Origin of the sequence: Rhizobium oryzicola (assembly GCF_030504645.1) — a bacterium.
In the GTDB taxonomy this organism is placed as follows: domain Bacteria; phylum Pseudomonadota; class Alphaproteobacteria; order Rhizobiales; family Rhizobiaceae; genus Neorhizobium; species Neorhizobium oryzicola.
Genome location: NZ_JAUKWQ010000002.1, coordinates 395584 through 451096 on the forward strand (window position 1 = coordinate 395584; position 55513 = coordinate 451096).

Sequence of the window (55513 nt, forward strand, 5' to 3'; positions counted from 1 at the left end):
CTCCGCAAGAACGGTAATGCGAGGGTGGGCGAGGGGATCGCCCTTGCCGACATTCCCCGCCAACACGGAGCATCGCGGATCATGCTGCAGCGATTGCGTATGGGACGCGAGGGATGAAATCAGGATGATGGGCGTTCCATCCAGATCCGTTCCCAGCAGACAGCGGCTAGCGGAAGGATAGCCCGTCGCCGCGTCAATGACAGCCAAGGACGCGGCGCGCGATTCGCGAATGAGCTTGTGCGCCAGTTGACGCGCGCTCTCATCAACATCCCGAAATGCCGGGGACTTTTCGTTCATGCCTGTCCTTCGCGCCTGCGGTGTCTCGTCAGACCGGAGATCACTTCGGTCGCACCGATTGTACCGATCACGGAGCCATTGTCGACAATGCCGATGAGGCCCGGCTGGCGCGCGAGAGTGTCCATGATGTCGATCAGAGGGGTTTCCGCCCGCGCGGTTGCGACGATCGGCTGTCCCTGCAGATCCGCCGGACCGTTGGCCATGACGTCCTCTGCCTTCAGCATGGCGATCGGATTCATGTTCTGCACGAAGTCCGCCACATACTGGTCTGCGGGTTCCTTCACGATGTCATGTGGCGTGCCGCACTGGATGATGCGTCCGCCTTCCATGATGGCGATGCGATTGCCGATACGAAATGCTTCGTCGAGATCGTGGCTCACGAAAAGGATGGTCTTCTTCAGCCGGGACTGGAACTCGAGCAATTCGTCCTGCAGGCGGGTACGGATTAGGGGATCGAGAGCGGAGAATGGCTCGTCCATCAGGAGGATGGGCGCACCCGTCGCGAAGGCACGCGCCAATCCCACGCGCTGCTGCATGCCGCCCGAAAGTTCGCCCACCTTGCGGTTCGCCCATTTCGCGAGATTCACGAGTTCGAGTTGGGTCGCCACGCGCTCCTTGCGCTCGGCATCGGGTACGCCCGCCAGCTCAAGGCCGAAGCCGACATTTTCCGCCACCGTGCGCCAGGGGAGCAGGCCAAACTGCTGGAACACCATGGAGACCGTATGCATGCGCAGATCTCTCAGTGCTTTCGCCGAAGCCCTGTAGGGATCGACCGCGCCATTCTTGGTCATGACGGTGACACTACCGCGCACGACCGGAGCCAAGCCATTCACCGCCCGCAACAGGGTGGACTTGCCCGAGCCGGAGAGCCCCATCAGAACCAGGATTTCGCCTTCCTGAATGGTCAGCGAAGCCTGCGACACGCCAAGCACCAAGCCCGTTTCCGCAGCGACCTGATCACGCGTCTTGCCTGCATCCATCAGCGGCAGCGCCCGCTCAGGACGATCGCCAAAGACGATGTCGACGTTTCCGAAAATGATTGCGTCGCTCATCAGCCTTCTCCCGAACCTTCAGCGCGGAACATGCGGTCGAGAATGATCGCCAGGATGACGATGCACAGACCGGCTTCGAAGCCGCGGGCAATGTTGACTGTGTTGAGCGCGCGCACGACCGGAACGCCAAGCCCGTTGGCACCAACCAATGCGGCAATGACCACCATCGACAGCGATAGCATGATCGTCTGGGTCAGGCCGGCCATAATTTGCGGCATGGCGAAGGGCAGTTCCACCTTGCGCAGCACCTGGGCAGGCGTCGCCCCGAAAGCGATCGCCGCCTCCGTCAAGGCTTCCGGGGTGGAGATGATGCCAAGCCGTGTCAGGCGTATCGGGGCGGGAATGGCAAAGATGACGGTTGCGATCAGGCCTGGGACCATGCCGAGCCCGAAAAGGATGAGGGCAGGAATGAGATAGACGAAGGTCGGAATCGTCTGCATCAGGTCCAGCACAGGGCGCATCACACCGTAGAGCCACGGCCGACGGGCGGCGAGAATACCCAAGGGAACGCCGACGATCATGGAGACCGCGGTGGACGCCAGAACGAGCGCCAGGGTTTCCGTCGTTTCCTTCCAGTAACCCTGGTTGATGATCAGCAGGAAGCCAAGTGCCGTAAACAAGGCGAGCCCGATGGAGCGACGCAGCCACCAGGAGAGCCCGGTAATCAGAGCGACGACGACCAGCGGATGCGGCCATTGCAAAACAAAAAGAAGGCCGTTGATGCAGGCGGCGAGAAATGCGGATAGCCAGTTGAAAAACCAGTCGCCATTGCGTGTCAGCCAATCGACCGAGGCTTTTGCCCAAGGGCCAATCGGTAATCGGTGTTCGGTCAAAAATTCCACCGGCGTCTTCCCGTACTGATTGAGATGTCGGCAAGGACCGGAACGCACGAGGCGTCCCGGCCGGTGTCAGCGTAGCGCCGCCGCATTGCTTTCCGCGTCTGGCGATCGGATGGATATGTTTATCCGAGCCGACCGCCAATTGCATCCGCATGGCGTTCGCTTTTTTGGCGTAAGCCGATTGTTCAATCAGAGGCCGAGCTTGGCCTTCACGGCCGGGAGGCCGTCCTTGCCGTCGAGCGTGGTGATGCCCTTCAGCCAGGTATCCAGTACGGCAGGATTTGCCTTCAGCCAGGCCTTGGCGGCAGCCTGCGGCTCAGCGCCGTCGTCGAGGATCTTGCCCATCACTTCGTTCTCCATCTTCAGAGTGAAGGAGATCTTGGTGACGAAGGCGCCGACATTTGGACATTCGGTCGAATAGCCTGCGCGGATATTGGTGAAGACGCTGGCGCCGCCAAAGTTCGGGCCGAAGATGTCATCGCCATCCGTCAGGTAGGTCAGCTTGAAGTTGGTGTTCATCGGGTGCGGTTCCCAGCCGAGGAAGACCACCGGCTGGCCGGCCTTGTCGGCACGAGCGACCTGGGCCAGCATGCCCTGCTCGGAGGATTCCACCACCTCGAAGCCCTTGAGGCCGAAGGTGTTCTTCTCGATCATTTCCAGAACGAGGCGGTTACCGTCATTGCCGGGCTCGATACCAAAGATCTTGCCTTCCAGTTCCTTCTTGTGGGCCGCAATGTCCTTGAAGCTCTTGATGCCAAGGGCTGCACCCTTGGCATTGGTGGCGAGCGTGTACTTCGCGCCGACCAGGTTCGGACCGAAGGATTCCACCGACTTGTTGTCGAGATAGGGCTTCACGTCATTGGTCTGCGACGGCATCCAGTTGCCGAGGAAGACGTCGATGTCCTTGTTTTTCATGGACTGGTACGTCACTGGCAGCGACAGAACCTGCACTTTGGGCTCGTAGCCGAGAGCTTCAAGGATCACTGAAGCGGTGGCGGTTGTGGAGGTAATATCGGTCCAGCCGACGTCGGAAAAGCGCACGGCCTTGCAGGCGGCCGGGTCGGCGGCGAGAGCCGGTCCGGCGAGGATGGCGGCTGCCATCGCGACGATCGAAAGCTTGATAGGCGAATTCACGCTCATGCTATTGCTCCAGTTTTTTTGTTCCCAAGCATTATCAATATCCAAAGAGTGCAGGCAAGCGCGCCGGTTAGCGGCGGAGGACAGGGTGTATTTGCGACATTTTGCCCCGAAATTTTAGATGCCGTCCAGCACGGTAGCCGCTTGCTAGTGCGCAGTCGTTGCTCATCCGCATCGATCAAGAGATGCGCATGTGTTTGACCTTGGTCAATTCGGGCTCCGCTCTGCTGGTGTAGCCCTTACGTCGATGATCGAACGGCGCTGCCGTGGCAAGGAGATACAGACGATGATCAGAGAAACACTCGCAACGACACTTTTGGCGGCAGCTGCGTTTTCGCTGTTTCCCCAACTGGCTTCCTCAGCGGAAATCCAGGTGAAGATGCTCAATAAGGGGTCTGATGGCGAAGCCATGGTGTTCGAACCCGCCGCCGTTAAGGTTGCTGTTGGCGATACGGTCAAGTTCGTGCCCACGGACAAGGGGCACGATGCTGCTGGCGTCAAGGAATTGACGCCGGATGGTGTTGCCGCCGTCGAAGGCAAGATGAACCAGGAACTTGTCGTCAAGATCGAGAAGGAGGGGGCTTACGTCATCAAGTGCACACCTCATTACGGCATGGGCATGGTCGCCCTGATCGTTGCAGGCGATGGCAAGCCGGCCAATCTGGACGCCGTGAAGGCCGCCAAGTTGCCGAAGAAGACCCGCGACCGTCTGGATGCCGAGATCGCTAAGCTCGGTCTCTGATCGTTCGGGCTGTCTCAACGAAAGTTTGCCGCACCGCTTTCTCTTTTCGCGAAGAAGCGGTGCGTTTTCATTTCTGCGTGCTCGTTCGGCACCTTGCCGCAATCCATTTCCTCACCTACCTTCTCGTTGCAGCATGATGCGCTGCCACCGCTTTGAGAGGAGAAGTGGATGCCGGACAATGTGAGTGCCGGGGACGCGCGCTTCGCCGAAGGATTGGGCGAAACAACCGCAGGAATGATTTCGGCTTCGGAAAGGCTGAGCGTTTTTGCTGCCGATCCTTTTTGTCGTACCGAGGTGCTGGATGTGGAAGACCGCGCAGCAGTCGAAGGATTGGTGCTGAACCTCCGTCAGATCCGAACCGAGTTGGCATTTATTGTCAGTGATACAGAACGGCGGCTGAGCAACTCCCGGCAGCAAGTCTTCTCTCTGAGTGCAACGGGGGAACGCCGGTCAACGCGTTGGAGACAATGGGGCCGATGGTCCGGCCTGCACCAGAAGCATAAGGTGCAGGTAGAAATGATCGACGCTGAGCTTTGGCGCCTCAGCGAAAGTCTCGACGCGATTTCCTTGCAGCAGGAAACCCTCAATCAAACATTCTACAGGGCTGAAGCCGAACTTGATGGGCTTTTTCCGGCGATCTCAGGCAGCAACAGGCATCAAGCTTCCGAGGTGCAGCGTGCATTGGCGCGGCATGCAATCTTCCAGGATTTTCTGGACATTGTACGCGAGCATCGCAGCCAGTTGCATCTGGCTTCCAGAAAACTGCAGCTGATTGCCCAGGACTTGATCCTGCTGAAGGCGGCCCTGCAGAACGCGAACGAACCAGTTCTTCCTGATCACGCTCTCTTCAGAACCTGGGCCGAACGAGCGCATCGGGGAATGTTGTCCGCGGCTAGTCTCGCGCGCCGCCGGGCAAGCCTTGGATAAGGCGGCAAACACCGAACGTCCCGACCTTTATTCTGTCAATTCTCTTTAGACGGGGACTTCAGGTTGCTGCGGCTGGCGAATTGTAATGCCTATGATTTCTCCGCTCGTTCCCTGACTTGTCCGGTATCGCCCAATTGTTTGCACCGCTATTTCCTTGCCACGGATCACCAGGCGGTAGCAGACATTGTAGGAGGTCTTCTCTCTTGCGGCCTGCTCAAGGGCGTTCAAAAAGCGGTCGAGATCGTCCGGGTGAATGCGCTCGCAGTATTCGGCCACATTGATCGGGCCGCTTGAGGAGGATTTGCCAAACAGGGCCGCGTTGCCGGCACTGACATAGGTGTGACTCGTGTCCAGATCGATCCGCCAAAAGCCAACGGGATCAAAGAGATGAAGCAGCTCCAACGCTTCCCGATCCGATATCCCGACGGACCAGTTTTCCGAAGGACATTGTAGTGTTTGGACATTCGAAGAATGAGGCACGTGTTTCCCCAGGACTTAGGCTGTTTGATCTCAGGTAATCATGCGCAATCTGAGCGCCTTGGCGACCAGCTGCGTACGGTTGACGCAATTTAGTTTGCGGATCGCCTTGTTCAGGTATGCGTTCACTGTGTGTTCCGAGAGCGAAAGTATGTCGGCAATTTCGGCAGACGTCTTGCCTTGAGAGGTCCAGCGGAGAACTTCCAGTTCTCGTCTTGTCAGGGTGGTCTTGTCGACACTGTCATCGTGTTGCAAACGGTCGAGCACAGTGAAGGCTTGCAGGGTCAACATGCCCAATTCGTTCAGTTCTGGCAGTGATAAAATGCTGCGGTCTCCATCGAGGCGCATCAGGAACATGCTGCCATCGCGCGATTGAAGGGGCATGATGACGGATGTGATGATGCCGTGGTTGATGAAGAAGTTCGCCACGATTTTCGGCATTGCAATATTGCTCGCCTGCCACTCGTCTTCCAGGTAGGAGAAACAAAGCGGCAATGCTATGTTTTTCAGCAGTGGCACTATTGGGCAGAGGGTCATGACACGGGCGCTGTCCAGTTCTCGAAAGAACAACTTCGGAAGGCTTGATTCTGCGACCAGCGGTTCAATAGCTTCGTCATCCGGCCCCGGCGCGCGCATCAGGCTGAAGTGCTTCAGGCCGAACTCTCTCGGTAGCTTTTTCAGCGCGTTCAATATCGATTCGCGGGTCTCCGCTGCGGATATTTCCCGACCGATTGGCGATTGTTTCTCAAGTGTGATTATCATCCTGCAATCTTCCGAGCTTGCAACACTTCTAACTACTTCTTTATCTTGATCGGTAGATGCAAGTTCTTAAAGCAATCGTTCATAGACATGTATTTATTAAATAATCATATGGCCAGACGAAAGAAAAGTTCAATCCGTTCAGGCGGTGTATCATAACGATACACATTCATCAATAAGTTGTGAATATCCTGAAGTTGCATCGAGGAAGACTGCCCGCTGCCTTTGTTGCTTCCCGCTGTTTCCAATCTATACTCAGTTCCCCGCTTTCGGAGGAAATGGTTACTGCTTCATGGCCTTGCCGGCGACTGCTGTTCGACGCCGGCCGAACGTGCCGTGGGCTGGGTTATTTGTGGCCGATGCCTTAGGTGAATGTGATTTAGCCTTGATATAGAATGGCAACCAAGAGATGACATAGTATTGTATTTTTGATCCTCACCAATCATTACTGTGGTTTTTGACAGTCCGTTCGGCCCGTTTCTCGCTCGCCCATTTCCCCAGTCCACCGCATCGGCTATTCACATGCGATATCCAATCCGAACCGAGCGGGGAGTTCATGGTGGACGTGCCTTCAGATATTGAAATTGCGCGCACTGCGCACAAAAAGCCGATCTTCGACATCGGTCAGCGTCTCGGCATTCCGCAAGCGGACCTCGTCCCCTATGGCCATGACAAAGCCAAGGTTTCTTCCCAGTTTTTGGCAGGCCAGAAAGGTGGCCCCGACGGGCGGTTGATCCTCGTCACCGCAATCAACCCCACTCCCGCCGGCGAAGGCAAGACAACCACGACGGTTGGGCTGGGCGATGGCCTGAACCGCATCGGCAAGCGCGCAGTGATCTGCCTGCGCGAACCCTCCCTCGGCCCTTGCTTTGGCGTGAAGGGCGGAGCGGCCGGCGGCGGCTATGCGCAGGTCGTGCCGATGGAGGACATCAACCTTCACTTCACCGGCGATTTCCACGCGATCACCTCGGCCCACAACCTGCTCGCCGCCATGATCGACAACCACATCTATTGGGGCAACGGGCTCGATATCGATCTGCGCCGCATTACATGGCGGCGTGCCATGGACATGAACGACCGTGCGCTACGCCAATCAGTGGGTCCGCTTGGCGGGGTTTCCAACGGTTTCCCGCGCGAGACCGGTTTCGATATCACCGTGGCGTCAGAGGTCATGGCGATCCTCTGCCTGGCCTCAGATCTTCAGGATCTGGAGCGGCGGCTTGGCGACATCATCATCGGCTACCGGCGTGACCGCTCTGCAGTCTTTGCGCGTGATTTGAAGGCGGACGGCGCGATGGCGGTCCTCCTGAAAGACGCCATGCTGCCCAATCTGGTGCAGACATTGGAAAACAACCCGGCCTTCGTTCACGGTGGGCCGTTTGCTAATATTGCTCATGGCTGCAACTCCGTCGTGGCGACCCGCGCGGCTCTGAAGCTTGGCGATTATGTGGTGACGGAAGCGGGCTTTGGTGCCGATCTCGGCGCCGAGAAATTCTTCGATATCAAATGCCGTAAAGCCGGTCTGTCTCCTGCCGCTGCCGTGGTCGTGGCGACGATCCGCGCCCTCAAGATGAATGGTGGTGTCGCCAAGAGCGACCTGTCGCAGGAAAATGTGGCCGCCGTCCAACGCGGTTGCGCCAACCTCGGACGGCACATCGAAAACATCCAGAAGTTCGGCATCCCGGTCGTCGTGGCCATCAACCACTTCTCGTCCGATACGCTGAGCGAAGTCGAAGCGGTTCGCGTCTACGCACAGAACCTCGGTGTTGAAGCGATCCTGTGCCGCCACTGGGCCGAGGGATCCGCCGGGATCGAGGATCTTGCCTACAAGGTGGTTGAGCTGGCCGATTCCGAAACTGCAAGCTTTCAGCCGCTTTATGCGGACGAGCTGCCGCTTTTCGAGAAGATCGAAACAGTGGCAAGGGAGATTTACCGGGCCGGGGAGGTCGTGGCCGACCGCAGCGTAAGAGAACAGCTAACGGCCTGGGAAGCACAGGGCTATGGTCATCTGCCGGTCTGTATTGCCAAGACGCAATACTCTTTCTCCACCGATCCGACCCTGCTTGGTGCGCCGAAAGGCCACGTCGTGCCGGTTCGCGAAGTGCGCCTTAATGCCGGTGCAGGTTTCGTGGTTGCCATTACAGGAGAGATCCGCACCATGCCGGGTCTTCCACGCTCTCCGGCGGCCGAACGTATTCGGTTCAATCAGGCAGGCCATGTAGAAGGTTTGTTTTAGTCAACTGCTACATGCGTCGATGTCTGTTGAACGAGTTCGGAAAGGTACCTGTCCCTTAAACTTGGCGCGCCGTTTATGAATGCTTTACTCTCCCGTCCATTTTTGGGGAGTTTACCCTCAGGCATGCCTGCCTCTAAGAAGTTCGCAAGTCTTTCAAGATAAGATTATTGGTGGACGGAGAATTTTACGAGAATGATGAAAGAGGCTTACCATCTGCGACCACGCATTCGGGTCTTGGGATGGCTATCGGACATGGGAGCGGATATTTCCGAAGATGTCCGAGATCGACTGGCTGAGACTTTGGCAGCGTCGACTTTCCCCGCAATACTGGGGGCGGTCAACTCGGCCTGCATTGCTGTCATCGGTTATCTGCGTCTGGCGAATGAATGGCTGTTGTGGCTCGCTCTGCTGGATGTATGTATCCTGGGCTTGCGTCTCACCAGCTGTCGGATCGGTTTTCTCCGCCCGTGGGGCGCTGATATTCTGGTCTTGAGCGGGTTGCTCTGGGCAGTCTGTCTGAGTGCGGCTACCGCCATTATCGTGTCTGGTTCGGACCTACCCATGTCCATACTCGCCGTGGCGACTGCGCTTGGCTCCTGTGCTGGAATCATGGCCCGCAATTATGCGGCCATTCGGATGGCGCTCACGCAGATCATTATGATTGATCTCTCTTTCAAGCTTCCGTTCATGGTCAATTACCCGGAATTCGTTCCCCTGCTGATCATTCAGGGTGTTGCATTTCCGTATGTCACCGCCTGGATGATGCGGCAGCAACGCAACACCACGGTGTTGGCGATTTCCGGAGAGCTCGAAAGTCGTCGTCAGTCTTTGACGGATCCTCTGACTGGTCTGCTCAATCGCCGCGGCTTCACGGAGCAGGTCACCTTGATGAGTGACAAGGGCGAGGAATTGGCTCTCTTCTATCTCGACCTTGATGGTTTCAAGCAGGTCAATGACCAGTTCGGCCATGCCGCAGGCGATGATCTCTTGCGGGAAGTGGCTCGTCGCTTGAAGGCTTGTGCGCCCAATGGAACTGTGTGCCGTCCTGGTGGCGATGAATTTCTGGTCGTCATGCGGCTCGACCACCGTCTGGACGCTAAACTCATGACCACAATCATCACACAGAGCATCTGCCTGCCTTACGAGGTCGGCTCTGTAACGACTTCGGTTGGCGTCAGTCTCGGCGTCTCTTTCTTCACCGGTGAAGAGGGGAGCCTAGAAAATGCTCTCACCGAGGCTGATGAAGCTTTGTATCGCGCCAAAGCGGAAGGGCGCCAGCCATCTACCGGAGGTGATGCCGAGCCCCGCCAGCCCGCCGCAGAGCATTACCAAGCCATACGTCAACGACAGAAGCGATAGCCCTTTTTCCGATCGAGCACATCCAGGTGCAGGTGGTCCTTATGGCTCGCGTCACTGCCGGGCGAAAGCACGGTGGAGAAATGCAGGCACGCGCCGGCTGTCAGCGTTCTCTGGAGAGCACCGTCCATGGTAGGGTCCTGTTCTTTCGGAGTCATGATGAGTTTTTCACCGTCATCAAAGGTAAAGCCCGCAATATCCACGGCATTGCCGCGGGCATGCTCGGATATCTTGCCCGTATCCGCATTGTTGCGCAGACGGCAGGAATAGCCGGGAGCATTGTTGACGACAGTGATCTTGCGTCCCGGCTTGGCGACCTCAAGCGCAGGTTCTGCCGTTTCCTTCAGCCAGTGAGAGAGCGTCAGCGCCGTTTCGCAGCGCATGGTCGCCGGTTCCGAAAGCTTGATGCCGGCAAGCGGGCTCTCAAGCCGGATGGGGCTTTCGATGCCGCATCCGGGTTCCTCGCCGTCGATGCGCGGCAGCGGCTCAAAGCTGGCACCGAGCGTTTTCAACTCCGCCAGACAGGCTTGTAGTTCAGCCGGATCTTCCTTCTCGATAGGCGGCGGTGGTGGGGAAGGCGGCGTTGAGGCACTCTTGCCATCCGGTGCCGCCGTTTCAGGAGATGCTCCCGATGCGGCCGGTGGCCTTTCCGGGGCTTGCTCACCAGCAGGCCTGTCTCCGACTTGTGCCGGCTTCGGCTCCGGAATGGGGGGTGTCGCAGGCAGCTTTGCTTCACCCGGCTTTCCCGGGGAAGAAGTTTCCTTCCTGCCGTCCGCCTTGGTGTCCGGTTCCGCTGGGGATGGGGGCTGCTGTTGCTGCTCAGGTTTTGTTTCCGGGACTGGACCCTGCTGTGGAAGCGTGGCGGCCACGATTATCGGAAGCGCCAATGTTAAAGCGATAGATCGAAACAAGAAAAGCCCTCCGCGCATGTCCCGTTTGGTGGGATAACGCGCGAAGGACGGATTGGTGGCAAGGCTTTCGAGGCGTGGGGTTAGGCTGCGCGTGCTTTCGTCAGCGCCGAGGTATGTTCCAGCACGAACTGGCCGACCAGGCTGACCATTTCGCCCACTTCCTCGGTCAGGGCGTGGGTCGCAGCGTTCATTTCCTCGACCATGGCGGCGTTCTGCTGGGTGATCTGGTCCATCTGGTTGACGGAGGTATTGATCTCCTGAAGCACATCGGTCTGCTCGACGGCCCCTTGGGCGATGGTGTCGATATCGGCGGCGATGAGGGCAATATCGTCCTCGATTTCCTTCAGCGCGTCGCCGGTCTTGGAAACCAGTTCCACGCCGCCTGCCACTTCGCGGGTGGAGTTGGAAATGAGGCCGCTGATTTCCTGCGCGGCGCTTGCGGATTTCTGGGCAAGCGCACGCACTTCCTGCGCCACCACGGCAAAGCCTTTGCCTGCATCGCCAGCGCGGGCAGCTTCAACGCCGGCGTTAAGCGCCAGCAGGTTGGTCTGGAAGGCAATCTCATCAATGACGCCGGTAATGGAGCCGATCCGCTGCGAGGCTTCCTCAATGCGGCTCATGGCGTCGATCAATTCGCGGACCACCACGGCGGAGCGGCCAACATTGCTGCGGGCGCTGTCGCTCTTGATCTTGGTCTTGCTCGTCAACCCGGTGGAGGAGCGGACGTTGGAGGTGATCTCCTCCAGCGCTGCTGCCGTTTCCTCGAGGGCGGCTGCCTGCTGCTCCGTGCGGCGGGCCAGATTGTCGGCATTGCCTTCCAGGCTTTCGGCATTGGCGCGAATTTCGTCGGCCTTGCCGAGAACACGCTTCATGGTCTGCTGGAAGACGGCGAGCGAGCGGTTGAAGTTCTGGCGGAGAACTTCGAATTCTTCGTGGAAGGGCTCATCCAGCGTGTCATGAATATTGAAGCGCGAGAGACGGTCGAGGCCTGCGCCGAGATCCTCGATCACCTTCTTCAGTGTGGCTGCGCGTTCGCTTTCGGTCAGAAGGCGCTGATTGCGTTCTTCTGCATCCGCCTTTTCGCGGCGGTCCGCCTCTTCTTCCATCCGCATCTTGGTCAGTTCCGCCTCGCGGAAATGCGCAACCGCCTTGGCCATCTCGCCAACTTCATCGTGCCGATCCATATGCGGTACGGCAGTCTTGTAGTCGCCTGCCGTCAGCGCGCTCATGTAGCTGCCGATATCGCGCATCGGGGAGATGGCCAGGCGGCGGAAGAGAAGAAGGCCACCGGCGAGAACCAGTGTTGCTAGCCCACACGCAAAATACGCCAACCCCTGATAAAGAGTGGCGTTGTCATGTGAGCGGCTTTCGACCGCATGCATATAATCCTGCGAAAGCTTAACCAGTTGCACCACTGCCGCACGCTGCTGCTGGAAGAGGCCCCGCAGTTTGGTCAGATCCACTGCCGGGCCGCCAGCCTTGGCAGCTTTCAGCTTCGGCACCGTGTTGTTGAAGAGCTCGTTCCAGAAGGCTTCGCTGGTTGATTTCAGGGCGTTGCTGATATGTGAGGCGATGTCCTGCGGCAGGTCCTTGCTCTGCCAGACGGCCATGCGCGTCTGATAGTCTCGACGGAGCTTTTCCATTTCCGCGATGCCCATATCGGTTTCATCGGGATGTGCTGCGGTTTCCGTCGCCGCGAGATAGGCTTCCACAACAAAGAGGGGAGGCGGAAGAATATCAGCAACGATATCTTTCGCGTCAACTACCCTCTCATATTCGGGACCATCTATCTTCAACTGCTGTAACGAATACAACAGGATGCCGGCTGTAAGGCACATGCCGGTAAACAACGTGCACCCGAATAAGACGAGGAAACGCGAAAGTGACATTCGCATAATTTGCTCCGACCTCTGGCTGTTATGTAACGCGCATTCAGTTATTAATATTAAGCATGGGTTAATCTAAAACATAAATTTGTTATTCAATCGCTAACTCTCGTCAGAATAGCAGAGTGATCTTGCGCATTGATGTCTTTGAGCGGGTCTTGTCAGCTGCGGGAGAAGCGGCTATCAAAGTTGCCATGAAAACGTCGCTGAACATGGCAAACTGGTGGTGGGCTCGCTGAAATAGCGGCCTCGCACCGTCATGTTCAAAAGACAAGACAACAAGCCGCCCCGAAACCGAGAGGCGGCTTTTTCGTGAAAGCACCTCCGGCAAAGGGCCAGACCCTGACGCGATTACGGAGATCAGCATGGTAACGATTATCGAGGAAGACGGTTCTGAGGTCTACGAGACCCGTGGAGGCGTCACGGTTTCGCGCAAGCGCCGCCCGGCACCCTATGCCACTGCCATCTCCGGCTATGTGGACAAGCTGGATGAACGTCGTGGTGCCGTCTTCTCCTCCAACTATGAATATCCAGGTCGCTACACGCGTTGGGATACGGCCATCGTCGATCCACCGCTCGGCATCTCCTCCTTCGGCCGCGACGTGTGGATCGAAGCCTATAACGAGCGCGGCGAAGTGCTCTTGGATTTCGTGGCGGATCGTCTGGCGCGCGAAGCTGATCTTTCGCTCGGTGCTCGCACGGCCCGACGCCTGGACCTGACGGTCAACGCGCCGACGCGCGCCTTCACCGAGGAAGAGCGGTCGAAGATGCCGACCGTCTTTACGGTGCTGCGCGCCGTGGTCGATCTCTTCTATTCGGATGCAGATTCCTCCATCGGTCTGTTCGGTGCCTTCGGCTACGACATTGCCTTCCAGTTCGATGCGATCAAACTCTCGCTTCAGCGCCCGGAAGACCAGCGCGACATGGTGCTGTTCCTGCCGGATGAGATCCTGGTGGTGGACCACTATTCCGCCAAGGCCTGGATCGATCGCTACGACTTTTCCAAGGGCGGCAAGACGACGGCCAACAAGTCCGGTGACATCGCACCGGACCCGTTCCGCACGACGGACACCATCCCGCCGAAGAGCGATCATCGCCCCGGCGAATATGCGCAGCTGGTGACGAAGGCGAAGGAAAGTTTCCGCCGCGGCGATCTCTTCGAGGTCGTACCCGGCCAGAAGTTCATGGAGCGCTGCGACAGCAAGCCGTCTCAGCTTTCCAACCGCCTGAAGGCGATCAACCCGTCGCCCTATTCCTTCTTCATCAATCTGGGACAGCAGGAATATCTGGTGGGCGCATCGCCGGAAATGTTCGTGCGCGTCTCCGGCCGCCGTATCGAGACCTGCCCAATCTCCGGCACGATCCGGCGCGGCGAGGACGCTATCTCAGACTCTGAGCAGATCCTGAAGCTTTTGAACTCGAAGAAGGACGAGTCGGAGCTCACCATGTGCTCAGACGTCGACCGTAACGACAAGAGCCGCGTGTGCGAACCGGGTTCGGTCAAGGTGATCGGTCGCCGCCAGATCGAGATGTATTCGCGCCTGATCCACACGGTGGACCATATCGAGGGGCGTCTGCGGGAAGATATGGATGCCTTTGACGGCTTCCTCTCCCATGCCTGGGCTGTCACCGTGACCGGTGCGCCGAAACTCTGGGCCATGCGCTTCATCGAAAGCCATGAGAAGAGCCCGCGCGCCTGGTATGGCGGTGCTGTCGGCATGGTGGGCTTCAACGGCGATATGAACACGGGGCTGACGCTGCGCACCATCCGCATCAAGGATGGCATTGCGGAGGTTCGGGCTGGCGCGACGCTGCTGAACGACAGTGACCCGCAGGAAGAAGAAGCCGAAACCGAATTGAAGGCATCCGCCATGATTTCCGCGATTCTCGATGCACGCACTGGCAATACGGCCAAGGTTGGCCGCGATGTGGCCGCGGTGGGCAAGGGCGTAAAAATCCTGCTCGTCGACCATGAGGACAGTTTCGTCCATACGCTTGCGAATTATTTCCGCCAGACGGGGGCCGAGGTTTCCACAGTGCGCACACCCGTGGCGGATGAGATCTATGACCGCGTCAATCCAGACCTCGTGGTGCTGTCACCGGGACCTGGCAGTCCGAAGGATTTCGACTGCAAGAACACAATCAAGGCTGCGCGTGCGAGGGGGCTGCCAATCTTCGGCGTCTGCCTTGGTCTGCAGGCGCTGGCAGAAGCCTATGGTGGCGAGCTTCGCCAGTTGGCTGTGCCCATGCACGGCAAGCCATCGCGTATCCGCGTGCTGGAGCCGGGCATCGTCTTCTCAGGCCTGGCGAAGGAAGTCACGGTCGGGCGGTATCACTCGATCTTTGCCGACCCCAAAACGCTGCACCCGGATTTCGTCATCACCGCCGAAAGCGAGGATGGGACGATCATGGGCATTCAGCATAGCAAGGAGCCGGTGGCGGCAGTGCAGTTCCACCCGGAATCGATCATGACTCTGGGCGGCGATGCCGGCATGCGCATGATCGAGAATGTGGTGGCGCACCTGTCTCGAAAGGCAAAAGAGAAGGCTGCCTGATATGGGCGCCATCGCGATTGAGCCGATAAGAGAGGCATATATCGAGGGCTTTCACCAAGCCCTCGATACGGTTTCCCGCGAGCGCCGATATCTGGCCTTCTTGGAAGCGCCCCCGCTGGAAAGCACCCGCGAGTTCGTGCGGGACAATATTACAAACGGTCATCCGCAATTCGTTGCGGTTTCAGACGGACGAGTCGTTGGCTGGTGCGATATCCGCCGTCATGAGCGTGAGGTCCACGCCCATCGCGGCACGCTGGGCATGGGTATCTTGCCGGAGTTTCGGGATCGTGGCCTTGGTCGGCGGCTCATCACGGTGACCATCGATGCCGCCAGAGCAATTGGCCTCCGCCGCATCGAACTTGATGTTCACGCTGATAATGTCAGGGCCAAAGCGCTGTATGAAAAGGTCGGCTTCGTGCTGGAAGGCGTGGCTAGAGAAGCGGTGCTGATTGATGGCCGCTTCATCGATCTCATAAAGATGGCGATGCTGCTTCGATAAGATCAGCTTTCGAGTCCGATCGCCTTCTCGAAGGCTTCCCAGGTGTCGTCCATGGCGTAGGCGCCGAGGAAGGGCAGGTTCAGATGACCATAGAGGGGGGAAAGCTGCCATTCTGCCTTGGCCTCATCCACGCCTGCGACCTGCTGCAGATACATGACTGATGCGAGACCCGTGCGATCTGCGCCGGCCCGACAGTGAATAAGCACCGGCCCTTGCGCATTCTTTAGAAGGGCCACAAGCTGGAGGCTTTCTTCCTTTGTCAGTTTGCGATTGGCCGACATGGCGAAATCCACATGCAAGGCATCACGGGCTTTGACGGTGGCTACTTCGTCATCGTACCATTTCGCACCAGGGCTGCCGCCACGCAGGTTGATCACCGTCTTGATCTTGTAGCGGTCGATATAGGCGGCCAGTTGCTGTGGCGAAAGCTGCGCGGAGCGATAGAACTGTCCGGGGATAACTTCATGGAAATTGCCGCTGATCTGCAGCCACCCAAGATAAAGGCCGCAGCCCAACAGAGTACCCGCCAAGGTAAGCCCCGCTGCCTTTAGGTATTTCCGCAGTCGTGACGTCTGCAGACACGGAGATGACACTGCAAGGGCGGCTGTCGAATTCATCATGATCGATCCACGGAAGGGCAGATTGCCTCGGTGGTTCTGTAAAACGAAGTTTCCTGTCAGGAACCTGAATGCCGCTATCAGTATAGATGTCTCTTGCCTCGCTCGCTGGGCAACAAGAGCGCGGGCTTTGACATTTCTGAGAATGTGAGCCATAGAGCGCACGAATTCGAAACCGCCGGGCGCTATAACAAGCGCCGGCGGTTTCGCCGTTTCAGGGCTTTTGCAACTCATTCGCATGCGCACGGGAAGACGATGACCGACACCCAAAAACAGCTTGTTCAGCGACTAGCATTCTGGGGAATCCCCATCTCCATCCTCGTCATGGGGCTGAAACTCGTTGCCTGGTGGGTAACGGGCTCCGTCGCGCTCTTGTCCGACGGGCTGGAATCCTTCGTGAATGTCACGGCGGCGCTGATTGCCTATTTCGTCATTCGCTACGCCCAACGCCCTGCAGATCATGATCACCAGTTCGGGCATCACAAGGCGGAATATCTGTCAGCGGTCATCGAGGGCGTGCTGATCGTTGTGGCAGCACTTCTGATCGTCAAGGAAGCCTCTGCCGATATCATGTCGCCCCGCTTGCCGGATGCGCCGGTGCTTGGCCTTGCCATCAATGGTCTGGCGGGCGTGATCAATCTGATCTGGGCCAAGACCTTGATCCGTATCGGCACCTCGCATCGCTCACCGGCCTTGAAGGCTGACGGCCATCACATCATGTCGGATGTGGTAACGTCCGCGGGTGTGTTCGTCGGCCTCGTGCTGGCCTTCATCACGGGCTATGCCATTCTCGACCCGCTGCTCGCGATCATCGTCGGCGTGAACATTCTCTATCAGGGTTGGAAGGTCATCTCCCATTCGCTGGGGGGGTTGATGGATCGTGCCGTCGAGCCGGAGGAAGAAGAAGCGATCCGCGCCGCCATTGCCGCCAATGCCAATGGCGCACTCGGTGTGCATGACCTGCGCACGCGTCGGGCGGGCGCTGCGGCCTTTATCGATTTCCATCTCGTGGTTCCCGCAGATATGCCTGTCGAAGAGGCGCATTCCATCTGTGACCGCTTGGAAGATGCGATCAAGACGGCTATTCCCGGCGCATCATTGGCAATTCACGTGGAGCCGGAAGGCGAACGCGCCCACGGCTTGAAGGTTAAGGTTGAAGGTAACGCGATATGAGCATGACAGATGTCAGCGGGCTCTCGCAGCTCGGAAAACAGGTTGAAGCTCCCACCAGCCCGGAAGCGGCCGTGCTGGAAAAGGTGCCGAACAGCAATGCCGGCACGGACTATGTGGTGCGGTTCACCGCGCCAGAATTCACGTCTCTCTGCCCAATGACGGGGCAGCCGGATTTCGCCCATATCGTCATTGATTACATTCCGAACGGCTTCCTGGTGGAATCCAAGTCGCTCAAGCTGTTCCTCACATCCTTCCGCAATCACGGCGCCTTCCATGAGGATTGCTCCGTCTATATCGCCAAGCGCCTGGTCGACCTGCTGGAGCCGAAGTGGCTGCGCATCGGCGCCTACTGGTATCCGCGCGGCGGCATCCCGATCGATGTATTCTGGCAGACCGGGGCAGTGCCGGAAGGTGTGTGGCTGCCGGACCAAGGCGTTCCCACTTATCGCGGGCGGGGGTGAATCAAGGATGTGACGCCCTTTGGGGGCAAGCAGTTGGCGTCTTGGTTTCCTTCTCCCCGCTTGCGGGGAGAAGGTGGAGGCAGCCGGATGAGGCGCTAATCCGCCAAAAGTCGCGAAATCCCATTGCCCCTCACCCTAACCTCTCCCCGCAAGCGGGGCGAGGTTAGGGTGAGGAATATTGACGCAATCAGGCAAAGCTGCTGTCGTCGCCGGAATCATCCTGGCCGTCATCCCAGCCGCCGGTATCATCGTCATTGTCGTAATCGGCCTGCTGGAAACCCGCATCCTGCGGTACGTTCGCTTGGTTGGGGTCGCTGCCGTAGTAATTGTTGATGATGGTGGTTTCTTCCACAGGTGCGGCGGCCGTAGCGGCGGCAGCATGTCCACCAAAAGCGCCTTCCAGCGGATTGCCCCAGCCGGAACCCGAGACGTGGCTGCTGAAGGCATTACTCAGTGTGTTCGCGAGCAGCATGCCGCCAGCTACGCCTGCCGCCGTGCCGAGTGCGCCGGTGAGAAAGCTGCTGCCGGCGGAGGGGCCAGCGGGCTGCGCGGTCCAGGGGCCGCTTGGCTGCGCTGGCGCGCGGTAGCGATAGTCGTCGTTGTAATTCTGCTGTGGCGGTTGATTATAGTCCGGGCGCGGCGAACCCCAGGGGCCGGATGGTGCAGCCGTCTGCTGCGGAACGGGTGCCGGTGCGACCGGGCGCTGCTGTTGCTGCGGCGGCTGGCTGGAGCCGAAGATGGAGCTTAGGAAACCGCCGCGCTGCTCCTGTTCCGGCTGCGGCGCGGGGCCGCGGGCTTCCAACTCCCGCACGCGTGCTTCCAGTTCGGTAATGCGCTTGGAGGCGGCTTCCAGCCCCTTTTCCTGCACGACAACAGCCTGCGCCAGATAATAGGGCGCATAGGGCTGGCTGCGAACGGATTCATCAATCAAGGCCTCCGCCTCACGGTCGCGTGGGGTGGCGGAGGCAGTTTTTACGCGCTCGAACAGAGCGGTCAGCAGCTGGCGTTCTTCCGGTGACATGGTCGCTTCCTCGACATCGGTTCCTGATTGGGACCTCGCTTGGAGGTAAGAATCGATTGAGGCATTTTCAGCACCCGGACTGTTAAATCTCCGTAAGTTTCTTTTCGTCTTCTTCAGCCGAAGAGAAGCGATATGCCAGCCAGTGCCGTCAGTGCGCCGATGGCGCGGGCAAAGCTTGGCGCAAAGCGACCGATCGTCTGGCCGAGCACAATGCCGACGCCGTGCAGGAGGGCTGTGGAGATGATGAAGCCCGCGCCGAATTCAAACGCACCGGCGCCGCCGAGTTCCGAACCGTGGGCATGGCCGTGGAAGAGCGCGAAGATGGCGACGATGGCCGCGCAGGCCGAGGAGGGCAGGCGGGCGGCCGTTGCGACGAGCAGACCAAGGCCGATGACGGATGCCAGAATCGCTGGTTCCACGAAGGGCAGGTGGATGCCGAGAAGCGCCAGCAGGAAGCCGACTGCCATGGTGCCGACAAAGGCGGCGGGAACCGCCCAGATGGCGTTGCGATGACCGGGCTGGCTCGCGACCTGGGAGGCCCACAGGCCAACGGAAATCATCACCAGCACGTGGTCTGCGCCGAACAGCGGGTGCGAGATGCCCGCCGCAAACGAGCCATGCTCCAGCGGATCAAGGTGAGCAAAGGCAGGCGCGGCAGCAGCCGCGAAAACGGAGGTCGTCAGAGCAAGGCGTTTCAGCATGTAAGTCCCCTGGTGCTTTTTCGTTGAGGCAGTCGATACCACCTCCACGATTTCGCCAAGAGATTAGGCAGTGCCTAAATTTCTGTCCATCCGCAAAATGACGGTGGTGAACTTGATCCGGTCACAAAATTTTCGACCGTTGTCCGAAACATTAACTCTCCACAGAGCCTACTGCCGTTTCGCTCATTGTTTTGTGCGAGCGAACGCATTATGTCCGAGAACAGGAAATCCACTCTGGAGACTGCCGATGAACGACGAGAATGACGACGACAAGACGAAGGAACTGCCACTCGGCAAGGAAACGGAGGCGAACCTTTTCAAGTCGCGTTCCATCTTCATCTACGGCGGCATTACACAGGAACTGGCGCAGAAGGTGTGCACGCAGCTCGTGGCACTGGCAGCAGCCAGCGATGAAGACATTCGCATCTACGTGAATTCGCCGGGCGGCCACGTCGAGTCGGGCGACTCGATTCACGACATGATCAAGTTCATCAAGCCGAAGGTCTGGATCATCGGTACCGGCTGGGTCGCATCCGCTGGCGCTTTGATCTACGTGTCGGTTCCGAAGGAACGCCGCATCTGCCTGCCGAACACCCGCTTCCTGCTGCACCAACCGTCCGGTGGCACGCGCGGCATGGCATCGGATATCGAGATCCAGGCTCGCGAAATCATCAAGATGAACCAGCGTCTGATCAAGATCTTCTCGAAGGCTACCGGCCAGTCGGAAGAGAAGATCGCCAAGGATATCGACCGCGACTACTGGCTCTCCGCTGAGGACGCTGTTCAGTACGGTCTGGTGTCCAAGATCGTTGAAAGCCAGTCCGAAATCGGCTGATTTCATTTTCTGGCTTTGTTGTTGAACCCTCGGCAGTCGAACGGCTGCCGAGGGTTTTTGTTATCGGATCACCGGCTCGCCGTGATAGCGCCGCCTTGATGGCTTCGAGACGCCAAAGCCGACTTCCATCATCAGCCTTGGATGCTTGCGGGCAAGCGTTCCCATGTGAAAGCCGAAGGGGTCTTCGACAAAGCCAAAGCCGGCTCTCCCCGTCACCATTTGCACATTCTCCTCGCCGTAGTAGCGGACGATTTCATCCGCTGGATGCCCAACGACAAGAGTATACTGGTGCTTCAGCATGCGCTTGCGGTGGCTCGTGCGCACGAAGACATGCGGCCCGGCATCCTCGTCCACATCGGTGAGATAGAAGAAGAATTTCAGCATCCGCCAATCATCGAGATCGAAGTGGTATTTGAAGGAGGCGCGGCTGAGATCGGCATCGGATGCCGTCTTGGTGGGGAAGCTCCACCAGGTTCTCGTGGTGATCAGTTGCGCTTCACCGCCGAGGTAATGGCGGGCGATGGCCAGTAGCAGCGGATCCTGCTGAACTTTACGCGCCGCCTCGCATTGCATCACCCGCTCGAAGTGATGGCCGCTCAGAATAGTGCGGCCAAACCGTTTTTCCGTATCTGCATGCTCGCCCGCCTTGAACTCCAGGGCGCGATCGAAATTGCCGAAGCATGGCGTGTTGGTGGCGAAATCAGCCAGTTCCTCGCGAATCTCTGGCGGCAGAACGAGTCCACGAAAAATGCCATCCTGCCGAAGTTTATCCGCGATGAAATCTGGCCGGAGCGTGCCGAACATGGAGGATACCGGTGCACTGTCTGTAACGCGCCGGGCCGTCAGCCAATGGGCCCGACGAAAGGGCAGGGTGCGCGCGAGCACGAACATAGGAAGCCATGCCGGATTTTCCTGCAAGTCCGTCAGGTAGGTCGGTATGCGGGCAGCCATTCGGGCAAACAGGCTACCGCTTCTGGCAATTGCTTCGAGATCTCTTGGGGGAGCAGAGGTCTTGGCCGCGTCTTGCATCGGTGAATCCTCAATAAGGCATGGCGTGCCATGCGTTTTTCCGTCTTACCCAACCCTCACCACGGTTAGCGCTAACATATCCATGTCGCAACGCAGCAATAATTGTGATTATGTATCACGTTAGACAACCTGCTGAATATATTTAGGAATCTCTAATGTCTTTGTTCTTGCCTTCCTTTCGGTTGAACTTTCAGGCGTGCGCGCGGCAAGTTGTTCTCGACATTGCCGAGGTGGATGATAAGCCGGTTCTTTCAGTATCCTGACGAGCCGTATTCATGAGCATCCCGCAGAGCCACTCTTTTCCCTTCGATCCGACCTATGGCTACAGCCTTGAAAGGCTGCAGCAGGTGGGGGTGCCGGAAGCGCCTGAGGGTTTCGATGTGTTCTGGCGGCAGAAGTATGATGCAGCACTGGCCGTGCCGGTGCAGGTCGAGCGCAAGCCTTCCAAACTGTCCGATCCGCGTTGGACGGTGGAGGAGGTGCGTTACGTTTCAACGGATGGGGTGCGCATCGGGGCCTGGCTGCTGACGCCGAAGAACAGGCCGATCAGACAGGGAATCGTTGTCGGCCATGGTTATGGTGGTCGCGATGGTCCGGACTTCGATTTCCCCGGGACGGACGCAGTGCTGCTCTTTCCCTGCGCGCGCGGCATGTCGCTGAGTGCGCAGCCACCGTTTCCGTCCATGTCCGTTTGGCACGTGCTGCATCAGATCGAGGAGCCGGAGAAATACCTCATCGGAGGCTGTGTGCAGGATATCTGGGTGTCGGTCTCCGTGCTGTCGGTGCTTCATCCGGATATCGCCGACCGCATCGGCTATAGCGGCATCAGCTTCGGCGGCGGGCTTGGTGCGCTTGCCATTCCCTTCGATCGGCGCGTTCGGCGCGGCTTTCTGGAAGTGCCGACCTTCGGCAACCGTCCGCTCTGGCTGCAATTGCCGACCACGGGCAGCGCGGCCTCGGTTCAGATTTATGCCAAGACTCATCCCGGTGTCGGCGAGAAGCTACGCCTGTTCGATGCCGCGACAGCTGCATCACGCATCACGGTGCCGATGCTCGTGGCGGCAGCTCAGTTTGATCCGGCTGTTGCGCCGCCCTGCCAGTTTGCTGTCGCCAATGCATTGCCCCGAAACCAATTTAATCAAATCTTCATCCTCGACGCCGGCCATTTCGAGTATCCTGGTGAGCAAATGCAGCATGCCGCCCTGTCGGACAGGGTTCGCCAGTTTTTTGGAGTGCCATGAACCGGGAATATCTTCGTTGGTACAGTCCCAGGCTCCACCGCGACATGGAGCTTTTAATCTTCGGTCATTCCGGTGCGAAGGTTCTGATGTTTCCCACCCGCGAAGGGCGGTTCTTTGAGTATGAACAGCTTGGCCTCGTTGCCAGCCTTGCCGACAAGGTCAATGCTGGTCAATTGCAGCTCTTCTGCGTCGAAGGCCTCGCCAACGAAACATTCTACAATCGCCACAGTCATCCTGTGGATCGCCTCCGCCGCCATGTCGCCTTCGAGGATTATATCCTGAATGAAGTGCTGCCGCTGATGGCAAGCCGCAATGGACATGATTGCACCATCGTGCAGGGCTGCAGTCTCGGCGCCTATCAGGCCGCGAGCCTCGTCTTCCGCCATCCGCATCTCTTCCGCAAGCTAGTCGCTTTCTCCGGTCGGTATGACCTGACGCTGCAGGTCGAATCCTTCGGTGACCTGCTGGACGGGCATTACGATGACGACGTCTATTTCCATACGCCCTCGCATTTTCTGCCGGGTCTGAACGGTGGCAGCCAGTTGGACAGCCTTCGGCATGTGGAGGTGGTGCTGGCGATCGGTGCCGAGGATCCCTTCGTCGACAACAACAGGCATCTCGCCCGTCTCCTCAGCGAGAAGGGCGTCGGCTATCAGCTGCATCTTTGGGATGGCCGTGCGCATCGTGGCTCCGCCTGGCGCAAGATGGCTGCGCTTTATATCTGAACTGACCTTCGACGAATTACAGCGACTTCTTCAGGAAGGTGCGCGTCCGGCCTTTCGGAAACTCCGGCAGCTGCCCGAAAATCTCATAGCCTTGTCGCTGATATGTCTTTAGCGCGACCGGATTGAAGGTGTCGATCCAGGCGCCATGGCAGCCGCGCGATTTCGCTTCAGCCTCCGCCATCTCAAGCATCTTGCCCGCAACGCCCTGGCCGCGATGGACCTCCGGCACCACGAGGTATTGCGTGAACAGCCAGCCCCAGCCAGTGTAACCATAAAGCCCGCCAGAAACCTCGCCCTCATCGTCACGGATCAGAATGGCCAGGGGTTGGCGATTGGACGGTCCTATATCCGCTTCGTTGAAGGCCGCGAGCGCCGCGAGGATGGATGCCGTGTCAGCGTCGGATGGCGTGTTCGTCAGTTCCAGCATGTCCATTATCGTCCCTCTCGCCACCACATGGCCGAAACCGCAAGCAGTAGTGCTCCAAGCCCGGCAAAGCCCGCAAACAGCGGCAGCGTGTTGATGCCCTTCAGCACCGTTTCATTGGTCAGACGGATCACCATGCGATCGGGATTGGTGACTCGCACTTCGCCGCGGACCGGCAAGAGATCCGGCGTTCTGACGCCACTGCCGTTTGCAACGCGGGCCACCATGCCATGCGTCTTCTCGGCATAGGGTGCCAGCGTTTGCGTGGTCGAGATCATCGCCTTGAACTCGGCGGCATCGACCGCGCCGATATGCACCAGCGTGGAAAACTTGCCGTTCGAAACCTCGAAGAGGCCCGTCTCCTGCATGCGCTTTTCGATTCGGTAAAGGCCGGGGCCCGCAGAGGTGAAGGGAACCGTCTCCGTCTTCCCCGAGGGATACTTGATGATTGCCGGACCCGGATCGTTTCCAATGGTCTGGCGGGTTGCCTCCAGCGTACGGCCAACGGCACGCGCGGTCAGCGCTTCCTCCTCCAGTTCCGGTTCCTTCATCAGCCAGTGGGCGATGCGGCGATAGAGATCCACATGCGGCCCGCCGCCTTCGAAGCCGCGCGCCCAAAGCCAGCCTTGATCGGATAGCAGCATGGCGACGCGGCCTTCGCCTTCGCGGTTCAGCACCAGCAGCGGCCGTTTCTCATCGCCTTCCATCACGACCTGCCCTTGAGGACGGTCGACATCAATAGTGCGGAACCAGCGGCCCCAGGCCGGCGGCTCACTGGTGGAACCATCGAGCCCTCGTGTCACTGGGTGCTTCTTGCCCGCCTCGGACAGACGCGGGAAGAAGCCGGCATTGTGGACATCGCCGGTGGGTGCCGCAGGAAGCACGGTACCGAGCGGCGTGGTCGCTATCGAATCCTGTCCGGCATGCTCAGGGCCTGCCGCGATCAGCAGCGCGCCACCCTTTTCCACATACTGGGCGATATAATCGTAATAGAGGATCGGCAGGACACCGCGATGCTGATAGCGATCGAAGATGATCAGGTCGAAGCTGTTGATCTTCTCCACGAACAGTTCACGTGTCGGGAAAGCAATCAGCGACAACTCATTGATCGGCGTGCCATCCTGCTTGTCAGGCGGGCGCAGAATGGTGAAGTGCACGAGATCGACGGAAGCGTCTGATTTCAAGAGGTTGCGCCAGGCGCGCTCGCCTGCATGCGGCTCTCCGGACACCAGCAGCACGCGAAGGTTCTGGCGGATGCCGTCGATGACATGCACGGCGCGATTATTGGCGGTCGTTACTTCGCCCGGCAGCTCAGCGACCGCGAGTTCCATGATGTTATTGCCGGCACGCGGCACCGTGAAAGTGAAGGGCAGTTCCGTGCCGGGACGTGCCTGCAGCGTCGCAATCACATCGCCATTCATCCGGATTGTTACTGGCGCGGGGGCGCTGTTCTGCGTCTTGCCGTCATCGACAACGCGCAGCGTCATCTGCTGTTCTTCGCCGACAATACCGAAGCGCGGCGCGCGCACCACTTCGATGCGGCGGTCAAATTCGTCGGCGCGGCCGGTGATCAGCCCATGGATCGGCGCGTTGAAGCCTAAATCCTGGTTGGTTCCGGGCATGTCATGGATCTGCCCGTCGGTCAGGAAAACGGCGCCGCCGATACGGGCAGGGGGGACATCCGAAATCGCGGCATTCAGCGCCGTGAACAGCCGCGTCGATGGCGACTCGGAGGCCGGGTCATTGTCTACCTCGACGATGCGTGGCTCGATGCGCGGGAATTTCGAGAAGCGATCCTTGAGCTGTTCCAGGGCCGCCGTCGTCTGTGCCTGCCGTTCCGGCGTCTGCTGGCTCTGCGAGCGGTCGACAATGATGGGAACGATGGTTGAAAGCGCCTCGCGTTGCTCCTCCGTCAAAGTGGGATTGGCTATGGCGAGCAAGAGCATGGCGAGCGCTACAGCGCGCAGAAGTGAGCCGCGCAGCCCCCGCCAAAGCGAGGCAAGCGCCAGCACCAGAGCGAAGGCGCCAAGCGCGATCATGACTGACCAGGGAACGAAGGGAGCGAATTCGATCGTCATGCCATCGGCTCCTATTGTCCCAGCCGTTCCAGCAGTGCGGGAACATGCACCTGGTCGGACTTGTAGTTGCCGGTCAGCATATACATCATGATGTTCACGCCCGCGCGGTAGGCATATTCACGCTGTGTCTCATCCGGCGGCACGGTCGGCAGGATTGGCGAGCCTGCCGGATCGATCGCCCAGGCGCCGGCGAAATCATTGCCGGTGATCATGATCGGTGTCACCCCGTCGCCGGAGGAGGACATGCGTCCCGTCTGGCGCTGGCTTTCCTGCCGCGATTCTACCCAGAGCGGGCTTCCGGCATAGCGGCCCGGAAAGCTGCTCAACAGGAAGAAGGAGCGCGTCAGCACGTGGTCCTGCGGCACCGGCTCCAGCGGCGGAATATCGATATTGGCAAGCAGTTCCTGCAAGCGCTGGCCGTTGGGGCTCGGCATGCCGGAATCAACAGCGCTGAACTGGTCGCGCGTGTCGAAGAGCACGGTGCCGCCATTGCGCATATAGGCGTCGATGCGGGCAATGGCGGCCGCACTTGGCATGGGGGCCGTGGCTGAAATCGGCCAGTAGATGATTGGATAGAGCGACAGCTCATCCTTGGAGATATCGACGCCGACGGGATCGCCGGGCTCCAGCGCGGTGCGGAAGGTCAGGAACTGGCTGAGGCCTTCCAGCCCCTGCTCGGAAATCTTGTCCACATCTGCTTCGCCGGTAATGACATAGGCAAGATGGGTGACATCAAGGCGTTCCAGCAGTTGTTCGTCCCCCGGCTTGGCATCCGAGGCTTCCGCAGGGCGCGGGCCGACCGCATAGGTTAGGGCCGCGAGGGCCAGCAGCACGGTGACCACTGCCCGCGCGCCCCGTGGCGTACGGGAGAATGCGCCGTGCAGGAAAAGCACGATCAGGCTATCGAGGAGCAGCAACGAGAGTGCGGCAATGAACAGGGCAGGGCGAAGCGATTTCGCTTCGGCTCCAGCCATCGCCTCCTGCTTGACCGCAAAGCCTGCAGCCGAGACATCGATGGGTGTCAGCGTTGCGCCAGAGGGCAGCAGATTGACCGCGGCAAAACCATCCTCGCTGCCATAGAGGCCGGGCGGATGATCGTTGCTGGCAATGGCGGTTTCGCCGTTTCGGATGCTGATCGGCTTGGCGGTGCTGGTATTGGCATCCAGAAGGCCGTCTGCCGTCAGCAGGCGATAGGGAGCCAGCGAAACGCCGCCCTCTCCAGCCTTGTCGGCGCTTTGCGCACCGCCCGCATGCGAGAGCTGCACCAGACGGCGGAGCATGTCCACGAAGGTACCCGAGAGCGGCAGGTTGGACCAGGAGGTATCGGCCGTGACGTGAACGAGCACGATACGGCCGTTCTTGACTTCGCTTGTCGTCACCAGCGGCGTGCCGTCGGATAGGCTTGCCCAGGTACGGTCCGGCAGGTCAGGGGTTGGTTCCGCCAGAACCTGGCGGTTCACGAGCACATCGGTAGCTGGCGGCATGCCGGCAAAGGGACCTGTCTTTGGAAACTCCGAAAGCTTCTGCGGCTCGGACCAGGAGAGCGCGCCGCCGAAGGAACGTTCGCCCCGGCGCAGAACGACAGGCACCAGCGGGTCATCCGCAGGTGCGGCCGCCAGTCGTGGGCCGGCGAAACGGATCAGAACACCACCACGCGCAATCCAGTCCTGCAAGGGCCTGGAGCTTTCGGGCGGCAGGCGGCCGATATCGGCCATGATGATGGCGGAAGGATTGGCGGCGAGGATGTCGGGAATGGTCTTGGATAGGTCCGCACCGCGCGGCTCGATCAGATCCGCATAGGGCTGCAGCGCGCGCTGGATGTAATAGAGCGGCAAAAGCAGCGGCTGCATGTCATTGCCCGTGTCACCCGCGAGAAGCGCCACGCGCCGGCGCTTGAACCCGTCATCCAGCAGATGCACGGCCCCGGCATTGCCTTGGCCCTCAATGGTGAGGCGGGCAAAATCATTGCGGATTTCGAAGGGCGCCTTGATCTCGGCCGTGGCGGTGCCAGCACCTGCTGCGAAGCTCAGCGGCGCGGTTGCCAGAACGCGACCCTGTTGGTCGACCGCATTCACCTGCAGATTGGAAGCGCCTGATGTGGAAAGCCTTGCGCCCGTGACAGTCATGCCATCGGCACCATTGCTGGCAGCCGTCAGGGCCACGGCACCCGCACCATTGCCGGTGATGATGCGCGTATCGGCGGGCGAAAGCGCGGAAAGCGCCTTGAACATGTTCGCGTCGGAACCTGTTGCAATTCCATCCGAAAGTAAGGCCAGCGTGCCCGGTCTGTTGCCCTGAAACGCCTGCTGCATGGCCTCGCCTGCACGTGCCCTGTCCGGCACCAGCGGGCGGGGACGGGCAGCGGCCAGCTTCTCCCGCGCAACGGCGGCGCTGGTCGGCACGGCGTCATGCGTGGCTTCGGATGTGAAAACGATGGAAACGGGCACGTCGGCCCGCTCGGCATCCTCAATCAACAGACGTGCCGTCTCCGTTCGCCTGTCCCAATCGGCGGGCGTTGCCCAGCTGTTGTCGACGATGAGCGCCAGTGGCCCGGCCTTGGAGAGCGTGCTGGTGCGCGGATTGATGACGGGATCAGCGATGGCCAGAATAATTGCGGTGGCCATCAGCATGCGCAGAAGCGTCAGCCACCAGGGGCTTTTGGCCGGTGTCTCCTGCCGCTTCAGCACTGTTGCCAGAATGGCAAGCGGCGGAAACACCTCTTCCTTCGGGCGCGGCGGGGTCAGCCGCAGCAGCCACCAGATGGCGGGAAGAACGATCAGCGCGCTCAGAATTGCGGGATAGGCAAAGGCGAATGCGCTCATGAGCGACCTCCGCCCGCGATCTGCGGCGGATTGCCGGAGAGATAGCCATGCAGGGCCACCAGCGCCTCGGAGGCTAGATGATCGGTGCGGTGGAAGGCGAAAGTCCAGCCCATCTGCCGCAGCGACTGCCCAAGGCTTGTGCGTCTGGCCAGATAGGCCTGCTGGTAATCCTCGCGAATGGTTTCGGCTCTGCCGGAAACAAGCTTTTCGCCCGTCTCGGGATCTGTAAATTCGGTGCGGCCGCTATAGGGGAAGCTTTCTTCCGCCGGGTCCGCGATCTCGACCACATGGCCGCGAAGCCCGCGCCGGGCGAGCGGCGAGATGCGCTCCATGATCCGGTCGGCATCGTCAAGAAAATCGCCAATCAGCACGATGTCGCTTGCTCCGCGGATCATGCCCGTATCCGGCAGGCCTTCGGTCGGCGGTGCATGCATGATGGCCACAGCCAGCCGTTCGGCAGCGTTGCGGGCGGAGATCGGTTCCATCACGCCGGGGCAGCCGATCCGTTCGCCGGAGCGCGCCAGGACTTCCGCCAGCGCCAGCATGATGACCAGCGCCCGGCTTTCCTTGGAAACCGAGCACAGCGTCGATTTGTACATCATGGAGGGGGACATGTCGGCCCACAGCCAGACCGTATGGGCGGCTTCCCACTCCCGGTCGCGCACATACATATGGTCGTCGCGGGCGGATCGGCGCCAGTCGATCCGCGACAGGCTTTCGCCGTCCGTATAGGGGCGGAACTGCCAGAAGTTTTCGCCGATGCCGCGCTTGCGCCGTCCATGCCAGCCGGCAATGACCGTGTTGGCAATGCGGCGCGCCTCGACCATGCAATCCGGCACCAGGGCTGCACGCTGCCTGGCTCTCGCCAGCACTTCATTGCCGGGGGTCTGCTGGACGATCTGGCCTATCGACGCCACGCCTGTTCCTTTATTCTCTTCTGATATCGCAATGCGGGTGCGCGGTCAGCCGCGCGCCTGCTTCACCAATCCTGCAATCACGTCACGAACCGACATGCCTTCAGCACGCGCCGCAAAGGTCAGCGCCATGCGGTGCTCCAGCACGGGTTCGGCCAGCGCGTGAACATCATCGAGCGAGGGCGCAAGCCGGCCCTCGTAAAGCGCACGGGCACGGGCGCACAGCATCAGCGCCTGACCGGCACGCGGGCCCGGACCCCAGGCCACATGCCTGTCGGTCATCGTATTGCCATGGCCGGGACGGGCGGAGCGCACCAGCGAAAGGATCGCGTCCACCACCTTGTCGCTGACCGGCATCTGGCGGATCAGGGTCTGGATTTCCTGCAGGCGGCTTGCATCGATCACCCCATGCGCCTTGGCTTCGGAAAGGCCGGTGGTCTCAAGCAGGATCTGCCGCTCGGCGGCGAGATCGGGATAGAGAACATCCACCTGCAACAGGAAGCGGTCGAGCTGCGCTTCCGGCAGGGGATAGGTGCCTTCCTGCTCCAGCGGGTTCTGGGTTGCCAGAACGTGGAAGGGGGCGGGCAGGTCATAGCGCTGGCCGGCGACCGTGATGTGGTATTCCTGCATGGATTGCAGCAGGGCCGACTGGGTGCGGGGGCTGGCTCGGTTGATTTCGTCCGCCATCAGAAGCTGGGCGAAGACGGGTCCCTTGACGAAGCGGAAGGAGCGGCGCCCGCTCTCGTCCTGGTCCATTACTTCGCTGCCGAGAATATCCGATGGCATCAGGTCCGGCGTGAACTGGATGCGGTTGGCGTTGAGGCCGAGCACGGTGCCGAGCGTGTTGACCAGCTTGGTCTTGGCAAGACCCGGCACGCCGACGAGGAGCGCATGACCGCCGGAGAGAACCGCGATCAGCGTGTTCTCCACCACCTGTTCCTGACCGAAGATGACCTTTGCAACTTCCTTGCGGATCGTGGCGATATCGTGCAGCGCGGCCTCGGCAGCGGCAACCATCGCCTTCTCGTCCAGAGGAGTTTCGGGAGAAGTCATGACGCCCATAGCGGTCTCCATCAGGCTCTGGAGCCGGTCATCTGCCGGCTTTGCGAATCATTCCAGTCACTCAAGCGGCCTATCGCATCCAACTTATTCCCGCGAGGGCGGCTGACAAGAACGATGTGAATGACTATCTCGTGAGAGACAGCCGCTTAACCCAGAACGGTGACGGAAAATATGGCAGGCGAGATAATAAATTCGGCCGCAGATGCCGCAGGCCTTGCCGCGATGATTGCGCGCGCAGCGGAGCAAACGGGCGGTACAACGCGCGGTTTGCCTCCGGTTGAGCGCTGGAATCCGCCTTTTTGCGGCGATTTGGACATGGAGATCCGCGCCGACGGCACTTGGTTCTATCTCGGCACGCCGATCGGGCGGGCGCCGCTGGTGCGGCTTTTTTCCACAGTTTTGCGCAAGGACGAAGACGGCAAGACCTACCTTGTCACGCCTGTGGAAAAGGTTGGCATCAAGGTGGAGGATGCGCCTTTCCTCGCCGTTGAGATGACAATCACAGAGAAAGAGGGTGAGCGTGTGCTCACCTTCCGCACCAATGTGGGTGATGTGGTGGAGGCGGGCGCCGATCATCCGCTGCGCTTCGACATCGCGGGCGAGAACCGCGAACTGAAGCCCTATCTTCATGTTCGCGGCCGCCTGGAGGCGCTTGTCAGCCGCGCCGTGATGTATGATCTGGTCGAACTTGGCGAAGTGATCGACATGGATGGCGTGGAGATGTTCGCGATCTCCTCCGGTGGCCGCCGTTTCCCGATCATGCCCGCTGCCGAACTGGAACAGCTTTCGAAATGACACGCAGTGCATCCTATTATTCGGCGGAGGAGTTTCGCCGCCGTGCCCTTCATCAGACAGGCCATCCGCTGGATGTAGCCTCCGGCCATCATGGCGACCATCTGCTCAATCCCGGCATTGTTGCGCATGTGGCTGGGCAGACGCTGAAAGATGCTGCCGTGCTGGTGCCCGTGGTGGATGATGCCGACGGTGCAAAGGTGATCCTGACGCAGCGCACGGCGACCTTGCGCAAGCATTCCGGCCAGATCGCCTTTCCGGGCGGAGCCGTCGACCCGGAAGATCAATCGGTGGAGCAGGCGGCTTTACGCGAGGCAGAAGAGGAGATCGGCCTCGACCGGACCTTTGTGGAGCCGGTGGCGCGCCTGCCGGATTATTTCGCAGCGACTGGCTTTCGCATCACGCCGGTGCTTGCGGTCGTCCAGCGCGGCTTTACGCTAACCCCGAATCCGGCCGAAGTGGCTGACGTGTTCGAGGTGCCCCTGTCCTTCCTGATGGACCCGGAGAACCATTTGCGTGGCAGCCGGGAATGGGAAGGCAAGCTGCGCCATTTCTACCAGATGCCGTATCGGGAGCGGAACATCTGGGGTATCACCGCCGGAATTCTGCGCACGCTGTATGAAAGGCTATATGCATGACGAGCCTTGCCGACCAAACCTGGCTCAAGGATGAGGGCGTCCAGCGCGTCTTCTCACTGCTCAATGCGGATGGCGGGGAGGGCCGCGTCGTGGGCGGTGCCGTGCGCAACGCCTTGATGGGCCTTGCCATTTCGGATGTGGATTTCGCCACCACGGTTTTGCCTGACGATGTGATGACACGGGCACAAGCTGAGGGCATCAAGGCCGTGCCGACCGGGATCGACCATGGCACCGTGACGCTTGTCATCAACGGGCGCGGGCTCGAGGTAACGACGCTGCGCCGCGACGTGGCGACCGATGGCCGTCATGCCAAGGTGGAATTCGGTACCGACTGGCAGACGGATGCGGATCGGCGCGATTTCACCATGAACGCGCTCTATGCGACTGCGGATGGCCGCGTTATCGATCTGGTGAATGGGCTCGCGGATATCGAGACGAAGACCATCCGCTTCATCGGTGATGCGGCGACGCGCATCGCCGAGGATTACCTGCGCGTGCTGCGCTTCTTCCGCTTCTTTGCCTATTACGGTTCCGGGCGGCCTGATGCGGATGGTCTGCGGGCCGTCGCGCGGGCGCGCGATCATCTGGATGGCCTGTCGGCGGAACGTGTCTGGGCAGAGTTGAAGAAGCTGTTTTCCGCCACGGACCCCGCACGGGCACTGCTTTGGATGCGGCAATCCGGCGTGCTGACCGCTGTGCTGCCCGAGACGGAGAAGTGGGGCATCGATGCCATTCATGGGCTTGTCGCCGCCGAGCACTCGCTGGGCTGGGCGCCGAACCCACTGCTGCGGCTGGCCGCCATCGTTCCGCCGGATGAGGTGCGCCTTGCGGACCTCGCCAAGCGGCTCAGGCTCTCCAACGCCGATGCCGCGGTTCTGAAGGCCTGGGCGCAAGCGCCTGCGGCCAATGCGGATCTGGCGGAAACCGCGCTCGACCGGCAGCTCTATAAATCGGGCGCGACCGGGCCGGTCATGCGCCTGATGCTGGCATTGGCAAGCGCACGCGTTGCCGCCGAAGCGAGTGATGACGAGATGCGGAAAGCTGCGAAATTGTCGATGCTTCTCAAGCGGGCCGAGAAATTCAAGAAACCGAGCTTCCCTTTATCTGGGGCAGACCTGATTGCCGAAGGCGTGCAGGCGGGCCCAGAGATGGGCAGGCTTCTCTCGGAGCTTGAGGCTCTCTGGGTAGAACGCAATTTCACGCTGGATCGCAATGCCCTGCTGGAAAAGCTGAAAGACCTTCGTTCGTAGCATCAAGACGAAGTTGTGGGGATTGCTGCTGCGGTGGGAAGTTCCAAGCCCCCTCTCCCCGCATGCGGGGAGAGGGTTGGGGTGAGGGGCAATAAACATCGGGATTTTCAGAAGTTCGCCCCTCATCCGGCTGCCGCCACCTTCTCCCCGTTCTGACGGGAGAAGGAAAGCTGCCGGGCCGTCTTGCCTCAATCTCTGCAATCAACAATGGCACGTGGCTTGCCATGCGTGATATCACGCTTGCGTGGTCACGACCGGTTCATTCCGGATGCGGGCCTTTATGGCCTCCACCATGCTTTCGCGGATGATATCTTCCTGATGGGCGGTCCGGATGTGTTCAACGGCGCGACGCGTCACCTCGGCGTCTTCTTCCGCCCTGGTGTGCCAATCGCAACCGGGAACCAGGGTTCCGCATTCAAACAGTCTCATGATGCTTTCCTCCGTCAATTGGACTGAACGCGTCTCCTCCAAAACGCGTCCATCCGTCCAACGGCGAAAGCTCATGGCCGTTCCATCACGACCGCTTGCAGCTACTCTGAAAGCGCCCAGGCGTGAAAAACGGAAGGATGCGCCTGGCCTGGTTGAGACAGGTTGGCGTCATTGGCGCCCCGCTTCATTTCGCCTGAAAGTTGTTTCCTGATCTGCTCTACGTAGAACGAATGCGGCAGGTCAGTGTCACTGCGGGCTCTGAGTTCCGCAGCCATGCGGTCGATCATTTCGGGAGTATTGAGCGCCCGTTCGGTTTCGGGTCTCGGGGGTACTGCTACGCTTTTCGATGTGACCATTGCGATCTCCTCCGGTGCAGTCTGCTAAAAGCTAGCACCGGCAGGATGATTCGGATATCTCATTTGTCAATTCAAATCGTGATCACGGCCAGCGAACCACAGGTGGTAGCGATGACAAAATTGACTCCACATTACCGCCGGTCTTCAAGCCGAAGATCGTGCCACGGTCATAGAGCAAATTGAACTCCACATAGCGTCCGCGGCGAATCAGTTGCTCGTCACGATCCTCTTCGGTCCATGTCTCGTTAAAGTTGTTGCGCACAATCTTGGGGTAGACCATGTGGAAGGCGCGGCCCACATCCTGCACGAAGGCGAAGTTCGCGTCCCAGCCACCTTTTTCCGTTTCCGGGTACAGCCAGTCGAAGAAGATGCCGCCGATGCCGCGCGGTTCGTTGCGGTGTTTCAGGAAGAAATATTCGTCACACCAGGCCTTGTACCGCTCGTAATCGGCAACCGTCTCGTGACGGCGGCAAGCGATTTCCATGGCGCGATGGAACACCTGGGTGTCCGGGTCCGTCTGGGTGCGACGACGTCCGAGAACCGGGGTCAGGTCAGCCCCACCACCGAACCATGTACCCGTGGTGACCACCATGCGGGTGTTCATGTGAACGGCAGGAACGTTCGGGTTCACCGGATGGGCAATCAGCGAAATACCCGATGCCCAGAAACGCGGGTCGTCAGAAGCGCCCGGCATCTGCTTGCGGAACTCTTCCGAGAATTCGCCGTGAACGGTGGAGGTATGGACGCCAACCTTTTCAAACACGCGACCGGCCATCATCGACATGCGCCCGCCACCGCCGGCACCGCCATCGCGCAACCAGTCCTTCCGCTCGAATCGGCCGGGTTCCTGATCGGACAACGGCCCAGCCAGTTCGTCCTCCAAAGCCTCGAATCTCGCGCAGATGGTATCGCGCAGGCTTTCGAACCAGCCGCGCGCGGTTTCCTTGCGCTCTTCGATATCGTCCGGCAACTCGGCTGGAATGTTCGGCCTTTCCATGTCGATCCTCTCCTGCACCCAAATCGCGTGCCACGTCGCCAATCTCCTGCATGGCTTACCCGAGGCTCTCTAGCTTTCGCAACTGCTCTTTGGCTGCAGTCGATTCGACTCTGCCCTCAGTTCCGCTATTATCCGGTTTACCTGTAATGGGGAGATCGCATGATGAAAATGACATCTCCGCCGCTCGACGGCCTGAAGCGCAGGATGGACCGCCATCGCCGCGAAAATCCGAGCGCTTCCGAAGGGCGTTTTATTCGCGAGACTTACCGACTGTCTCGCGAAGATGCGCGACAAAAAGCGCGCGAATGGTTCAATGAATATCCCAAGGCTGCCTATTGGACCGAAGTGGAGAGCTGGCGGCAGCTCGAAGGCGACGAGATCGAGTTCACCATGCGGCGACTGCCGACCGCGGATTGATATAAGCAGTTCGGCATCGGGCGATGATTAAAATTGTCCCGGTCGGTTCAAGGCAAATTCAAGGGCTTTTCGATCTAATAGATCTGCCGGACTGAACCATTACGGTTCTCGAACGTCCGTTGTCGAATGTTCGGCAGAGGAATTCATGAAGATTTCAGACCACGCCTATTTCTTGAATGCACCGACCGCCACGGGCATTTCCGCGGCATCTCCGGCGCGCCGCAACCCCGTCGCTGTCCAGGATGTGAATGCCAGTCAGGCCGATGCCTATTGGTCGATTTCCACCACGGTCAAGCCCTCCAGCCTATCGCTCTCCAATACGGAAGATGCGCAAGCCACGTCAGCAGCAGTCGCAGATTCCGCCTTGCTTGGATTGAAAAGCGCAACGAGCATCGTGGGGGAAATCCAGTCGACGTTGCAGGCCGCCAAAGCCATCGGGTCTGACCGCCAAGCGCTAGGTGCCCGTATCGAAGGCTTGAAAAACAAGTTGGCTTCGGTCGTGGATGGCAGTGGCTTTGCCGGTCAAAACTGGTTGAAAACGGGGCCGTATGAAAGCCCGAAGATGAAATCGGTTGTCGGGTCGGTGACGGCGGCAGCAGATGGCGGCGTCTCCATCAATGTCCTGAATGTTGATCAGGGTGCTTTCAATCACATTGCCGAAGGCCATGCGGATGATGGAATCCTAACCCGCCGCTATAGCGGCATCACGCCATCCGGTAGCCCCTATTCCTACAGTGTTCTCGGCTCTCATGCCGGCAATAGATCGGGCGAGATTTCGCTTTCAGCCGCAACATCGGGCGATCAAGTCGACGGGATGATCGCCTCGCTGCGCGCTGTCATGGCGGACATGATCAGCGCCAGTGCCGATATTCGCGGCACGAGCCAGCGTATTTCGTCCAGCGCAGATTTTGTGGTTTCCCTGCACAAGGATCTTCCTCAAACCAGTGCACCGCAATCCCTGAATACGTCACTGGATGAACGGGCCGCTCGCCTTCTCGCACAGGCGGTGCAGACTGGTCTCCAGTCTTCTGGCCTCAACATCACCAATGCGTCAATGGCCCGCAATCTCGATATCTACGCGTGAGACAAAGGGCGGGCCGTGCTGCGGCCCGTCAGTTCTCCCCGGAATGGGAAATGTATGTCCCTTGTCTTTCCTGATCCGGGGTGTGATGTCCGGGTGCCGGTTGTGCTTGACGGCCGGCACCCGGTCCTCGCGCCACATAATCAGGTTTTTCTTCCTCGGCCACCGCCACCACCAACCCGGGGTCTGGCAACACTCTTTTTGACGCTCGGAATCGGTGCCGGCGAGGGGACGATGACCTCTTCCGAAACCGTAACGTCTGCAACAGCCGCTGGCATCTCGGCCGGCGGTAGGGGGGCGGCTTCCGGTGCGACCTCTTGAACGACCGCCGCAGGCTCTGCAACTTCTTCCGCATGAACCGTCTCTACTGCGGCCACAGGCTCATCCGGTAGGGTCACGACGACAGGCTCAGGTATTTCCGGCAGTGGCGGCTCCGCAACCACTAACGGTGCGGTTTCTATCGCTTGTGCTGGCAGGGGCTCCGGAATCGCCACTGCCGCCGGTGCCGGAACAGGCGCCGGCATCGTTAGGATGGTGGCACTGATACGTGGCGTCAGAACCTTTTGCAAAATTTCCGTGACCGGAAGATGGTTCGGTAGTTCTGTATTTGTATGGTGCCACGCCTTCGGAACGATTTCGTCCGCGGGTATGGTGGGTCTGGAATTGATTTCGCCGAACCAGTCCCACTCGCCCATCACATCGACCACATCCTTGAAGACCGGTGGCATGGCGATGCGGGCGCTGAGTGTTACGATTTTCGCCTTTTCCGCCAGCTTTTCCACCACAGGCCGCTGTGTCTCGGCCAGTTCGTAGAGCGCTTCCGAGATGACAAGGTTACCCTTCGAATGCCCCACCAGCAGGGTAAAGGAGAAACGGCGATCCGACAGGATAGCCTTGACGGTCTGGGTGTCGAGGCTGCTTTCGCAAAGACGCTCGGTGCTGAGGTGGGTTGCTATACCGAATTGTGGACGGCCAAAGAATTCATCCAGACGCTCAAAGGCATGACGGAAACTGTTGAGATAGCCGAATAGGAAATAGCCGCCCATCGCCTCGGTCATGACATCGGCAAGGCCATAGCCGGATATGACCACCGCCACGGGACGCCCCACCGCATCGGCAATATTGCGTCCAAAGGCCGCCGAACCCAATGCGGAACTGCCGACACCGGCAACCGCCAGAACGTCAATTTTCGCGCCGCCGCCGATGATGAAGTCATCCACCGTGTCGTAAAGGCGAAGCGGAGGGCCGCCGGTCGGCGGTACCACCAGAATGGCGCCCTCGGCGGCCAGACAGCCGCTGATATAAAAGGCTTCTTCCGCAGTAACGGCTTTCACGTCATAGAAGACGGAATCCAGTGTTGCGTTGCGCCGCCGCAGTGTTTCCAACGCCATATTGCGAAACGGCGAGTGGGTGACCCTTTCTGGCAAGGATAAGGTGCGGGCAAATTGTGTAACATTATGCGTGAATGCGGTGGGAAACATGACGGATTCTCCAAGGAAGGCGAATGGTCGTGGCATGCATTCGTTTCAGCAATGTCTCACAAAGAAAGTCGTTCGCCAATACCACTATCGGCTGTGGTCCTGATCTTTTCTCTCTTCACCGCCAGGCGATTTGCCGCAGCGCTTCGCCTGTCATCATTGCGACCGACATGGCAACGTTCAGCGATCTCTGTCCCTCGACCATCGGGATCAGCAGGCGGCCATCCGCGGCGTCATGAACGTGATCGGGCACGCCGGCGCTTTCCCGTCCGAACAGAAGCACGTCATCGGCATGGAAGACAAAATCGGTATAGCGTTCGGCAGCCTTGGTGGAAGCAAGCACGAGACGTCGATTTTCGCTTGTGCGCCAGGCGTTAAACCGCTGCCAGTTGACGTGGCGCGTGAGTGTGACGTTTGCCAGATAATCCATGCCAGCACGCCTGAGGTTGCGGTCTGAAATGTCGAAACCGGCCGGCTCGATGATATGCACGGCAAGCCCAAGGCAGGCGGCAAGGCGAAGGATCGTTCCGGTATTGCCGGGAATGTCCGGTTGGTAGAGGGCAATGTGCAGCACGTTTGTGGTCTCGCATCGTGACGCATGGTCAAGCCGCTATGTCATCCACAGGGGGCTTCACGCAACTGTCATTGCTGTTTCCAGATCGCGACGAGAGGTGGATTTCGGCTTTTCAAACGGGCTGAATGCTGGTAGATGCAACTCATGTTTAACGCCAGCATAGGAGGCGCACATGGATATGACCGTGAACTGGCGCTTCCTGAATCCGGCCCAAGTGGCCCTGATCTGAGCGTCCGCGGTTTCTCGCAAATTTCCTCTTGATATCGCTTCAAGGCTGCTATTGGCCTTGCACTTGAATTTTCCCGGCATCCCTCCGCCGCCTATTTAAGGGCTTGTGCGCCGCAGCGACTGCCGGTTTCCGCTCGATGGAGCCTTGTTCATGTTCGCCTGGTTCGAAACCCGCGTAAATCCCTATCCGGATGGTGATCCGGCCTTGCCGCCCAAGGGGCTTTTTGCCTTCTGCTGGTATTATACCAAGCCCGTCTGGCCGTGGCTGCTGGTGCTCGGCACCTGCTCCATGGCGATTGCCGTGCTGGAAGTGTTTCTCTACCAGTTCCTTGGCAATATCGTGGATTGGCTGAGCAATGCCGATCGCGCCACCTTCCTGCAGAAGGAGGGGTGGCATCTGGCCGGCATGGCTGCGCTTTTGCTGCTGGCACTGCCGCTTTTCGGGGCCATGCACACCATTACCTCGCATCAGGTGCTGGCGGGCAACTTCCCGATGATCGCCCGCTGGCAGATGCATCGCTTCCTGCTGCGCCACTCGATGAGCTTCTTTGCCAACGAGTTTGCGGGGCGCGTCTCGACGAAGGTCATGCAGACGGCGCTGGCGGTCCGCGATGCAACGATCAAGATCATCGACGTCTTCGTCTATGCGGCGAGTTTCTTCATTTCCATGCTGGCGCTTGTCGCTACCGTGGATTGGAGGCTCGGCATTCCGCTGGTGGCGTGGATCGTGGTCTATAGCCTGATCCTGCGGTTCTTCATTCCGCGCCTGCGCAAGAGTTCGAGTGAACAGGCGGATGCGCGCTCCATGATGACCGGGCGGATCGTCGATAGCTACACCAATATCGGCACGGTCAAGCTCTTCTCGCATGCCGGTCGTGAGGAACGTTATGCCCGGGAGGGCATGGACGAATTCCTCGGTACCGTGCACCGGCAGATGCGCCAGATTTCCGCGCTCAACATGGCCGTGGATATCAACAACGCGCTGGTTCAATTTTCCGTCGCGACACTTGGCATCTGGTTCTGGCTGCAGGGCAGTGTGTCGGTCGGGGCGATTGCTGTTGCCATCGGCCTTGCCATGCGTATCAACGGCATGTCGCAGTGGATCATGTGGGAAGTGGCGGCGTTGTTCGAAAGCGTCGGCACGATCTACGACGGCATGGGCATGATGACGAAGCACCATGATATCGTCGATGTCCCTTCCGCCAAGCCTCTGGCGGCGCCGCAGGGCGAGATCGTCTATGAGGGCGTGCGCTTCCACTACGGCAAGCAGAAGGGCGTCATCGACAACTTCTCCCTGACGATCAAGGCGGGTGAGAAGGTCGGCCTGGTCGGCCGCTCCGGTGCTGGCAAGACCACGTTGATGAACCTGCTGCTGCGGTTCTACGACGTGGAAAAGGGCCGGATCCTGATCGATGGTCAGGATATTTCGCAGGTGTCGCAAGACAGTCTCCGGGCCTTGGTCGGCGTAGTGACGCAGGATACCTCGCTGCTGCATCGCTCCATCAGGGACAACATTGCCTATGGCCGCCCCGATGCCAGCGATGCCGAGGTGATCGAGGCCGCCAAGCGGGCCAATGCCTGGGACTTCATCCAGGGACTTGCGGACCAGCAGGGCCGCAAGGGGCTTGATGCGCATGTGGGCGAGCGGGGTGTCAAGCTTTCCGGCGGCCAGCGTCAGCGCATTGCGATTGCGCGCGTCTTCCTCAAGGATGCGCCGATCCTTATCCTTGACGAGGCGACATCGGCTTTGGACTCGGAAGTGGAAGCGGCCATCCAGGAAAGCCTCTTCTCGCTGATCGAGGACAAGACGGTGATTGCCATTGCCCACCGGCTTTCGACCCTGACCCAGATGGATCGGCTGATCGTGCTGGACAGGGGCCGTATCATCGAGACCGGAACCCACCAGGAACTGGTCGCGCATGGCGGCATCTATGCCGATCTCTGGAACCGCCAGTCCGGTGGCTTCCTGGGCGATGAGACGGAAGAACAGGAAACGGAAGCGGCGGAGTAATCCGCCGCACCTATCCGTAATTCACATGTGGCATTAACCATCCCACGGAAAAGCTTGCATTTTATCGATATTGTTAAGCTTTTGCTTGTGTGCGGGGTTTAGGATTTCCTAAGGTTGAAACCGCGGGAACCCTAAGCGATGGCAAGGCGGCGAGATAGGTATTCGGCCAAGGCCGCTGCCGCGCGTCGAGCGATCGACGCGTTGATCCGCTATCGACTCGAATTGACCCCCGACAATTTTCATGTGGCGCTGCGGCTGCTGGATGATCCCCCGCCCGGATTGCGAGAGAATTTCGCCACATTGCCCTATCCCCTTCAGCAGGCCGATTTTGCGCGCTTGGGGGAGCAGTTCCTTCCTCAGAAAATCGATCGCGATGCGCTTGAGCCTTTGATGACGGCACTGACCGGCGCGCTCGGGGCTCTCGCGATGATCTCCCTGCGCGAGCGCAGGCATGTCAGTGTGTTTGCTCAAAATATCCTAGCCGTGCAGGCACTTCTCGAAAAGCGTCCAGAGCTGTCTGCGGATGAAGTGGGCTCCGGTCTTGATGAACTTGCGCTCTCATCGCTTGCGCGCGGGGAGGCGGCCGAGCGGCTTCAGCGGGCCTTGTCGGTGTGCATCGAGGGGCTGCAGGCTTTTACGCGGGCGCTGGAAGCCCCGTCCGGATCGCCAAGCCAGGCAACCTCTCCTGAACCAGCGGCCCAAGATGGGGCGGAAGCGACGGAACAGGCGCCGGAGGTTAGCCATGGTCTTCCGGACAAGGCAGGTCTGGTCAGCCGCCTTGAAGCCCTGCAGGCAAGCGAAAAGCAGCTTTCCGGTTATAGCGTGCTGCTATGCCGCCTGAAGGGGATGGATCAGTTCCGCGGCGAAGCGATGCAGAAGGCCAAGGATTTCGTTCTCAACACCTTGGGCAACCAGACGTCTCGGCTGATCAGCGCTGATGAGGGCGCGTATTGGGTCGCGCCGCAGGAACTGGGTCTTGTGCTGGGCACCACCAGCGAGATCGAACTGAATGACTTCAGCCGCAAGCTAAAGCGTATCGTGGATCACTCCGTGGCCTATGCCCGGCGCGATGTTCAAACCCTTCCAGACCTTCGCTGCCGATTTGGCGGTGCGACAGCCTATGGCCGCACATCGGCCAGCCAACTGCTCGGCAAAGCCAGCCTTTCCCTTCAGCGCGCCGATTTCTTGGATGAAGAAATGCCTGTTCTCAGCGCCATATCCAACATCAAGGGGGATGGGCGCTATGACTCGCTGTACGGGCGCCGTGCCCACTGAGGCTGACCGGGATCACAATTTCGCATGCGGCCATCTTAAAACTTGAAAGTCGTAATCAGATTATCCTATAGAGCGGTGAGCCTGCCGATGAGCGGGCCTGTTCAGGGAGATTTTGATGAAGTCTGTCAGCCGCCTTTCCGCGCTTTTTGCAATCGCACTTGCGGGCGCCGGTTTCTCAAGCGTGGTCTATGCCGCCGATGGCGAAGGCATTGTTGTTTATAACGCGCAGCATGAAAGCCTGGGTCGCGAGTGGATCGACGCCTTTACCAAGGCAACCGGCATCAAGGTGACGATGCGCCAGGGCGGCGACATGCAGTTCGCGAACCAGCTGATCCAGGAAGGCGCCGCATCTCCGGCTGACGTATTCCTGACGGAAAACTCTCCGGCCATGGCGCTGGTCGATGGTGCGGGCCTGTTTGCCCCGGTCGATCAGGCGACGCTGAAGCAGGTTCCGGAACAGTTCCGCCCTGCAAACGGTAACTGGACGGGCATTGCCGGCCGCTCCACCGTGTTTGCCTATGACAAGACCAAGCTGACCGAAGACAAGCTGCCGAAGTCCATGCTCGATCTGGCTGATCCGGCCTGGAAGGGTCGTTGGGGTGCGTCGCCCGCCGGTGCTGATTTCCAAGCGATCGTCGGCGCGCTTCTGTCGCTGAAGGGCGAGCAGGATACTGCCAAGTGGCTGAAGGCGATGAAGGAAAACTCCGTTGCCTACAAGGGTAACAGCGTTGCCATGAAGGCCGTCAATGCCCATGAAGTCGAAGGCGCTGTGATCTATCACTATTACTGGTTCGGCGATCAGGCCAAGACCGGTGAAAACAGCAAGAATGTCGGCCTGCATTACTTCCGCAACCAGGATCCGGGTGCTTTCCTCAGCGTCTCCGGTGGCGGTGTGCTGAAGTCCAGCAAGCATCAGAAGGAAGCTCAGGAGTTCCTGAAGTTCGTGACCGGCAAGGGTGGCCAGGACATCCTGAAGAATGGCACGTCCTATGAGTATGCCATCAACGGCGAGTCCAACGAGAAGCTGGTACCAATCAAGGACCTTCAGGCACCCAAGGTCGATGCTTCCAAGCTTGACAGCAAGAAGGTCGTTGAACTGATGACGGCAGCCGGTCTGCTTTGATCGGTGCCAAATCTGTTGAGTTCTTCTCAACAAACTTCTAATCAGAGCGTCGAGAGCGACCGTGTCCGCAAGGCACGGTCGTTTTCGATAGCGGGTCTGGGCGAAAACGTCCGATCAGAAGTATCAACCGTGTTCAGGTAGGTCGCGCGATATTGCGTGCGGCATTCGCCAAGTGAAGGGTTTTCCTTGTTGCAGCGTGCCTCATCATTGAGGCGGCCAGCTGGCCGCGCCGGAGGATTTCGGCTTCTGCCTGCGCTTCGCCCGCACCCTGTCGCGACGCTGCTTGCCCTGGCTGTCGCGGTGTTCAGCCTTTTGCCGCTCGGTTTTATCGCGATCGTCACCTTCGATGTGGGCTGGGAAACCGTTCGGACCCTGGTGTTTCGACCGCGCGTCGGCGAGTTGCTGGTCAATACCGTCTATCTGGAACTTGCGACGATCCCGATCTCCATCGTGGTGGCCGTGGGCCTTGCCTGGCTGACGGAGCGGACCGATCTTCCTTTCCGGCGCTTCTTTTCCGGTCTTGCGGTTGCGCCGCTCGCCATCCCGGCGTTCGTGCATAGCTACGCTTGGATCACCGTTCTGCCTGGCATGCGCGGGCTTTGGAGCGCGGTCTTCGTCGCGGTCCTGGCCTATTATCCGTTTCTCTATCTGCCGGTTGCTGCGGCGCTGCGCCGGCTGGACCCGGCGCTGGAAGATGCGGGCGCCTCGCTTGGCCTGTCACCCTTCTGGATTTTCATACGCGTGGTGCTGCCGCAATTGCGGCTTGCCATTTGCGGCGGCTCTCTGTTGATCGCGCTGCATCTTCTGTCGGAATACGGCCTGTTCGTGATGATCCGGTTCGACACCTTTGCCACGGCCATCGTTGACCAGTTCCAGTCCTCCTACAACAGTCCGGCCTCGAACATGCTGGGCGGCGTACTGGTCGTCTGCTGCCTGGTGCTGCTGCTCGTGGAAATCGGGCTGCGTGGCAATGAGCGTTATGCGCGCGTCGGCACCGGCACGGCGCGGCCTTCAACCAGGCACCGCCTCGGCTGGCTGACGCTGCCCTGCCTGCTGGTGCCTCTCATTGTCGCAGCCCTTGCCATCGGGGTGCCGCTGTTCACCCTCGGGCAATGGCTGTGGTTTGGCGGCATTGCCATCTGGCAGGCTGACATGCTCGGCAACGCGCTGATCCAGACCATCCTGCTGTCGCTGGCCGGCGGCGTGCTGGCGACGTTGCTTGCAGCACCCATGGCATGGCTTTCGGTGCGGGCGCCGGGCCGCGTGCAGCGCGTTCTGGAAGCTTGCCACTACTATGTCGGTTCACTGCCGGGGGTCGTTGTGGCGCTGGCGCTTGTCACCGTCACCGTCCGCTATTTCATGCCGCTCTATCAGACCTTTGCAACGCTGCTGGCGGCCTACGTGCTGCTGTTCTTGCCGCGTGCCATGGTGGGTTTGCGCGCCAGCATCGCGCAGGCGCCGGTGGAACTGGAGCGCGCTGCGACAGCGCTCGGCCGCACGCCGCGCCGCGCGGTGTTTGAGATTACCTTCCGGCTGGCGGCTCCCGGTGCCGCCGCCAGCGTGGCGCTGGCCGCCTTGGGGATCGCCAACGAGTTGACGGCAACCCTGATGCTGTCTCCGCTGGGGGTCGATACGCTCGCCACGCGCTTCTGGTCGCTCACCAGCGAAATCGACTACGTCTCTGCCGCGCCCTATGCGGTAATGATGGTGGTGCTTTCCATGCCGATGACGCTTTATCTCCATCTCCAGTCCAAGCGGGTGGCGGGACAATGACCGTGCTTTCGATCGATAAAGTCAGCAAGCGCTACGGCAAGGTCCAGGCGCTGGACCAGGTGAGCGTTGAGGCCTCATCCGGCATGCGCACCGCTGTGGTCGGCCCTTCCGGCTCGGGCAAGACAACGCTGCTGCGGATGATCGCCGGTTTCGAGACCCCGGATAGCGGTAGTGTATCCGTGGGGGGCGAAGTCCTGGCCGATGCTCACCGCTCCATGCCTGCCCATTTGCGCGGCATTGGCATCGTGGCGCAGGATGGCGCGCTTTTCCCGCATCTGACCGTCGCCGACAATATTGGATTCGGCATTCCCCGTGGTGACCGGGAGCGCACGGAACGCGTTCTTTCGCTGCTGGAAATGGTGGAGCTGGAGCCCGGCATGTTGACGCGCCGGCCTCATCAGCTCTCCGGCGGGCAGCAGCAGCGTGTGGCGCTGGCGCGTGCACTGGCCTGCCGTCCGCGCCTGATGCTGCTCGATGAGCCCTTTTCCGCGCTCGATACCGGCCTTCGCGAAAACATGCGCAAGACGGTGGCGCGCGTATTGCAGGCAGCCGGGGTCACGACCATTCTCGTGACGCATGACCAGGAGGAGGCGCTTTCGTTTGCCGACCGGCTGGTGGTGATGCGCGAGGGTAGGGTGGTCCAGGCGGGCACGCCGCAGGACCTCTATTTCCACCCGAACGACCGCGCGACGGCTCTCTTCATGGGGGATGCGGTGCTCCTGCCCGCAATTGCCAAGGGCAGCGTCGCCGCCTGTGCGTTGGGCAATGTGCCGATCGTGGGCGAGCACAAGGGCAAGGTCGAAATCATGCTGCGGCCGGAACAGATCCGCATTGCCACCGATGGCAGCCAGCAGGACAATACCGGCCAGGTGGTCGATGTGGAATTTTCCGGCGCGACGTCCACCATCGCGGTTGCGCTGAACGGCGTTGCGCTGCCGCCGATCCGCATCAAGACCTCGAGTGTCGCCCTGCCGGCTCCGGGCGCCTATGTGCGCCTCGACGTGGCCGAAAAGGCGCATGTGCTGGAGGGGTGAGAAGCCCTCCCGTTTCCATGGGGAGCGCGACCCACAATTTGCGACACATCTACCCCCCTCTGTCCGTCCAAACTGCTGTTGGGCCTATTTTAAATATGACGAGGCTTTAACTTTGCCGCGTCATGGAATCCGCCTATATCGGCTTCCATGATCTTTTCCGCTATCGCCCACCGCTTCGAGACCTTTCTGGATCCCTTCGGGCGAAAGGACGACTTGCGCCCGCCTGCGGGCACCATCCCCTTCATCTGGTTCTATGTTCGGCAGGCCAAGGCGCCGTTTCTGGCCATGCTGGTTCTCGGCGGCATGACGGCGGCGATCGAGGCTGCCCTGTTCTGGTTCGTCGGGCGGTTGGTGGATCTTCTGGCGACGGTGGACAAGGCCGCCGGTTGGGGTGGCTTGCTCCATCAGCATGGCCCTGAACTGTTCGGCATGCTGGTGCTGATCGGCGTGGTGCGGTTTCTGGTGACGCTGGCCACCGCCATGGTTGACCAGCAGATCATCACACCCGGCTTCTACAATCTGGTGCGTTGGCAGTCTTACCAGCACGTGGCGCGCCAATCGCTTTCCTTCTTCCAGAATGATTTTGCCGGCCGCATCGTCACCAAGGTCTGGTCCGGCGGGCAGGCGGCGGGCGATCTCGTGACCTCGCTGATGGAAAGCGTGTGGTTCGTGCTGATCTACTGCGCCTCCATGCTGTTCCTGATCGGCGGGCTGGACTGGCGGCTGGCCATGATCGTTGTCATCTGGATCGGCGTCTTTTCGCTGCTGGCCCGCTATTTCGTGCCGCGCATCCGGTTTCATTCGCGCGAGACGGCGGAAGCAGCCTCGATGCTGTCCGGCCGTATGGTGGATGCCTATAGCAACATCCAGACGCTTCGCCTGTTCGGCAATAGCGACGCCAATGACCGCTATATGCGCGAAGGCTTCGACACGTTTCAGCGCACGACCCTGATGTTCACCCGCTTCATCACCGGCGTGCGCGCTTCCATGGCGCTGCTGTCCGGCGTGATGATCACCAGCATGGCGGCGCTCTGCGTGCACTTATGGCTGGTGGGGTCGATCAGTTCCGGGGCGGTTGCCTTCACGCTCGCATTGGTGCTGCGCCTCAACTTCTTGCTCGGGCGCCTGATGACGCAGTTCAACGGCATCATGCGCAATTTCGGCACGGTACAGAACGCCGCGGAACTCATTTCCAAGCCCGTCGAACTGGTGGATGCTGCCAACGCCAAGCCACTGACAGTGCGCCAGCCGGAAATCCGTTTCGAAAAGGTCAGCTTCCATTACGGGCGCGGCAAATCGGTCATCGAAGGACTCGACCTGACAATCCGTCCCGGTGAAAAGGTCGGCATTGTCGGGCGCTCGGGCGCGGGCAAATCCACGCTCGTCAACCTGCTCCTGCGCTTCTACGACCTGCAGGGTGGGCGCATCCTGATCGACGGACAGAATATTGCCGAGGTCAGCCAAGAATCGCTGCGTGCGCAGATCGGCATGGTCACGCAGGATACCTCGCTGCTGCATCGGTCGATCCGCGACAATATTCTCGTCGGGCGGGCGGATGCGTCCGATGAATACTTGCTGCAGGCGGCGCGCCGCGCCCAGGCTGACAGCTTCATCCTGACGCTGGAGGACCAGCAGGGCCGCAAGGGTTTCGATGCGCATGTGGGCGAGCGTGGGGTAAAACTTTCTGGCGGGCAGCGCCAGCGCATCGCCATTGCGCGCGTCATGCTGAAGGATGCGCCGATCCTGGTGCTGGACGAGGCAACCTCGGCGCTCGATTCCGAAGTTGAAGCCGCCATCCAGTCCAATCTGGATGAGCTGATGAAGGGCAAGACGGTGCTGGCGATTGCGCATCGCCTTTCGACCATCGCCGCCCTCGATCGCCTGATTGTCATGGACAAGGGCCGTATCATCGAAGAGGGCACCCATGCGGAGCTGATCGAGCGCGGCGGGCTCTATGCGGAGCTTTGGGCGCGCCAGTCGGGCGGGTTCATCGCAGTCGACGAGGCGGCGCAGTAAGTTCTCAGGCTCTCGACGGTGGTTCGAGCTCAGGTTATGCTAGGCCAATCACTGGCCGAGGATGCGCCCATGCTGCCCTTTATCGCGATCGTGCTGGTCACGTGGTTCCTGATCGCCACCTTTCCCATCTGGTTTGGTCTCACCATGGGATTGTTCGGTGCCGTTTTGGGTATGATCGGCGCCCTGCTCGGTGGAGCGATAGCCCTATTCGTCCTTATGATGCTGACCGTACCGGCGCTTATTGCACTTTACGTGCTGATGAAAGTTTTTGTTGCGCTTTACCAGGCAGAGCCTGAGCGTCGTTAATTGCCAAAACTGAGAAAATAATCTGCGCACAACCTGTCGCTGTCGTGAAGACGAGGGCGGCGAATCATGTTGTGATGTTTGATGTAGCGCAAATCGTTTCCGTATCCGGGGATGTAGGGGAGCGGAACGACTTGGGGCAGGCTGGCCGCCGGCGTGGATTCGTGACGGCACAGTGGAGCGGAATGATGCAACAGACCCGCGACAATGTGCCGTATGCTGATGCCGAGGCTGGACTTGCGCCAAGATCGTGCTTAGAAATCAAGACGGGGATATAGGTTCCAATTGTGTCTAAATTGGATTCTGTTGGGGTAGGGGCATGCAATTCCACGACATTTTTGCGCAGAGGATGGGTTGAACGTGAGTGAACACGACACCAATGGCGGCACTGTGGCTGAGCCCACACGTCGTGATTTCCTGTATTTGACCACTGGCATGGCGGGTGCCGTCGGGGCTGTTGCGGTTGCGTGGCCGTTCATCGACCAGATGAGACCGGATGCCTCTACACTCGCGCTCGCTTCCATCGAAGTCGATGTGTCCGGTTTGCAGCCGGGCATGTCGCTGACTGTCAAATGGCGCGGCAAGCCGGTCTTCATCCGCAACCGCACGCCGAAGGAAGTGGAAGAGGCGAATGCCGTTGCCCTTGCCGATCTCAAGGATCCGGTGGCGCGCAATGCCAATATCGCTGCGGACGCACAGGCAACCGACATCGATCGCTCTGCCGGCAAGGGCAAGGAAAACTGGATCGTGATGATCGGCTCCTGCACCCATCTCGGCTGCGTGCCGCTCGGCCAGTCCGGTGATTTCGGCGGTTGGTTCTGTCCCTGCCATGGCTCGCACTACGATACGGCGGGCCGCGTGCGTAAAGGTCCGGCACCGCAGAACCTTGCCATTCCAACCTATACGTTTGCTTCCGATACCGTGCTCCGGATCGGGTGAGGGGATAAGATATGAGCGGGCATTCCGAATACCAGCCATCAACCAGCCTGGAAAAATGGATCGACTCGCGGCTTCCCCTGCCGCGATTGGTGTATGACAGTTTCATCGCCTTTCCGGTGCCGCGGAACCTGAACTACGCCTATACCTTTGGCGCGATGCTGGCGGTGATGCTGGTCGTGCAGATCCTTTCCGGTGTCGTGCTGGCCATGCACTACGCGGCCGATACGACGGTCGCCTTCATCTCCGTTGAAAAGATCATGCGCGACGTCAACCACGGTTGGCTTTTGCGTTACATGCATGCCAACGGCGCTTCCTTCTTCTTTATCGCCGTCTACCTGCATATCGCACGCGGCCTTTATTACGGCTCCTACAAGGCACCGCGCGAAATCCTCTGGATCCTTGGCGTTGTCATTTACCTCCTGATGATGGCCACCGGCTTCATGGGTTATGTTCTGCCCTGGGGTCAGATGTCCTTCTGGGGTGCGACCGTCATCACCGGCTTCTTCTCGGCGTTCCCGCTCGTCGGCGAATGGATCCAGCGCTTCCTGCTGGGCGGCTTTGCCGTTGATCAGCCGACGCTGAACCGTTTCTTCTCGCTGCACTACCTGCTGCCCTTCATGATCGCCGGCGTGGTCATCCTGCATATCTGGGCTCTGCACGTCACGGGCCAGACCAACCCGACCGGCGTCGAAATCAAGACCAAGACGGATACGGTTCGCTTCACGCCCTATGCGACGCTGAAGGACGCGTTCGGCGTTGGCATCTTCCTGATCGCCTATGCTTGGTTCATCTTCTACATGCCGAACTTCCTCGGCCATCCGGACAACTACATTCCGGCCAATGCCCTGAAGACCCCGGCGCATATCGTGCCCGAATGGTATTACCTGCCATTCTATGCGATGCTGCGCGCGATCACCTTCAATGTCGGACCGATCGACTCCAAGCTTGGCGGCGTTCTGGTGATGTTCGGTTCGATCATCATCCTGTTCTTCCTGCCCTGGCTCGATACGTCCAAGGTTCGCTCGGCCGTCTATCGCCCGTGGTACAAGCTGTTCTTCTGGATCTTCGTGGCCAATGCCATCGTGCTGGGTTGGCTGGGTTCCCAGCCCGCAGAAGGCCTGTATGTCGTGCTATCGCAGCTCGGTACGCTCTACTACTTCGGCTTCTTCCTGGTCATCATGCCGCTGCTTGGCCTGCTTGAGACGCCCCGGCGCATCCCCAACTCGATCACGGAGGCTGTTCTGGAAAAGAATGGCAAGTCCGCGACGGTACAAGCCTGAGCGCGTGAGAGGACAATACCCATGAAAAAGCTTGTCACGAGCATTGCGCTGATGGCGTCTCTGGCCGGTTTCTCCGGCCTGGCGCAGGCTGCAGAGCAGCCACACAACCTTGCGGAAGCTACCGAGCACGCGGCCAAGGCGGGTCACTACCCGATCCTGAAGCCGAAGAATGTCGATTGGTCCTTCGCCGGCCCCTTCGGCAAGTATGACAAGGCGCAGCTGCAGCGCGGCCTGAAGATCTACACGGAAGTCTGTTCCGCCTGTCATTCCATGAACCTCGTTTCCTTCCGAACGCTGGAAGGGCTGGGTTATTCGGACGCGCAGCTGAAGGCCTTTGCCGCACGCTACGAAGTGCAGGATGGTCCGAACGATGCGGGCGAGATGTTCAAGCGCAAGGCTGTGCCGTCGGATCACTTCCCGGCACCCTTCCCGAATGAGCAAGCCGCTGCTGCCGCCAACAATGGTGCGGCTCCGCCTGATATGTCGCTGCTTGCCAAGGCACGCGGTATCACCCGCGGCTTCCCGCTGTTCGTGTTCGACATCTTCACCCAGTATCAGGAAGGCGGACCGGATTATATCTACTCGCTGCTGACCGGCTATCAGGAGCCGCCGGAAGGCATCCAGGTGGCCTCGGGTACGCACTTCAACCCTTACTTCGCGAACGCCCAGGCGCTGGCCATGGCACAGCCGATCACGGCTGATCAGGTCACCTATGATGATGGCACGCCGCAGACGCTGGACCAGTATGCCAAGGACGTTGCCGCCTTCCTGATGTACACGGCCGAGCCGCATCTTGAAGAGCGCAAGCGCACCGGCTTCATGGTGATGGTGTTCCTGGCGATCTTCACGATCCTGATTTATCTGACCAAGAAGTCTGTCTACGCCAACAAAGATCATTGAGCGTAACGGGCGGTGAGGATAAGAAAGGCGGCAGAAATGCCGCCTTTTTTGTTGCTGCGGTTGTCCCTTTCCGTGTTCAGTGAAAGCTCCAATGTCTGAAATAACTTCCTATCTGGCGGGCGCCATCCGCGCGATTCCCGATTATCCGAAGCCCGGCATCATCTTTCGTGACATCACCACGCTTCTCGGCAACCCGGAAGCTTTTAGGGTCGCTGTCGACGAGCTCGTTCGTCCCTATGCCGATCTTGCCGTTGATCAGATCGCCGGCATCGAAGCCCGCGGCTTCATCCTGGGTGGCGCGCTCGCGCACCAGCTGTCCTCCGGCTTCGTTCCGATCCGCAAGAAGGGCAAGCTGCCGCACCAGACCGTGCGCATGGCCTACAGCCTGGAATACGGCACTGACGAGATGGAAATGCATGTCGATGCGGTGAAGCCAGGTGACAAGGTGATCCTGTGCGACGATCTGATCGCGACCGGTGGTACCGCCGAAGGTGCTGTCAAGCTGCTGCGCCAGCTCGGCGCGGAAGTCGTCTCCGCCTGCTTCGTGATCGACCTGCCGGAACTCGGCGGTCGCAAGAAGCTGGAATCGCTTGGCGTGGAAGTGCGCACGCTGGTGGCCTTCGAAGGACATTGAACGCCTTCGCTTGCGTGGAAGCCTGATTCCTTCGTATCTTCTCTGGCAACAAGAGGGGATACGCCATGGATCTGCATACACTTGTCGTTTTTGGCCTGACCTTTTTCGTCTTTGCCGCCAGTCCCGGCCCCGACAACATGACCATTCTGGCGCGCAGCGTGCATCGCGGCGCGCTCTCTGGCATCGCTTACGGTGCAGGCACCGTCGCGGGTATCCTGATCTTCCTCATGCTTGCAGCCTTTGGCCTTTCGGTGCTGGCCACAGAGATGGGGGCCGGTATGACGGTGCTGCGCTATGCGGGGGCGGCTTACCTCATCTGGATGGGTATCAAGATGTGGACATCAGAACCGGTCGTGCCGCAGGCAGATCATGCCCGGACCTCTGGCGATCTCTGGAAGGGTTTCGTGACCGGTGTGGTGCTGAACCTCGGTAATCCCAAGATGCCGCTGTTCTATCTGGCGCTTTTGCCCAACGTCGTCAGCGCCAGCCTGACAGCATCGCAGGCTTTGCAATTGGCGCTGGCCATTCTTCTGGTGGAGGTTGTCGTCATCGGCGGCCATGTGGCGCTGGCTGCGCGTGCCCGTCGTGCGCTGACCTCGCCGACGGTCGTTCGCCGCGTCAACCGCGGCGCCGGTGCGGTTATGGTGGGTGCCGGAGTTGCCGTTGCGGCAACGCGTTGAACTCACACAAATTCCAGCACGCTGCTCTCAAACCGCATCACAGTTTCGCCGTTCTGGTTGACGCCTTCATTGAAAGTGGAGTTCAGCCAAGTGCCTGGACGCGAAGCCAGTTCTCGGGTTTCTGTCAGCGTCACATAATAGGTGATCGTATCGCCGGCATAGACGGGCCTCAGCCATTGCAGTTTGCGGAAGCCGGGTGACGGCCCCATACGCGGCGGTTCAATACCTTCTCGCACCAAGCGCGCATGCTCGGCCGCCCAATGAGCCAGAAACATCTTCATCCAGCCGGCGCAGGTATGCCAGCCGGAGGCGCAGAGTGCGCCGAAAACGAAATTCTTGGCGGCTTCCGGGTCCAGATGAAACGGCTGTGGGTCGAATTCTCGCGCGTAGCGAATGATGTCTTCGGCGGTAAAGGTCAGCGAACCGGTTTCGATGCGGGTGCCAATGGGCGTGAGGTCGGAGAGCTTCATGCCGCAGTCTCCTTAGGCGCGCGCATGCCGAACATGATGACTTGCTCGGCGGCGCAGACGAGTTCGCCCCTTTGGTTCTCCAGTTCCGTGCGCATGCGCACCAGACCGATCCCCGGTTTTGAGCGCAGCGGGCGCGCCTCCTGAACGATACCGCGACCCGATAATGTGTCGCCTGCCAGAACCGGCTTCTTCCAATCCATGAAATCGACGCCAGGTGCGCCCTGGCAGGTGGAGTTACCGATATAGGCGTCCACGATCATACGCATCAACATGGCTGCGGTGTGCCAGCCGGAGGCCGCAAGCCCGCCCAAAATGCTGGCCTTGCCCGCTTCTTCATCCAGATGCATCGGCTGGGGATCAAACTCACTGGCAAAGGCAATAATCTCCTCTGCCGTCACTGTCTTGGGGCCGAGTGGGAAAACTCGATCAGGTGTGAAGTCCTCGTAATGCAGCATCGTCTCTCCCACGCATTAGATATTTGCACCTTAAAGGATCTGTCTCTTCTGCCAAGTGCGAATGCCTTACATTTGCCATGCGAGGCTCTATCCAGCTGGTTTTCATTGCGGGATCATGCGGATTTTTTCAGGAAGTGCGGCTATTCTTGGCCCAGGCGAAAGTGGGCAGGGGCAACGGATGGGCCGGTTGAGGGCAGCGCTGGAAGAGGCGGCACAGAGAGGCTTGCTGAACCCGGAACGCATCAGCGATCTGGAAGTGTATCTGAACACGCGCATGAATTCCGGGAAAGGCGAGCAGGGCCTTGAGGGGAAGGGCTCTGCACCACCAGACACCGAAGTACCGCGCTTCATCCGCGGCTTTCATGACGTGCTGATCAGCCTTGGCGTCTTCATCTTGCTGGTCGGCCTCGGAGGTGCGGGCTCGATTTTCGCAACGGCACCTGCCATCATCATGCTGGCGGAAATTCTTGTCCGGCGGCAGAGGCTTGCCCTACCGGCTGTTCTGCTTAGCGTCGCAACGGCGGTCTGGGCCGTCGTGACGAGTGCCGTGATCCTTGATGAGATCTATCCGGATGCGCCTTACCTGGCGCTCGTGCTCAAGACAGTACCGATTATGGTCGTCCTCGGCGCCTTTGCCTGGCGCTACCGCGTGCCGTTGGCCGTGGCGCAGTTTCTGGCGTCATGCCTCGTTCTGGTGTTCACGCTGCTCTTCTGGGGGGTGGCAGCCCTGACGACCTCTTCGAATATCCTGAAGGACCATCCTCTGATTGCCGTCGGCCTGCTGGTCATTGGCGCCGTTTCGATGTTTGGATTGGCTATGCGCTACGACCTGTCGGATCGCGAGCGTCTCACACGCCGCGCCGATATTGCCTTCTGGCTGCATCTGATGACGGCACCGGCATTGCTCTATGCCGCGATCTCGGTCGTGCTGGTTCTTTACCGGAAGGATGTTGCAGGTCTCGATATCTCCGATACCGCGCTTGCGCCTCCGATTATCGGCATCGTTGCAGTGCTGATGCTGACCGGCCTGGTGATTGACCGGCGCGCCTTTGCGACATCCGGTCTGGTCGCGTTGATCGTGGCGGTGATCAAGGTGTTGCAGACCACTGATATGACTGGGGATGTGGTGCTGTTTTTGGCCCTGACGACGGTCGGGCTGATCGTGCTTCTGGTCGGCACGGGCTGGCGCTATCTCCGCCGGCAGATCATGGAACTTTTGCCGCGCGCCTGGCAGGCGAAATTGCCGCCGGTGATGTAACGAGGATCGCGATCTGACGCGAAGTGCTGTAATTGACTGTTGCTAGCGCGGTGCTCAGCGTTCAAGGAATGCCCCCCTCTGTCCTGCCGGACATCTCCCCCACACGGGGGGAGATCAGCAGAACCGCTTCCCGCTCGCTCCTTCGCCAGACTCGAATGGTGTCCTGACCGCAGTACGGTTCAAGAGGTTTGGGGCGGTGCCACAATTCGATCTCCCCCCGTGTGGGGGAGATGTCCGGCAGGACAGAAGGGGGTGAACCACCATCAGTAAGGACAGCGCCGTGTAAGGTTACCCGCCGGCGCTCACAGTTTTACGTATTGAAGCGGAAGTGGATGACGTCGCCGTC

54 protein-coding genes (2 of these 54 running past the window's edge) are annotated in these 55513 nt (G+C 59.8%); 29 read left to right on the forward strand and 25 right to left on the reverse strand.

Going from position 1 to position 55513, the window contains the following annotated elements; genetic code table 11:
- The 4 genes from Q2T52_RS09205 to Q2T52_RS09220 all read right to left on the reverse strand — a co-directional run.
- Positions 1-297 carry the 5' portion of a HugZ family pyridoxamine 5'-phosphate oxidase gene (locus Q2T52_RS09205; protein ID WP_302076414.1) on the reverse strand. Its footprint begins 426 nt before the window's first position, so the window shows 297 of its 723 coding nt (coding positions 1-297); its start codon is at positions 295-297; the stop codon falls past the left edge of the window.
- A complete protein-coding gene (choV, locus tag Q2T52_RS09210) occupies positions 294-1349 on the reverse strand; it encodes a choline ABC transporter ATP-binding protein (protein WP_302076415.1) in 1056 nt (351 codons plus the stop codon). The genes Q2T52_RS09205 and choV overlap by 4 nt, the downstream gene beginning before the upstream one ends.
- The gene (choW, locus tag Q2T52_RS09215) at positions 1349-2191 is read right to left on the reverse strand and encodes a choline ABC transporter permease subunit (protein WP_302076416.1); all 843 of its coding nucleotides are present in this window, start codon (positions 2189-2191) and stop codon (positions 1349-1351) included. Before choW ends, choV begins: the two co-directional genes overlap by 1 nt.
- Positions 2192-2377: 186 nt before the next feature.
- Positions 2378-3328 carry a choline ABC transporter substrate-binding protein gene (locus Q2T52_RS09220; RefSeq protein WP_302076417.1) on the reverse strand — a complete coding sequence of 317 codons (951 nt, stop codon included), beginning with the start codon at positions 3326-3328 and terminating at the stop codon, positions 2378-2380.
- A gap of 283 nt (positions 3329-3611) precedes the next feature.
- Between Q2T52_RS09220 and Q2T52_RS09225 the strand changes: the two genes are divergently transcribed.
- Complete coding sequence (locus Q2T52_RS09225; protein ID WP_302076418.1) at positions 3612-4067, forward strand: pseudoazurin; 456 nt, start codon at positions 3612-3614, stop codon at positions 4065-4067.
- 168 nt (positions 4068-4235) lie between these two features.
- The gene (locus Q2T52_RS09230; RefSeq protein WP_302076419.1) at positions 4236-4994 is read left to right on the forward strand and encodes a hypothetical protein; all 759 of its coding nucleotides are present in this window, start codon (positions 4236-4238) and stop codon (positions 4992-4994) included.
- A 45-nt stretch (positions 4995-5039) separates the two neighbouring features.
- Here the strand turns inward: Q2T52_RS09230 and Q2T52_RS09235 are convergent, their stop codons facing one another.
- Together Q2T52_RS09235 and Q2T52_RS09240 are read right to left on the reverse strand one after the other, a co-directional pair.
- The gene (locus Q2T52_RS09235; protein WP_302076420.1) at positions 5040-5396 is read right to left on the reverse strand and encodes a PAS domain-containing protein; all 357 of its coding nucleotides are present in this window, start codon (positions 5394-5396) and stop codon (positions 5040-5042) included.
- A 108-nt stretch (positions 5397-5504) separates the two neighbouring features.
- Positions 5505-6233 (reverse strand): helix-turn-helix transcriptional regulator, encoded by a 729-nt coding sequence (locus tag Q2T52_RS09240; protein WP_302076421.1) that lies wholly within the window; start codon positions 6231-6233, stop codon positions 5505-5507.
- Between the two features lie 553 nt (positions 6234-6786).
- On the opposite strand from Q2T52_RS09240, the gene Q2T52_RS09245 reads away from it, so the two are divergent.
- Entirely contained in the window at positions 6787-8466 is a 1680-nt protein-coding gene (locus Q2T52_RS09245) for a formate--tetrahydrofolate ligase (protein WP_302076422.1), read from the forward strand.
- Positions 8467-8658: 192 nt separating this feature from the next.
- Positions 8659-9825: a GGDEF domain-containing protein gene (locus tag Q2T52_RS09250; RefSeq protein WP_302076423.1), complete on the forward strand. Its 1167-nt coding sequence runs from the start codon at positions 8659-8661 to the stop codon at positions 9823-9825.
- On the opposite strand, the gene Q2T52_RS09255 is transcribed toward Q2T52_RS09250, so the two are convergent.
- Entirely contained in the window at positions 9807-10733 is a 927-nt protein-coding gene (locus tag Q2T52_RS09255) for an extensin-like domain-containing protein (protein WP_302076424.1), read from the reverse strand. The two genes, Q2T52_RS09250 and Q2T52_RS09255, sit on opposite strands and share 19 nt — an antisense overlap.
- Positions 10734-10813: 80 nt before the next feature.
- Positions 10814-12628, reverse strand: a complete 1815-nt coding sequence (locus tag Q2T52_RS09260) for a methyl-accepting chemotaxis protein (RefSeq protein WP_302076425.1) — start codon at positions 12626-12628, stop codon at positions 10814-10816.
- Between the two features lie 356 nt (positions 12629-12984).
- Here Q2T52_RS09260 and Q2T52_RS09265 point away from each other — a divergent pair, with 356 nt between their 5' ends.
- Both Q2T52_RS09265 and Q2T52_RS09270 read left to right on the forward strand, forming a co-directional pair.
- Entirely contained in the window at positions 12985-15174 is a 2190-nt protein-coding gene (locus Q2T52_RS09265; protein ID WP_302076426.1) for an anthranilate synthase, read from the forward strand.
- Position 15175: 1 nt separating this feature from the next.
- The gene (locus Q2T52_RS09270) at positions 15176-15673 is read left to right on the forward strand and encodes a GNAT family N-acetyltransferase (protein WP_302076427.1); all 498 of its coding nucleotides are present in this window, start codon (positions 15176-15178) and stop codon (positions 15671-15673) included.
- Between the two features lie 2 nt (positions 15674-15675).
- Here Q2T52_RS09270 and Q2T52_RS09275 read toward each other — a convergent pair whose 3' ends face one another.
- A complete protein-coding gene (locus Q2T52_RS09275) occupies positions 15676-16293 on the reverse strand; it encodes a dual specificity protein phosphatase family protein (RefSeq protein WP_302076428.1) in 618 nt (205 codons plus the stop codon).
- Between the two features lie 252 nt (positions 16294-16545).
- Here Q2T52_RS09275 and Q2T52_RS09280 point away from each other — a divergent pair, with 252 nt between their 5' ends.
- On the forward strand, positions 16546-17463 hold the full coding sequence (locus Q2T52_RS09280) for a cation diffusion facilitator family transporter (protein WP_302076429.1): 918 nt from the start codon (positions 16546-16548) through the stop codon (positions 17461-17463).
- Positions 17460-17924 carry a preQ(1) synthase gene (queF, locus tag Q2T52_RS09285; protein ID WP_302076430.1) on the forward strand — a complete coding sequence of 155 codons (465 nt, stop codon included), beginning with the start codon at positions 17460-17462 and terminating at the stop codon, positions 17922-17924. The genes Q2T52_RS09280 and queF overlap by 4 nt, the downstream gene beginning before the upstream one ends.
- Before the next feature lie 187 nt (positions 17925-18111).
- Here queF and Q2T52_RS09290 read toward each other — a convergent pair whose 3' ends face one another.
- Positions 18112-18945 (reverse strand): DUF2076 domain-containing protein, encoded by an 834-nt coding sequence (locus tag Q2T52_RS09290; protein WP_302076431.1) that lies wholly within the window; start codon positions 18943-18945, stop codon positions 18112-18114.
- 113 nt (positions 18946-19058) lie between these two features.
- Positions 19059-19646 carry a HupE/UreJ family protein gene (locus tag Q2T52_RS09295; RefSeq protein ID WP_302076432.1) on the reverse strand — a complete coding sequence of 196 codons (588 nt, stop codon included), beginning with the start codon at positions 19644-19646 and terminating at the stop codon, positions 19059-19061.
- A 247-nt stretch (positions 19647-19893) separates the two neighbouring features.
- Here Q2T52_RS09295 and Q2T52_RS09300 point away from each other — a divergent pair, with 247 nt between their 5' ends.
- Entirely contained in the window at positions 19894-20481 is a 588-nt protein-coding gene (locus Q2T52_RS09300) for an ATP-dependent Clp protease proteolytic subunit (protein WP_302076433.1), read from the forward strand.
- Between the two features lie 60 nt (positions 20482-20541).
- Here Q2T52_RS09300 and Q2T52_RS09305 read toward each other — a convergent pair whose 3' ends face one another.
- Positions 20542-21510: a phytanoyl-CoA dioxygenase family protein gene (locus tag Q2T52_RS09305; protein WP_302076434.1), complete on the reverse strand. Its 969-nt coding sequence runs from the start codon at positions 21508-21510 to the stop codon at positions 20542-20544.
- Positions 21511-21785: 275 nt separating this feature from the next.
- Between Q2T52_RS09305 and Q2T52_RS09310 the strand changes: the two genes are divergently transcribed.
- Positions 21786-22751, forward strand: a complete 966-nt coding sequence (locus Q2T52_RS09310; RefSeq protein ID WP_302076435.1) for an acetylxylan esterase — start codon at positions 21786-21788, stop codon at positions 22749-22751.
- Entirely contained in the window at positions 22748-23476 is a 729-nt protein-coding gene (locus Q2T52_RS09315) for an esterase family protein (protein ID WP_302076436.1), read from the forward strand. Before Q2T52_RS09310 ends, Q2T52_RS09315 begins: the two co-directional genes overlap by 4 nt.
- A 16-nt stretch (positions 23477-23492) precedes the next feature.
- Here the strand turns inward: Q2T52_RS09315 and Q2T52_RS09320 are convergent, their stop codons facing one another.
- The 5 genes from Q2T52_RS09320 to Q2T52_RS09340 are packed head-to-tail and all read right to left on the reverse strand — an operon-like array spanning position 23493 to position 30776.
- Positions 23493-23909 carry a GNAT family N-acetyltransferase gene (locus Q2T52_RS09320; protein WP_302076437.1) on the reverse strand — a complete coding sequence of 139 codons (417 nt, stop codon included), beginning with the start codon at positions 23907-23909 and terminating at the stop codon, positions 23493-23495.
- Positions 23909-25978, reverse strand: a complete 2070-nt coding sequence (locus Q2T52_RS09325) for a hypothetical protein (RefSeq protein WP_302076438.1) — start codon at positions 25976-25978, stop codon at positions 23909-23911. Before Q2T52_RS09325 ends, Q2T52_RS09320 begins: the two co-directional genes overlap by 1 nt.
- A gap of 11 nt (positions 25979-25989) precedes the next feature.
- Complete coding sequence (locus tag Q2T52_RS09330; protein WP_302076439.1) at positions 25990-28800, reverse strand: DUF4159 domain-containing protein; 2811 nt, start codon at positions 28798-28800, stop codon at positions 25990-25992.
- Positions 28797-29717 carry a DUF58 domain-containing protein gene (locus tag Q2T52_RS09335; protein ID WP_302076440.1) on the reverse strand — a complete coding sequence of 307 codons (921 nt, stop codon included), beginning with the start codon at positions 29715-29717 and terminating at the stop codon, positions 28797-28799. The genes Q2T52_RS09330 and Q2T52_RS09335 overlap by 4 nt, the downstream gene beginning before the upstream one ends.
- Before the next feature lie 45 nt (positions 29718-29762).
- The gene (locus Q2T52_RS09340; protein ID WP_302076441.1) at positions 29763-30776 is read right to left on the reverse strand and encodes an AAA family ATPase; all 1014 of its coding nucleotides are present in this window, start codon (positions 30774-30776) and stop codon (positions 29763-29765) included.
- Positions 30777-30947: 171 nt separating this feature from the next.
- On the opposite strand from Q2T52_RS09340, the gene Q2T52_RS09345 reads away from it, so the two are divergent.
- From Q2T52_RS09345 to Q2T52_RS09355, 3 genes are read left to right on the forward strand one after another with little or no spacing between them, the layout of a single operon-like run.
- On the forward strand, positions 30948-31571 hold the full coding sequence (locus Q2T52_RS09345) for a DUF1285 domain-containing protein (protein WP_302076443.1): 624 nt from the start codon (positions 30948-30950) through the stop codon (positions 31569-31571).
- Positions 31568-32206, forward strand: coding sequence for a CoA pyrophosphatase (locus tag Q2T52_RS09350; RefSeq protein WP_302076444.1), 639 nt, complete (start codon positions 31568-31570; stop codon positions 32204-32206). The genes Q2T52_RS09345 and Q2T52_RS09350 overlap by 4 nt, the downstream gene beginning before the upstream one ends.
- Positions 32203-33456, forward strand: coding sequence for a CCA tRNA nucleotidyltransferase (locus Q2T52_RS09355; RefSeq protein ID WP_302076445.1), 1254 nt, complete (start codon positions 32203-32205; stop codon positions 33454-33456). The genes Q2T52_RS09350 and Q2T52_RS09355 overlap by 4 nt, the downstream gene beginning before the upstream one ends.
- A gap of 234 nt (positions 33457-33690) precedes the next feature.
- Here the strand turns inward: Q2T52_RS09355 and Q2T52_RS09360 are convergent, their stop codons facing one another.
- From Q2T52_RS09360 to hemF, 3 genes are all read right to left on the reverse strand, one after another.
- A complete protein-coding gene (locus tag Q2T52_RS09360; protein ID WP_302076446.1) occupies positions 33691-33885 on the reverse strand; it encodes a DUF1059 domain-containing protein in 195 nt (64 codons plus the stop codon).
- A gap of 101 nt (positions 33886-33986) precedes the next feature.
- Entirely contained in the window at positions 33987-34241 is a 255-nt protein-coding gene (locus tag Q2T52_RS09365; RefSeq protein WP_302076448.1) for a hypothetical protein, read from the reverse strand.
- An 82-nt stretch (positions 34242-34323) separates the two neighbouring features.
- On the reverse strand, positions 34324-35238 hold the full coding sequence (gene hemF / locus Q2T52_RS09370; protein WP_302076450.1) for an oxygen-dependent coproporphyrinogen oxidase: 915 nt from the start codon (positions 35236-35238) through the stop codon (positions 34324-34326).
- A 159-nt stretch (positions 35239-35397) separates the two neighbouring features.
- On the opposite strand from hemF, the gene Q2T52_RS09375 reads away from it, so the two are divergent.
- Both Q2T52_RS09375 and Q2T52_RS09380 read left to right on the forward strand, forming a co-directional pair.
- On the forward strand, positions 35398-35655 hold the full coding sequence (locus Q2T52_RS09375; RefSeq protein WP_302076451.1) for a hypothetical protein: 258 nt from the start codon (positions 35398-35400) through the stop codon (positions 35653-35655).
- A gap of 145 nt (positions 35656-35800) precedes the next feature.
- A complete protein-coding gene (locus Q2T52_RS09380; RefSeq protein WP_302076452.1) occupies positions 35801-36739 on the forward strand; it encodes a flagellin family protein in 939 nt (312 codons plus the stop codon).
- 140 nt (positions 36740-36879) lie between these two features.
- On the opposite strand, the gene Q2T52_RS09385 is transcribed toward Q2T52_RS09380, so the two are convergent.
- Positions 36880-38217 (reverse strand): hypothetical protein, encoded by a 1338-nt coding sequence (locus Q2T52_RS09385; protein WP_302076453.1) that lies wholly within the window; start codon positions 38215-38217, stop codon positions 36880-36882.
- Positions 38218-38332: 115 nt separating this feature from the next.
- Complete coding sequence (locus Q2T52_RS09390) at positions 38333-38788, reverse strand: tRNA (cytidine(34)-2'-O)-methyltransferase (protein ID WP_302076454.1); 456 nt, start codon at positions 38786-38788, stop codon at positions 38333-38335.
- A gap of 379 nt (positions 38789-39167) precedes the next feature.
- Between Q2T52_RS09390 and Q2T52_RS09395 the strand changes: the two genes are divergently transcribed.
- From Q2T52_RS09395 to Q2T52_RS09450, 12 genes are all read left to right on the forward strand, one after another.
- A complete protein-coding gene (locus Q2T52_RS09395) occupies positions 39168-41027 on the forward strand; it encodes an ABC transporter ATP-binding protein (RefSeq protein WP_302076455.1) in 1860 nt (619 codons plus the stop codon).
- A 138-nt stretch (positions 41028-41165) separates the two neighbouring features.
- Complete coding sequence (locus tag Q2T52_RS09400; protein WP_302076456.1) at positions 41166-42302, forward strand: hypothetical protein; 1137 nt, start codon at positions 41166-41168, stop codon at positions 42300-42302.
- 115 nt (positions 42303-42417) lie between these two features.
- Positions 42418-43425 (forward strand): iron ABC transporter substrate-binding protein, encoded by a 1008-nt coding sequence (locus tag Q2T52_RS09405; protein WP_436799514.1) that lies wholly within the window; start codon positions 42418-42420, stop codon positions 43423-43425.
- A 186-nt stretch (positions 43426-43611) separates the two neighbouring features.
- Entirely contained in the window at positions 43612-45198 is a 1587-nt protein-coding gene (locus tag Q2T52_RS09410; RefSeq protein ID WP_436799515.1) for an ABC transporter permease, read from the forward strand.
- Positions 45195-46232, forward strand: a complete 1038-nt coding sequence (locus Q2T52_RS09415; RefSeq protein ID WP_302076458.1) for an ABC transporter ATP-binding protein — start codon at positions 45195-45197, stop codon at positions 46230-46232. Before Q2T52_RS09410 ends, Q2T52_RS09415 begins: the two co-directional genes overlap by 4 nt.
- Before the next feature lie 147 nt (positions 46233-46379).
- Positions 46380-48248: an ABC transporter ATP-binding protein gene (locus Q2T52_RS09420; protein WP_302076459.1), complete on the forward strand. Its 1869-nt coding sequence runs from the start codon at positions 46380-46382 to the stop codon at positions 48246-48248.
- A gap of 69 nt (positions 48249-48317) precedes the next feature.
- A complete protein-coding gene (locus Q2T52_RS09425) occupies positions 48318-48554 on the forward strand; it encodes a hypothetical protein (protein ID WP_302076460.1) in 237 nt (78 codons plus the stop codon).
- 357 nt (positions 48555-48911) lie between these two features.
- A complete protein-coding gene (gene petA / locus Q2T52_RS09430) occupies positions 48912-49490 on the forward strand; it encodes a ubiquinol-cytochrome c reductase iron-sulfur subunit (protein WP_302076461.1) in 579 nt (192 codons plus the stop codon).
- An 11-nt stretch (positions 49491-49501) separates the two neighbouring features.
- On the forward strand, positions 49502-50770 hold the full coding sequence (locus Q2T52_RS09435; RefSeq protein WP_302076462.1) for a cytochrome b: 1269 nt from the start codon (positions 49502-49504) through the stop codon (positions 50768-50770).
- 21 nt (positions 50771-50791) lie between these two features.
- Entirely contained in the window at positions 50792-51670 is an 879-nt protein-coding gene (locus Q2T52_RS09440; protein ID WP_302076463.1) for a cytochrome c1, read from the forward strand.
- Between the two features lie 91 nt (positions 51671-51761).
- A complete protein-coding gene (locus tag Q2T52_RS09445; RefSeq protein WP_302076464.1) occupies positions 51762-52304 on the forward strand; it encodes an adenine phosphoribosyltransferase in 543 nt (180 codons plus the stop codon).
- Between the two features lie 65 nt (positions 52305-52369).
- Complete coding sequence (locus Q2T52_RS09450) at positions 52370-52984, forward strand: LysE family translocator (protein ID WP_302076465.1); 615 nt, start codon at positions 52370-52372, stop codon at positions 52982-52984.
- Between the two features lie 2 nt (positions 52985-52986).
- Here the strand turns inward: Q2T52_RS09450 and Q2T52_RS09455 are convergent, their stop codons facing one another.
- On the reverse strand, positions 52987-53454 hold the full coding sequence (locus Q2T52_RS09455; protein ID WP_302076466.1) for a MaoC family dehydratase: 468 nt from the start codon (positions 53452-53454) through the stop codon (positions 52987-52989).
- Positions 53451-53909 (reverse strand): MaoC family dehydratase, encoded by a 459-nt coding sequence (locus Q2T52_RS09460; RefSeq protein WP_302076467.1) that lies wholly within the window; start codon positions 53907-53909, stop codon positions 53451-53453. The genes Q2T52_RS09455 and Q2T52_RS09460 overlap by 4 nt, the downstream gene beginning before the upstream one ends.
- Positions 53910-54087: 178 nt before the next feature.
- Here Q2T52_RS09460 and Q2T52_RS09465 point away from each other — a divergent pair, with 178 nt between their 5' ends.
- Positions 54088-55167: a hypothetical protein gene (locus Q2T52_RS09465; protein WP_302076468.1), complete on the forward strand. Its 1080-nt coding sequence runs from the start codon at positions 54088-54090 to the stop codon at positions 55165-55167.
- A gap of 310 nt (positions 55168-55477) precedes the next feature.
- On the opposite strand, the gene ychF is transcribed toward Q2T52_RS09465, so the two are convergent.
- On the reverse strand, positions 55478-55513 hold the 3' portion of the coding sequence (gene ychF, locus Q2T52_RS09470) for a redox-regulated ATPase YchF (protein ID WP_302076469.1). Its footprint extends 1068 nt past the window's final position; 36 of the gene's 1104 nt are visible here — the last part of the coding sequence; its start codon lies beyond the right edge, outside the window — the gene reads right to left on this strand; its stop codon occupies positions 55478-55480.

What these genes read in the sequence shown, in the direction of transcription:
- Q2T52_RS09385 (WP_302076453.1), bottom strand. Translation starts at nt 38,217, where the DNA reads ATGTTTCCCACCGCATTCACGCATAATGTTACACAATTTGCCCGCACC.
- Q2T52_RS09395 (WP_302076455.1), top strand. Translation starts at nt 39,168, where the DNA reads ATGTTCGCCTGGTTCGAAACCCGCGTAAATCCCTATCCGGATGGTGAT.
- Q2T52_RS09245 (WP_302076422.1), top strand. Translation starts at nt 6,787, where the DNA reads ATGGTGGACGTGCCTTCAGATATTGAAATTGCGCGCACTGCGCACAAA.
- Q2T52_RS09280 (WP_302076429.1), top strand. Translation starts at nt 16,546, where the DNA reads ATGACCGACACCCAAAAACAGCTTGTTCAGCGACTAGCATTCTGGGGA.
- Q2T52_RS09260 (WP_302076425.1), bottom strand. Translation starts at nt 12,628, where the DNA reads ATGCGAATGTCACTTTCGCGTTTCCTCGTCTTATTCGGGTGCACGTTG.
- Q2T52_RS09355 (WP_302076445.1), top strand. Translation starts at nt 32,203, where the DNA reads ATGACGAGCCTTGCCGACCAAACCTGGCTCAAGGATGAGGGCGTCCAG.
- choV (WP_302076415.1), bottom strand. Translation starts at nt 1,349, where the DNA reads ATGAGCGACGCAATCATTTTCGGAAACGTCGACATCGTCTTTGGCGAT.
- Q2T52_RS09220 (WP_302076417.1), bottom strand. Translation starts at nt 3,328, where the DNA reads ATGAGCGTGAATTCGCCTATCAAGCTTTCGATCGTCGCGATGGCAGCC.
- Q2T52_RS09270 (WP_302076427.1), top strand. Translation starts at nt 15,176, where the DNA reads ATGGGCGCCATCGCGATTGAGCCGATAAGAGAGGCATATATCGAGGGC.
- Q2T52_RS09305 (WP_302076434.1), bottom strand. Translation starts at nt 21,510, where the DNA reads ATGCAAGACGCGGCCAAGACCTCTGCTCCCCCAAGAGATCTCGAAGCA.
- Q2T52_RS09330 (WP_302076439.1), bottom strand. Translation starts at nt 28,800, where the DNA reads ATGAGCGCATTCGCCTTTGCCTATCCCGCAATTCTGAGCGCGCTGATC.
- Q2T52_RS09295 (WP_302076432.1), bottom strand. Translation starts at nt 19,646, where the DNA reads ATGCTGAAACGCCTTGCTCTGACGACCTCCGTTTTCGCGGCTGCTGCC.
- Q2T52_RS09445 (WP_302076464.1), top strand. Translation starts at nt 51,762, where the DNA reads ATGTCTGAAATAACTTCCTATCTGGCGGGCGCCATCCGCGCGATTCCC.
- Q2T52_RS09310 (WP_302076435.1), top strand. Translation starts at nt 21,786, where the DNA reads ATGAGCATCCCGCAGAGCCACTCTTTTCCCTTCGATCCGACCTATGGC.
- hemF (WP_302076450.1), bottom strand. Translation starts at nt 35,238, where the DNA reads ATGGAAAGGCCGAACATTCCAGCCGAGTTGCCGGACGATATCGAAGAG.
- Q2T52_RS09375 (WP_302076451.1), top strand. Translation starts at nt 35,398, where the DNA reads ATGATGAAAATGACATCTCCGCCGCTCGACGGCCTGAAGCGCAGGATG.
- Q2T52_RS09465 (WP_302076468.1), top strand. Translation starts at nt 54,088, where the DNA reads ATGGGCCGGTTGAGGGCAGCGCTGGAAGAGGCGGCACAGAGAGGCTTG.
- Q2T52_RS09340 (WP_302076441.1), bottom strand. Translation starts at nt 30,776, where the DNA reads ATGGGCGTCATGACTTCTCCCGAAACTCCTCTGGACGAGAAGGCGATG.
- Q2T52_RS09300 (WP_302076433.1), top strand. Translation starts at nt 19,894, where the DNA reads ATGAACGACGAGAATGACGACGACAAGACGAAGGAACTGCCACTCGGC.
- Q2T52_RS09315 (WP_302076436.1), top strand. Translation starts at nt 22,748, where the DNA reads ATGAACCGGGAATATCTTCGTTGGTACAGTCCCAGGCTCCACCGCGAC.
- Q2T52_RS09415 (WP_302076458.1), top strand. Translation starts at nt 45,195, where the DNA reads ATGACCGTGCTTTCGATCGATAAAGTCAGCAAGCGCTACGGCAAGGTC.
- Q2T52_RS09455 (WP_302076466.1), bottom strand. Translation starts at nt 53,454, where the DNA reads ATGAAGCTCTCCGACCTCACGCCCATTGGCACCCGCATCGAAACCGGT.
- Q2T52_RS09435 (WP_302076462.1), top strand. Translation starts at nt 49,502, where the DNA reads ATGAGCGGGCATTCCGAATACCAGCCATCAACCAGCCTGGAAAAATGG.
- Q2T52_RS09365 (WP_302076448.1), bottom strand. Translation starts at nt 34,241, where the DNA reads ATGGTCACATCGAAAAGCGTAGCAGTACCCCCGAGACCCGAAACCGAA.
- Q2T52_RS09405 (WP_436799514.1), top strand. Translation starts at nt 42,418, where the DNA reads ATGAAGTCTGTCAGCCGCCTTTCCGCGCTTTTTGCAATCGCACTTGCG.
- Q2T52_RS09425 (WP_302076460.1), top strand. Translation starts at nt 48,318, where the DNA reads ATGCTGCCCTTTATCGCGATCGTGCTGGTCACGTGGTTCCTGATCGCC.
- Q2T52_RS09440 (WP_302076463.1), top strand. Translation starts at nt 50,792, where the DNA reads ATGAAAAAGCTTGTCACGAGCATTGCGCTGATGGCGTCTCTGGCCGGT.
- Q2T52_RS09460 (WP_302076467.1), bottom strand. Translation starts at nt 53,909, where the DNA reads ATGCTGCATTACGAGGACTTCACACCTGATCGAGTTTTCCCACTCGGC.
- Q2T52_RS09240 (WP_302076421.1), bottom strand. Translation starts at nt 6,233, where the DNA reads ATGATAATCACACTTGAGAAACAATCGCCAATCGGTCGGGAAATATCC.
- Q2T52_RS09225 (WP_302076418.1), top strand. Translation starts at nt 3,612, where the DNA reads ATGATCAGAGAAACACTCGCAACGACACTTTTGGCGGCAGCTGCGTTT.
- Q2T52_RS09400 (WP_302076456.1), top strand. Translation starts at nt 41,166, where the DNA reads ATGGCAAGGCGGCGAGATAGGTATTCGGCCAAGGCCGCTGCCGCGCGT.
- Q2T52_RS09450 (WP_302076465.1), top strand. Translation starts at nt 52,370, where the DNA reads ATGGATCTGCATACACTTGTCGTTTTTGGCCTGACCTTTTTCGTCTTT.
- Q2T52_RS09360 (WP_302076446.1), bottom strand. Translation starts at nt 33,885, where the DNA reads ATGAGACTGTTTGAATGCGGAACCCTGGTTCCCGGTTGCGATTGGCAC.
- Q2T52_RS09290 (WP_302076431.1), bottom strand. Translation starts at nt 18,945, where the DNA reads ATGTCACCGGAAGAACGCCAGCTGCTGACCGCTCTGTTCGAGCGCGTA.
- Q2T52_RS09420 (WP_302076459.1), top strand. Translation starts at nt 46,380, where the DNA reads ATGATCTTTTCCGCTATCGCCCACCGCTTCGAGACCTTTCTGGATCCC.
- Q2T52_RS09320 (WP_302076437.1), bottom strand. Translation starts at nt 23,909, where the DNA reads ATGGACATGCTGGAACTGACGAACACGCCATCCGACGCTGACACGGCA.
- Q2T52_RS09230 (WP_302076419.1), top strand. Translation starts at nt 4,236, where the DNA reads ATGCCGGACAATGTGAGTGCCGGGGACGCGCGCTTCGCCGAAGGATTG.
- Q2T52_RS09350 (WP_302076444.1), top strand. Translation starts at nt 31,568, where the DNA reads ATGACACGCAGTGCATCCTATTATTCGGCGGAGGAGTTTCGCCGCCGT.
- Q2T52_RS09325 (WP_302076438.1), bottom strand. Translation starts at nt 25,978, where the DNA reads ATGACGATCGAATTCGCTCCCTTCGTTCCCTGGTCAGTCATGATCGCG.
- Q2T52_RS09345 (WP_302076443.1), top strand. Translation starts at nt 30,948, where the DNA reads ATGGCAGGCGAGATAATAAATTCGGCCGCAGATGCCGCAGGCCTTGCC.
- queF (WP_302076430.1), top strand. Translation starts at nt 17,460, where the DNA reads ATGAGCATGACAGATGTCAGCGGGCTCTCGCAGCTCGGAAAACAGGTT.
- Q2T52_RS09380 (WP_302076452.1), top strand. Translation starts at nt 35,801, where the DNA reads ATGAAGATTTCAGACCACGCCTATTTCTTGAATGCACCGACCGCCACG.
- Q2T52_RS09250 (WP_302076423.1), top strand. Translation starts at nt 8,659, where the DNA reads ATGATGAAAGAGGCTTACCATCTGCGACCACGCATTCGGGTCTTGGGA.
- Q2T52_RS09265 (WP_302076426.1), top strand. Translation starts at nt 12,985, where the DNA reads ATGGTAACGATTATCGAGGAAGACGGTTCTGAGGTCTACGAGACCCGT.
- Q2T52_RS09275 (WP_302076428.1), bottom strand. Translation starts at nt 16,293, where the DNA reads ATGATGAATTCGACAGCCGCCCTTGCAGTGTCATCTCCGTGTCTGCAG.